Below are 57,671 nucleotides of genomic sequence, written 5' to 3'. Positions count from 1 at the left end.
GGGAGTCCGCCAGTCAGTAAGGTGTCGAGGCCAATGTTGCCTGTCGATACCGTGCTACCCCTGACTCATCTAGCTTCATGTCCCGTTCGCGCCGTAAAGCCATCTCTTTGCACGATTTTGGTACCTTCGGTAGTCCACGAAGCCTCAGTAATATCGCAGCTTTGTGGGGCATTGGTGCCCCCCCAAAGAGCCTTCCGATATTCTCGCAAACGAAGATGGAAAAACGGGAATTGCGTTGGTGGCTCAAAGGGCGATTTTCGAGGCCGTGCACAGATGGCCTGGACGACCACATTGAACGAACACGCCCCGGTCCAGAAGCTCTCCGCCAGCTCCCCCATCTAGCCGTTTAGCTCACCTCGATCGCCTTATCCTTTCAGACATTCGTTCAGCTGATTCTTTCAACTCTTATGGGGCTTCATCGCCCTCGCATCCCGTCCTGCTACACCCCACCTTAGCCCTGCCCAGTCGACGCAGGAGTTTGCCCCCATGTTCATCGCCATGAACCGATTTCAGGTGATCCCCGGTGAGGAGGAGGCGTTCGAGCAGGTCTGGCTGTCGCGCGACTCTTTCCTTGCCGGCGTCCCGGGGTTCGTCGAGTTCCACATGCTGCGCGGGCCTGCGGCGGACGATCACGTCCTCTATTCGTCGCATACCGTCTGGCTGTCGCGCGGGGATTTCGAGAATTGGACTAGGTCCGAGGCGTTTCGCGCGGCCCATCGAGGCGCGGGCGACCACAAGCCGTTGTACCTGGCGCCGCCTCGCTTCGAAGGCTTCGACGTCATCCAGACCGTGACGCCATCGTGACGGTCACTCGGCGTCCGACGTTCGCCAGCCGGGTCGAGCAGTCGATCGACAACGTCGTCGGCGCAATCGCCTCGCCGATCGTTACAGGCATCGCCGCGTTCAACAAGCACCGCCTGCCACCCCGCGATGCGCCGCATCCGCTACTTACCGGCATCCACGAGCCGATGACTGAGGAGCTGACCCTCACCGACCTTGCCGTCGAGGGTATCATCCCGCCAGAGCTCGACGGCCGCTACGTTCGCATCGGACCAAACCCCGCCGACGCCGACCCGCGCTCTTACCACTTCTTCACCGGCGACGGGATGCTGCACGGCATCCGCCTCCAGGACGGGCGAGCACGGTGGTATCGGAATCGCTGGATCCGCTCGACCGATGTCGCGGCGACCAGGCACGTGCCGGCGGCACCAGGGCCACGGCACATCTTCGACACCGTCAACACTAGCGTACTGGACCATGCCGGCAGTGGCTGGGCGCTGGTCGAAGCCGGCAGCACGCCGGTCCGCTTCGACGAGTATCTAGAGACGCAGCGCTACGACGATTTCGGCGGCACCCTGCCCGGCTCGTTCACCGCCCATCCGCGCCGCGACCCGGCGACCGGCGAGTTGCACGCGCTGTGCTACGAGGCGACCGATCCCAAGCGCATTCGCTACAACATCGTCGATGTCGCCGGCCGGGTGCGACGATCGGTGACGATCCCGGTGTCGCACGGGGCGCTGATCCACGACTGCGCGATCACGCAGCGCTACGTCGTCGTCATGGACCTGCCGCTTACCCTGTCGATGCGCACGGTGTTGGCGGGGCACGGCTTTCCTTATCGGTGGAACGAGAAGCACCCGGCCCGGATCGGGCTGCTGCCGCGCGACGGCGAGGCGCAGGATATCCAGTGGTTCCCTCTCGATCCCTGCTTCGTGTTCCACACTGCCAATGCTCTTGATCTGCCGGACGGGAGCGTGGCGCTCGACGTGGTCGCGTACGACCGCATGTTCGCTGGCGACAATCTGGCACCGGACGAGCAGCCGCGCGGCCTCGAGCGATGGACGATCGGCCCTTCGACCGGATCGGTGGACCAGCGTGTGATCGACCCCTCGCCACAGGAGCTGCCGACGATAGACGAGCGTCGCACCGGCCGCGCCTACCGCTATATCTATGCGCTCGGCCTGCCCGAACAGATGACGGAAACGCTGGTTGGCGAGGCGCCGCTCATCAAGCATGATTTGGAAGGAGGCACGCGACGGCTGCACGAATTCGGACCGGGACGCATCGCGGGCGAGTTCGTGTTCGTGCCGCGCTCGCCAGACGATGGCGAGGATGATGGCTGGCTCATCGGGCTCGTGATCAACGCCGGGGGGCACACCACCGCGCTGGAGATACTGGATGCCCGGAACTTTGAGGCGCCGCCCGTAGCATCCGTCCGCATCCCGCATCGCGTGCCGCCCGGCATCCATGGTGCATGGCTGAAGTAACTTAATTCACAGGCAGCTGCGCATTCGTCCAGCCTTACACTCGACCCACTTTCCGCCGTTCGGGCCGGCCTTTCCGTTTCCCAACTTCAGACACTCACTTATACCCGTGGGTCTTCGAAGGTTGACGGCGACGTCCCCCAATCGAAGTGCACCGTGTTCATGCTGATCATCAACTGCCCTCAATCTTGTCGAAGCACGCTTTCGATCACGCGCGCATTGCCGTCACGAAGGCCTGGAAGGCGGCAGTCGGTTGACGTCGGCTGGGATAGTAGAGGTGGTTCGGGGCCAGCGTGGGTGCCCAGCCGGCCAGCACTTCGACCAGAGTACCGGCGGCCAGTTGCAGCGCGGCATTTGGCAGCGGCAGGCAAGTAACCCCCAGCCCCGCAGCTGCAGCGTCGCGCATCACGTCGATATCGTTCGTGATGAAGTTACCGCGGACTGACCGTTCGACCGTCCGGCCATCCCGCTCGAATTCCCAGCGGTGTACAACGCCAGAGGACGTGTATCGGTAACACAGACAACGATGAGCGACGATATCGTCGGGATCGACGGGAGCGGGATGATCGGCGAGGTAAGCCGGGGCGGCGACGAAGACGAGCGGTACTGGCGCGCTGATACGGACCGATATCATGTCGGCTTGCAGGGTCTGGGCATGCCGGATCCCGCAATCGAAGCGGTCCGCGACGATGTCGACGAACCCGTCGTCGACCACCAGTTCGACGGCGATGTCGGGATAGGCGCGCGCGAAGTCGGCCAGCCGCGGCAGGATGGTGTAGATGGCCGCGACCCGGTGCGCGCTGACCCGGATCCGCCCCGCCGGCCGTTCGCGGGAATTGTCGAGGTCGGCCAGCGCGCCCGCGACCGAAGCGATCGCCGGCCTCAACCGCGCCAGCAGTTCCTCGCCTGCGGGCGTCGGCGCCAGCGACCGAGTAGTACGGTCGAGCAGCCGGACGCCCAGTTTTGTCTCAAGCGACCGCATCGCATGGCTGAGCGCAGAAGCGGACAGTCCAAGCCGCGTCGCCGCTCGCGCGAAGCTGCCAGCCTCGACGATCGTTTCGAACACCGCGAGACCGGACCAGAGATCACGATCCATTCCCTGAACATCCTTCAGCAACCCATGCGCCGCAGATGATCTAATCCTCACGCCGTCCGGCGTCCATCTGAGGGTGACACATTGCAGGATGCCACCATGAACCTCGACACCTATCGCCCGCTCGGCCGCTCCGGCCTGCTCGTCAGCCCGCTGGCGCTCGGCACGATGACCTTCGGCACGCCGCGATGGGGGTTGGACGAGAGCGGCAGTCGCGCGGTGTTCGACCGCTACACCGATCTGGGCGGCAATTTCATCGACACCGCCGACGTCTATGCGGGCGGTCGGTCGGAAGAGATGGTCGGTAGTTTCGTCGCCGCACAATCGTCGCGCGATCGGCTAGTGATCGCGACGAAATCGGGGTTTGCGACCGGCCGCGGCTATCGTGCAGGCGGCAACGGCGCGCGCCACATCCTGGCGTCTGTCGAAGGATCGCTCCGCCGACTCCAGACGGACTTCATCGACCTGTACTGGGTGCACATCTGGGACGGCGTCACCCCCGCCGAGGAACTGCTACGGACGATGACCGCGCTCATTGCAGGGGGCAAGATCCGCTACTGGGGCATATCCAACACCCCGGCCTGGTACGTCGCCGAACTCAGGACGCTAGCGCGTGTCCAAGGCAATCCGGTGCCGATCGGTCTGCAATATTTCTATTCGCTGGTCGAACGCGGGGTCGAAGCCGAGCACCTGCCGTTCGCACGATCGGCGGGCATGGGTCTCGTGCCCTGGAGCCCCCCTCGCCTATGGCCTTCTCACCGGCAAATACGACCGCGCGACCGTCGAGACGGGTCCGAAGCGCGCGGGCGGCGTCCCCAACCAGGCCGGGCAGGACGACACGGCGCGTCCCGTCGACGACAAGCGTCTCGATGGCGACAATCCGTTCGGCGACACGCTGTTCACAGAGCGCAACTGGCAGATTCTCGACGAACTGAAGCGCGTCGCAGCGGAGATTAACGAGACGCCGGCGCGCGTCGCGCTGTCCTGGGTGGTCGGGCAGCCCGGCGTCGCATCAACGCTGATGGGCGTGAGCCGGGCGGAGCACGTAACCGACAATGTCGCCGCGCTCAGCCTCAACCTGTCGGCGGAGCACCGTGCTGCGCTCGATGGGGTGAGCGGTGGCAATCTGCCGTTTCTCTACGGCCTGTTCGCCCCCTGCCGTGCGCAACCAGGTTGTCTTCGGCGGCGGCGATGTCCGAAGCTGAAACGTCATCCTGGAGCCGCCCGCCCGAGACGAGATCTACGCGTGGTCGGCTCCAATCGACAAACTCCGCGTTTGAAGCTGTCCGGTTGGCAGCAAGTTCGTTTGCTGTACGCCGGCACGGGGGTAGTCATGCGGATCGGAATCATCGGGGCGGGTTGGTTGACCTGACCAGTCGGCGATACCGGATTGTATTAGAAAGCGGGCTCTGAGAGCCATCTTGATTGAGCCGGTATGGTTGATCTTAAAGAAACCTAAGATATCCTGCCGCAAACAGGGGGCAGCATGTCAGTTTTCGTTTGGATTATCATACTCGGCGGTTTGGGGTGGATGGTCACCGCAGGTATCAAGCTAAAAAAAAAAGCACGATGCCGAGGACAACACATTCGTAGGTGAGCACCAGGGATGGGACATCTACAAGTCGGCCCATGATCGCGGTGTGTTAGCACTCGACCATGAGCACAAACGGATTGCCATTGGCACCATCACGAACCACGTCGAGCGTTCGTGGAGTGATATATCCGCCGTGGAAGTCGAGAAGAACGGCCAGTCAATCACGCAGACCAATCGAGGCTCACAGGTGATGGGCGCGGCCGTAGGTGCCGTACTGCTCGGTCCTCTGGGTTTGCTCATGGGCGGAATGTCCGGCTCCAAGCGACAAAAAAGAACGAGTGAACGAACTGAGTCTGAAGATACTGATCGATGACAGGATCGCTCCGGTTCATCGGATCACGTTTTTTAGAATGAAAGGCAACGGTACAGATGCTCAAAACCGCCTACTGAAAGGCCCAGCGAGTCAGATGGAGCATTTTCATGCTCTAGTCGCCAACGCTATCCGTCAGGACAGTCGCAGCTTTGCCCGGCAAGCCTCAGCGCCGGTTCTGGATAACAGGTCCAACACCGATCGGATCGCAAAACTGTGGGAGTTGAAACAGGCTGGGGCGCTCACGGCTGACGAGTTCGAGAGCGAGAAGCGAGCGGTACTGTCCGAGGCGGCCACAAAAGGCCGCCTCGACGCGATCAAAAGCCGTCATGGGGAATGACAGTCATCCCACCGCTAGCCAACGCTAAGCCTATTTCCGAACTGAATGGCCAGCAGCTTAAAGCGGCGATCAAAAACTATGAGTCGAAAGGCTTAACGGATGGCGGCCCTTACTCGCTCGGGGATTGTCGTGCGGAACTCCTGAGCCGCCGCCGCCATTCCCAAGTCCGGGCGCCGCGCCCGACATCAAACGATACTTGTTTCGCTCACGCCTCGCGTTCACTACCAGATGAGCACGTCGAAGTTCTGCGTAGCCACGCCAGCCGCATGGCCACGCAGATTCATGTTATGAAGGATGCGGCAGTCGAATTTGGCGAGCATCCCGACTGGCCATGGACGAACTTCGTCAGCTCTTTCGCCAGCTATCGAGGTTCCGACAATTGGACGAAAAAGGTCGAGCCTAGAATGGCAGAGTTCATTTGGGATCGGGTCATTCAGCTAGGCGATCACCAGCGCGCTACTCTGTTCCACACTGTCCCTAACCCTATCTTCCGCGATATTGTCGCCAGTCGACTAGAGCAGGTTTACCAATCGATTCTGGTGGAAGGCGGACCGCAGGTTGTCAGGGAGCGGCTTAATGCTCTGTCGTCCACGGCCCTTTGGTTGAGCGCCCTTCAGCAGTACCCTGGCATTGGGCCAAAGTACGCTCGGAACATCGCGATGGATGTTTACCATCCGCTCGTCCAAAATCATTTTGCTGTTGATACGCGGCTGTACGATATCCTGTGGGAACTCATATTTACGAAACCGACGTTTGATGAATCCGAAGCTATCTTTAAAGATATAGCCGCTCGTATCGGCATAGATGCCTGGGCACTCGACCGCATTCTATACAGCCAATATAAGGTAATTCTGGCGGATCTACGCGCAATCAACGCCCGAGACGGGTATACAAGCAAGACAAATTTAAGCCCGCCACCGTCTTTGAGGGAATTCATTAATGGCTGCGATTGAGTAACTTGGCTTGATAACGACCTCCCAATTACCTAGATGCGCCTCCAGAAATGGAGCCTCTAAATGTCTGATGATACCCTCGATCTGAACCCGGTTGAACTCGCCACGGAATTGACAATCGCATGGTTGGCCAATCCCAATACGCGTACCAATGCTGACGACGTTCCGGCCTTCTTGAAAAAAATGTACGAAACTGTTTCTGTCCTAGTTGGCGGTAATGCCTCGGCTGTCGAACCAGAAGTAGCGGCTCCAGAATACACGCCAGCCGTAACGGCACGTAAGTCCCTTGCCAGCCAGGATCACATCATCAGCATGATCGATGGCAAGAAGTACAAGACGCTGCGTCGTCATCTCGCCACTAACGGCATGACGCCGCAGGAATATCGCGAGCGCTATGGCCTCAAGGCCGATTATCCAATGGTTGCTCCCAGCTACTCGGAAGCACGTCGCACGATGGCCAAGAGCATTGGCTTGGGTCGCAAGCCGGGTCAGTCGGCGACGCCAAAGGCAGACGCGCCAGCAGCCAAGCCCGCGCCACGCAAGCGCAAGACCGAGGAAGCCACAGCTGAATAAGCTACTGGGCTGGTTTCTATCACGGGGCCAGCCCACACTTTTCGTTCCAACGCGGCTACCCCAACGCCACAGGCCCCCGCGTACCCACGGTCAAACGATCGCGCTGCTGAGGCTCTGAAGGTCGATTGAGTGGGCGCAGGTCAAGGCCGCTTCAAGCAACGCTTACTTGGAAACGAGGCTGCTTATTCGACAGTGCCGCAGTGGGCATCAAACTCTCGAGAAAGTTCGGCAAGGCTGACCGCGCCCAGCCGTGCCACTAGGAGACGCTCCGCTTCACCCAGCGCGTCTTCCACTGCCGCGTTAACGACCTTCTCGACCGCACAGCCCGGGTTCGCGTGCTCGTTGCCTATGGCGAAGAGCCGAGGCCCACCAACCGCATTATGAATATCGAGCAGTGATACGGTCTGGAGATCGGCGGCAATAGCCCAGCCGCCGCCATGCCCCCTTTTCGGATCGCACATACCCCGCCTCACGCAGCCCTGCCATGGTGCGGCGGATCACGACGGGGTTGGTGTCCAGCATGCGCGCGATCACCTCGGATGTCATCGGTCCCTCGTGCCGCGCCATGTGGAGAAGCACGTGAAGCATTCGGGAAAGTCGGCTGTCGGTACGCACGGCATGGTCTTCGACGGGCGCGCCGGGATTGGCAAGCACGGCATTTCACGCTACTAATGCTGTTACATGATTTGTGGAGCCCGACGATGTCCGATTATGAGAACCCCGATCATTGGGATGCCGCCGCCAGACACTACGAGAAGACCGCGCACCCCTTCACCGCCCGCTTTGCCGAGGCAGCGCTCGCCCGCGTCGTACTGACGCCAGACAGCCGCGTGCTCGACGTCGCTGCAGGTACCGGCGCGCTGGCGCTGCTTGCGGCTCGCACGGGTGCACGGGTGCTCGCGACCGATTTTTCCCCTGCCATGGTCGCACGCATCGCCGCCGCGAACCTCACCAACGTCGAGGCGAAGGTTATGGATGGTCAGGCGCTGGCGCTCGACGATGGCAGCTTTGACGCCGTCTTCTCAATCTTCGGCGTCATCATGTTTCCGGACTGGCGCAAGGGTCTGTCCGAGATGGCACGCGTGACACGCCCCGGCGGTTACTGCGTAGTCGCGACCTGGCAGGACCGTGGCGCCGCTACCTTTCTGCTGCTCGGTCAGATCCGCCGCAAACTGTTTCCCGAGCGCGCGGGCATGACTTTGCCGATGGCGGTCCAGGCGCTTAGCGATCCCGCCGACTTTGCCCGCGAATTGGTCACGGCGGGGTTTCAGGATCCTCACATCGAGCATGTCACACACGAGTATTTGCTCGAGACCGCCGCGCTGGCGGAACCGGACACATTGTTCGGCATGTCGCCGGACTGGATCAGTCTGAGCGAAGTGGAGAAGGCCGCTGTTGTCGCCGAGGTGTGGACGTTTGCCGCTGACCGCGCCGTCTTACCGATACCGTCGACGGCGCTCATTGCCACGGCACGACGCTAAAGCTTTCTGAATGCGACCAGTGCGGCGGGGGCGACCCATATTCGGACACTGACGGTCGGCCTGTCGCTCCCCCAACTTCGGCCGTTTGTTCACATAGGCAAATCGCCGCCAGCGGCGGTTGAATTGATGGGTAGAATTGGGCAGAAGCCATATTTAGAAAATCGAGTCGTGAATGCCGGGCTTCTGATGAACGACCATTCGCAAAGTTTCGGAATTCGGCTCAGCAAGCTCGCAAGCGATCAACTTCGCCGGCTTGGAGCTCATGCCAAAACGGCGTCGCTGGTTACCTGTCAGAAACCCTCCCACTGAGGTTGTCGCACACTTTCCTATCCCGACAGGGTTCTCGTACAATCGTGGAAGCACCGAGCACTAGCGACCCCATATACGCCTCATCTCTGCTGCCTTTGCAGCGGGTGGCGACTAGAAACATGGGTTTGCCGACCCAATCAGAACGGCATTAATATATGCTTTGAGTCCGAGCTATCGGGCTTCGTTTTCTGCACCGCCCCCTATATGTAGGTTTGCTCCCTCGACAAGCCGAAGGACGCGAGTACGTCCCGGTCGCGTTGCTTCATCCGCTCTTTCGCCTCATCGTCGACGATGCTTTTCCCGCTGGGCCAGTTTTTCAGGAAACCAGAAAGCAGCGCCTGCATCGTCAGATAATAACGACGTGAGATCGCCGCATAATTGGCATGGTCGAAGTTCAGCTGATCGACATCGTTCTCACGCGCGATGGCGCGGGATTGTCCTGCAGCGGGCGGATCAACGATCTCCAAGTAAGAGCTCATCTGAAACCGGAACTGACCGGCGTCGGTGACAAAACACATCAACTCCTCTCCGTACCGCCCGCAGGAATAGGCGACCGTCACATCGTCTCGGTTGAATTCCTCCTGATAGTTCGACGATGTCACGCGCATGAACCCACCGGCCCGCAACGCCGGAACAAGACGATCGATCGCCGACCCGGCCGGCTCGATCATTTGCCGCCCGCCGCCGTCTTGCCGACCGTCGCCATCGTGCTGGGGTCCGGGTCGTCTCTACAGCCCTTGTCGATCGAATACTGGAACTCGCGGCCGACCCCGGTCAGCTTGCCGGTCTTGCCGTCGACCAACTCCGCCGCCGTCGGCCGGATCGCCTGAATCATCTCGTCTCTTCCACAAAACGACGTCTTCGGAAGCATATTCGTGCTGTCGCCCGACGTCGACCTGAACGACACGAGCCGGTACGCGATCTATGTTTCGCAGTCCGGACCGGGCCGGCCGGATCGCGATTACGGATCACGGTAGCGGACATCGATTCATGCGAGCAGGTCGGCGCCATCTAACCGCGATGCCAGCCCTGGTAAGCAACGTCGGCTTGCACACGGCGATCGAAACCATGCTATTCGATCCGAAAAGGTGCAAGCATGTACGTTGGCGCCGGGGAGATCGGTTCGTGATAGCCATTGAGAGCGCCTCGACCGGCGCGGCCTTGGTCAGTGCCGATTCGCGGTTGATGAGACTTGTCACCGACAGTCCGATCCCATCGGTCATCAGCGATCCGCGACTACCCGACAATCCGATCGTCGCCTGCAACCAGCCATTCTGCGATCTTACCGGCTATCCTGCGGACGAAGTCGTCGGGCGCAATTGTCGGTTCCTGTCGGGGCCAGCAACCGAGCCCTGGTTATCCGAGGAAATCCGTCGGGGCGTTCGCGAGCACAAGCCGGTGCTGGTCGAAATCCTGAACTACAAGCGTAACGGACAGCCGTTCCGCAACGCCGTGTTGGTGGCGCCGCTCTACGACGAGGAGGACAGGCTGCTGTATTTCCTCGGTTCGCAGGTCGAAATTGATACCAGCGCAGCAACGCCGACCAGCATGCGCCGTATCCGCGCCGCCGAACTGGTCAAATCGCTGTCGCCACGCCAAGGTCAGGTGCTCAAGTTCGTCGCACAGGGCCTGCTCAACAAGCAGATTGCCGCAGAACTCGGTCTGGCGGAGAAAACCGTGAAGATGCACCGCGCGATCCTCATGGATCGCCTCGGCCTCACGACCACCGCAGACCTGATCCGTCTAGCGGTCGAAGCCGGGCTCTGACCTGAGTTACGGCGACGCTGGATGCAGTGGGTATGGGCCAAGGTCCGTATCGTGCCGCAACCGGTCGAGTCGTATGCCGGTGTCGGTCGTCACAGCGGCTAGGTCGGGAGCGGTATAGCCAACGGCTCGCGGCCTGGGTGGAACTCCCTCCGATACCCTTTCAAGCCGCTGTGGCGCCATCCTCGGGTGGCCCAAGCCGATGCGATCATCGGCCTCGCCCCCCGCAACAATGCCGGCCAGCCACCGTAGCGGGCCCGGGCGCAGCAAGGCGATGGAGACGTTTATGGATATCTTGACCCCGTTCCAGTTCTCGCTGGTGTACAACGCGTTCTCGTTCACGTTCGCGACGATGGCGGCGGCGACCGCGTTCCTCTGGCTGTGCCGATCGCAAGTCGCGCCTGCCTATCGTACCGCGGTCACGATATCCGGGTTGGTGACCGCGATCGCAGCCTATCATTACCTGCGCATCTTCGAGAGTTGGAATGCGGCCTATGTGCTCAAGGACGGGGTCATCACGGCCACCGGTTTCGCGTTCAACGATGCCTATCGCTACGTCGACTGGCTGCTGACCGTGCCGCTGCTGCTGATCGAACTCGTGCTCGTCATGCGCCTGTCACCCGAGGAGACCTCGTCGAAGGCTGTGCGGCTCGGCTCGGCAGCGGCGCTAATGATTGTGCTTGGCTATCCGGGCGAGATCGCGACGGACATCGCGACCCGTGCGCTGTGGGGTACGCTGTCGTCCATTCCGTTCGTCTACATCGTCTGGGAGCTGTTTCGCGGTCTCGGCCAGTCGATCGAGCAGCAGCCTGCGGCGGCGCGCGATCTGGTACGCAAGGCCCGCCTGCTAACGTTCGCGTCCTGGGGCTTCTATCCCATCGTGTACATGGCGCCCTATGCTGGGATCACCGGCGCGACCGCAACGACGGTAATCCAGCTAGGGTACACGATCGCCGACATCATCGCGAAGGCGGGCGTCGGAATCCTGATCTACATGATCTCGGTCCGCAAGTCTCAGGTCGAGGCACACGGCCTTGCCGGTCACGTCCACTGATCTACGCGCAAGTTCAGACTGAGATCGAGACCGGCGCATGATGGCGACGGGAACCGCCTCCATCGCACGATCCGACCGCCGCGTCCCCCAGGGGCGCGGCGGCGTCGTGTATCCTGCGTTCTGGATGGCTGCGATCGCGCTGATACTCACGCTCGTCGTGCGGCTGCCGCTCAACAGCCCGACCGCAACATATGCCGCGACACTCGTGTTCGTCTGCGGCGGGATGCCGCACGGCGCATATGATATCGCCTTGCTCCTGCGCGCGACCCGCCTCGGGCGTGGCGGTCTCGCGCTCGCGGTCGGCGGCTATGTCGCCATCGCCGGCGTGATGGCCAGCCTCTGGATCGCCGCGCCGCTGATCGCGCTGATCGTGTTCATCGCAGCCGCCTCGGTCCATTTCGGCGAGGACTGGACGATGCTCGACGAGCCGCTGCTTAAGGTCGCCGCCGGCACCGCGATCATTGCGGCCGCCGCGATCGGACATCCGGCCGATGTCGCGCGGCTGTTCGTGGCGATGGCAGGCAGCGACGGGGGCGAAACCGTCGCTCGCGCGATGATCGCGGTCGCGCCGGTCGCGTTGCTGGTCACCACGGTCGGTATCGCCATCGCCTGGCGTGACGGCGCAAGGGGCTGGGCCGCCGCAACTGCGATCGCGCTGGTCGCACTGATCATCGCGCCGCCGGTCGCGGGGTTCGCGCTTTTCTTCGTATTCCTGCATTCGCCACGCCATCTCGCCGGCGCGCGCACCGCGCTGGGCGACGTCTCGCGTGGCTGGTGGCTGGCGACCGGCGCCATCATGTCGGGTCTAGCGATCGGCGGCTGGCTGCTCTTCGCCTCGACCGTTTCGCGGCTTCTTACGTCCGACCAGACCGCGCAGGCGTTCCAGTTGCTTGCAACCGTCGCGGTGCCGCACCTGCTTTTTTCCCGCTGGATCGAACAGCGTCTCGCGCCGGGCGTTCAACCTTCCCCCGGCTTCCAGGATAGACCAATATCATGACCCGCCAGCGCGCTATCGTAATCGGATCGGGGATCGGCGGCATCGCCTGCGCGATCCGCCTGCAGAGCCTCGGCTTCGATACGCAGATCGTCGAGCAGCTCGCCGATGTCGGCGGCCGCGCCTACGTCCGACGCGTCGACGGCTTCGTCTTCGACATGGGACCGACCGTGCTGACCGTCCCGCATTTCATCGAGGAGCTGTTCTCGCTGGAGCGCGACGCGGCGATGCTAAACGAACCGGATTTTCCACCATCTGTGTTGGCGGAAGGCAGCCGCATCGTATCGGGCGCAAGCGGTGGTCCCAACACGCAGCGCTATGTCGACATCGTGCCGATCCTGCCGTTCTACCGGATCTATTTCGACGACGGCAGTTTCTTCGATTACGACGCCGACCCGGTTAACGTGCGGGCACAGATCGCGCGATTGGCCCCAGAGGATCTCGACGGCTACGAACGCTTCCACGAGGCTGCCCGCGCCATCTTCGAGCGCGGCTTCCTCGAGCTCGGGTTACACCTATTTCGGCTCGCTCGGCTCGATGGTCGGCGTCCTTCCCGACCTGTTGAAGCTCGGCGCGATCCAGCCGTTGTTTTCGCTGATCTCGAAATATTTCAAGAGCGACAAGATGCGGCAGGTGTTCAGCTTCGAGCCGCTGCTGATCGGCGGCAATCCGATGAAGGTCCCCGCGATCTATGCGATGATCCATTTCGTCGAAAAGACCTGGGGCGTGCATTTCGCGGTCGGCGGTACCGGAGCGCTCGTCTCAGCGATGGTCCGCAAGTTCGAGGAACTCGGCGGATCGGTGCGGTTGAACGCCAAGGTCGATCGGATCGAGGTCGAGAAGCGCGGTCGCAAGCGCGTCGCCACCGGCGTGACGCTGGCGAACGGCGAAACGCTGGCGGCCGATCTCGTCGTCTCCAACGCCGACTATGCGACGACCTATCTCAAGCTCGTCGACAAGGCGCACCGGCGGATCAATCGCGACGCGCTGGTCAAGTTCCGCAAGCAGAGCATGTCGCTGATGGTGATCTATTTCGGCTACCGGATGCAGGACGGCGACCCCGACCTGCGGCACCACAACATCATCCTAGGCCCACGCTATGAGGAGCTTCTGACCGACATCTTCGAACGCAAGATCCTCGCCGACGACTTCTCGCAATATCTCCACATCCCGACGATCACCGACCCCAGCCTTGCGCCGGCGGGGCATCACGCCGCGTACACGCTGATCCCGGTCCCCAACAACCAGAGCGATATCGACTGGGAGGAGGTCGGCGGAGGCTTTGCCGACACGGTGCTGACGTTCCTCGACGAACGCGGCTACATTCCGGGCCTGCGCGAACGGATCGTTCATCGCAGCTTCGTGACGCCGGACTATTTCGAAGAGGTGCTGGGGTCGCATCTCGGCAATGGCTTCGGGGTCGAGCCACGGATGACGCAGACCGCGTTCTTCCGCCCGCACAACCGCAGCGAGGATGTCACGAACCTCTATCTGGTCGGCCAAGGTACGCAGCCCGGTGGCGGCACGCCCTCGGTGATGATGTCCGCCAAGGTGACGGTGCGAGAGATCGCGCGCGATTTCGCGATCGATCCGCGGATCGTCGGCGGCGTGCCGGCGGAGGTTGGCGATGATCGAGCGCTGGCGATGGGGCTGGGGCTGGCCGAGGTCTGAACGGCGCACGCGCGGCGCGCGCGCTACACAGCCCAGCGGCGGACGCGCTACACGGCGGCCAGCATCTGCTCGGCAAGCTGCCGCCCGGATAGCCACGCACTCTCGATGCGCGGTGCGATCAGCCAATCGCCCGCTGCACCGATCCGATCGCTACCGTTCCACAGACAGCCGAGGTCGGTGGCCGTCGCGCGGGCATAGCGCCAGCGATGCCCGGCGCGAACGATCGGCGCGGGCATGGCGGCGCCGCACTGCATCGCCAAGGCCACGAGCAGACGATCGACGACGGTATCCGCCGGCTCTTCGAGATGCGCGGTCGACCATGCCGGCGTCGCGTGCACGACCCAGGCTTCCGGGCCCGTTCGTCCGGGCTTCGCGCTGTTGCGCGCGGCCCAGTCGATGATTCCTGCGTTCCTGATCACGTCGTGCGCGATCGCCAGTGGACGGTCGAACGCGAGCATCGCCGTCCAGCACGGCGCAGATCGACAGGCGAGCGCCTCGCTCGCCATCGCCGGATCGTGCGGCGCGAGCAACGGCGCGGCCTGCTCGGCGGGCGTCGCGACGACGACGGCGTCAAAGGTCTCCGTCAGCGATTGGGTCACCGGCGCCTCGACCCGCCAGCCTTCGGCCGTATGGCGGATGTCCGTGACGCGGGAGTTCCAGTGGACCTCGGCTTGCGCGGCGAGGTGCTTGACGATCGCGCTCATGCCATCGGTCCCGACCCACGCGTGTTCGCCGGCAGCGGGCCAGCGTGCGACCACCCCAGCGGCTTCCCAACCGTGCATCGCTTCGACGAACGCGGGATCGCGCATCGTCAGATACTGCGCACCGTGATCGAAGGCGACCTCGCCGCCGGGCCCCTCGCCGCCGGGCCCCTCGCCTCGGGGCCCCTCGCCTCCGGGTATCGCGATCCGCCGCGTCGACATCCGTCCACCGGCACCGCGACCCTTGTCCAGCACGGTGACGTCGCAGCCATCCTGTTGGAGCCGTAGCGCGCAGGATAGACCTGCAATGCCCGCACCGACGATCGCAACCTTCACGCATATCTCCAACCGATGGCACCGGGACATTGCTGTCCCGGTGCCGGATTGTACAGGGCCTCAGCCGGTCGGCAGCAGCACCTTGTCGATCACGTGGATCACACCGTTGGTGCAGGCGATATCGGCGGTCACCACCTTGGCGCCGTTGACGGTCACGCCGTCGGTGCCATCGACATGGACCGTCGCGCCGCCCGCGGTGGCCGGGTCGAGCATTTTGCCGCTCACGTCCGCCGCCATCACCGTACCGGGCACCACGTGGAGCAGCAAGATCTCGGTCAGCTTGGCCTTGTTCTCAGGCTTGACCAGATCGTCGACGGTGCCGGCCGGCAGCGCGGCGAAGGCGTCGTCCGACGGTGCGAAGACGGTGAATGGCCCCTCGCCCTTCAGCGTGTCGACCAGCCCCGCGGCGCCGACCGCGGCGACCAGCGTCGTGAACGAGCCCGCGGCAACGGCGGTATCGACAATATCATGCTTGGTATCGGTCATCTTCTAGATCCTGAGTCAGAGCAAAAAAAGCGTGTTCGCCAAGGTTTCGACCGGCACCACGATCCGCCGCAGCCGCTGTTCGGGGCCAAGGATCGGAAATCGCCGCGCCGTGTCGTCGCTCGGCTCGCCCCTCTTTCCACCCGGCCACACGATGCGCGATATGACCTTTCGGTCGTATGGAAATCGACGTCGTCCATGCCACGTGCTAATCCGACCACGAAAGAGAGCTACGGCTTTTCCACCACGCAGATACTGCGGGTATCGACGATACGGAGCGGACGTTTGCCTTTGTCATCCTCTTTGAGCTCGGGTGCGTTCGCGTATTCGCTCCGTGAAGCCCCGTCGACGTGACCGAGGTTCCGGCGTTTCTTCGTAGCGGTGGTGAACTGGGCAAGGCGATTGCCGCGCATGACTGGTCGGCGTCGGCACTCGGCGCGCCCACCACCTGGCCGTCGCATTTGCAGACCGCGGTCGCGATCATGCTGAGCTCGCCCCTACCGATGGCGCTGCTTTGGGGCTCCGACGGCGTGCTGCTTTACAACGCCCCCTATTCGGAAATCGCCGGGCCTAGACATCCGGCTATCCTCGGCCGACCCGTGCGCGATGCCTGGCCGGAGGTCGCCGCGTTCAACGATCAGGTCCTGAATATTGTGCTGGGCGGCGAGACCCTGACCTATTCGCGCCAGGAGATGACGCTGGTGCGCGGCGGATCAGCGGAACGGGTCTTCTTCGACCTGAACTATTCGCCCGTGCCGGACGCGGACGGCATACCTGCCGGTGTGATCGCGATCGTGATCGAAGTGACCCCGACCGTTCGCGCCGAAGCAGACCTGCTGGCCGAGACGCATACGCTGGAGACGCTGAACCGAACCGGCGCGTCCCTGGCCGCAGAGCTCGAACTCGAACCGCTTGTGCAGATGGTGACGGATGCGGCCGTGCAACTCACCGGCGCGCAGTTCGGATCCTATTTCCATAATCTTCTGGATGAATCCGGCGAACGGTTCCACCTGTTCACGCTGTCGGGTGCCCGGCGCGCCGATTTCGAGAATCTCGGCCGCCCTCGCGCGACTGCGGTGTTCGGCCCCACCTTCCGCAACGAAGGCGTCGTGCGCTCGAACGATATCCTCGCCGACTCGCGATACGCGCAGAACGCGCCCCATGCCGGAATGCCGACGGGTCACCTGCCGGTGCGCAGCTATCTCGCGGTGCCGGTCGTGTCGCGATCGGGCGAAGTGCTCGGCGGGCTGCTGTTCGGGCATTCCGATCCACACCGGTTCACGCTTCGCCACGAGCGCCTGATCGTCGGCGTCGCCGCGCAGGCTGCGATCGCGATCGACAACGCGCGGCTGTTTGCGGCGGTGCAGGAGAACAACGTCACGCTCGAACGGCGGGTGGCAGAGCGGACCGACGAGTTGACGCAAGTCCATGATGCGCTGCGCCAGGCGCAGAAGATGGAAACGCTAGGCCAGCTCACCGGCGGGATCGCGCACGACTTCAACAACCTGCTGACCGTCATTCGTGGTTCCGCCGATCTCCTCAAACAGCCCGGCCTCGCCGACGGTCGTCGCGGACGCTATGTCGACGCGATCGCAAAGACCGCGGACCGCGCCGCCAAGCTGACCAGCCAGCTTCTCGCCTTTGCCCGTCGATCGTCGCTCACGCCCGAAGTGTTCGACGTCGGCGATACGATCCGCAGCCTGAACGAGATGATGGAAATGCTGTCGGGCGCGCTGATCGAGGTCGATCTGCAGCTGTCCGAGACGCGCTGCTTCGCGAACACCGACGTCAGCCAGTTCGAGACCGCGATCGTCAACATGGCGGTCAACGCGCGCGACGCGATGGGCCAGCGGGGACGCCTGACGATCACGGTCAACCCGTGCGACACGATCCCGGCGGTCCGCGGCCACCAACAGCGTCACGGGGACTTCGTCTGCGTGTCAATCGCCGACACAGGTACCGGCATTCCACCCGAGGACATCGACCGGATCTTCGAACCCTTCTTCACATCGAAGGACATCGGCAGCGGCACCGGTCTTGGCCTCTCGCAGGTCTTCGGTTTCGCCAAGCAGGCGGGTGGCGAAGTCGTGGCAACCAGCCAGCCGGGCGAAGGCGCGACCTTCACGCTGTTCCTGCCGCGCGAACGGCAGGGGCCGGCAACCGGACGCGGGTACGTCGAACCAAGCGCGGACCAGTCCGAAAGCTTCCGGATCCTGGTCGTCGAGGACAATCCCGAGGTCGGCGCGTTCGCCTCAGCGGCGTTGCGCGACCTCGGTCACGACATAGTCCTCGCGCGGCATGCGGAGGAAGCGCTGGCTCATCTCGAACTGGTCCGCGACGGGTTCGACTTTGTTTTCTCGGACGTAATGATGCCGGGCATGAACGGCATCGATCTGGCACGCGAAATACGCCGTCGACTGCCCAAAATACGGATCATCCTGACAAGCGGATATAGTGAGATTCTATCCAAGCAAGGTGCGACAGAGTTTAACCTTCTGCGAAAACCTTATTCCATTGCCAGCCTGAAGCAGGTTTTTCGGAGTTAAATATGAACGTTGGAGCGCATACCGCCAACGAAGGCCGGCTTTAATTCGGAACGTCGCTCCAAACTGCAAAGCTGGTCTTTATTTTAAATAAGCCAACTGGCCCCACACCACTACCTGAATGAACGACTGCTTACCGGAATCGCTGCCCGAAAGCGGACAGACCGGTTTCCACCACTTTTGAAAGCAGAAGGTCTGCTTTGACGTTGACCGATCAGCGGGGCTAACGATCCTTGTCAGATAAGCTTCGCCAGCCGCTCTCTCAACAGCGACCACCGCCTTGGTTGGCGACGTTTGACGGCAATCGAAAGCGCCTTGCGTGAGCCAACGATCACCAACAGCTTTCTCGCACGCGTGACGGCGGTGTAAATCAGCTCACGCCCCAACATGGTGTACGCTTGCATGGTCAGGGGCAGAACGACGACAGGATATTCTGATCCCTGCGACTTGTGGATCGTGGTGGCATAGGCGAGCTGGAGTGCATCGAGTTCACCAAAGTCGAAGGTCGCCTCTGTCTGGCCGAATAGCGCCGTCAATTCAGCCTCGGAGTGGTCGACACCGGTCACCACGCCGAGATCACCGTTATAGATGTCACGTTCGCGATCGTTGACGATATGCATGACTTTATCGCCGACCCCATAGCGGTGGCCGAACCGCTCGACGAACTGATCAGTCGGCGGATTGATGCGCTGCTGAAGTAGCGTGTTCAATGCCCGCGCCCCCCGCCCCTCCCCGCTGCATCGGTCCCAGCACTTGGATGTCGCGGGCGGGCTCAAACCCGAGGCGGCGTGGAATATGCCGGGACACGAGATCGACCACCTTGTCGGCGACGTCACCAGGTTCCTCAGCCTCGATGTAGAAGAAGTCCCCCTTCCCGACGCGCACTGAGGTCCGGCATCTCGCCGGCATTGATGCGGTGGGCATTGAGGATGATGCGGCTGGTTGCCGCCTGACGAAACACCTCGGTCAGCCGTACGACGGGCACGGCCGCACTGCCGATGACGTCTTTAAGCACCTGCCCGGCACCGACCGATGGCAATTGATCAACGTCACCGACCAAAAGCAGCGCTGCGCCTGCCGGTAGCGCCTTTAGCGTGGCATGCATAAGCATGACATCGACCATGCTGGCCTCGTCGATGACCAGCAGCTGGCAGTCGAGGGGGTTATCATCGTTGCGCTTGAAACCGCCCCTCTGCAGGGTCTGTCTCGAGCAGGCGGTGCAAGGTCATAGCCTCCATGCCGCTGGACTCGGCAAGTCGCTTGGCTGCCCGGCCCGTTGGTGCGGCAAGTGCCATCGTCACCTGCTTTGCCGCCAGGATTTTCAGGATCGAGTTGACCAGCGTCGTCTTGCCAACACCCGGCCCGCCGGTGATCACGCAGGTCTTGGACAGAAGGGCCAGACGTACCGCATCGCGCTGGCTTGCGGACAGGTTCAGGCCGGTCTTGCCCTCCACCCAGGGGATGGCGCGTTCGGCATCGATCTCAGGCCAGGGCAGCAGGCCTTGGCGCAATCGCAGCAGGCGATCGGCGATCGCCTGTTCGGCGCGGTAGAGCCCAGCCAGGAACATGACCTCACGACCCTCGGTCTTGCCGGCGATGACCTCACCGGCTGCAAGCTCTCCCTCGAGGGCACGTGCGATCAATGGTTCGGCAACTTCGAGGAGCTTTGCGCCTGACCGCAGCAGATCGTCACGCGGCAGCCCGCAATGGCCATCGTCCATGGCGCTGGTCAACGCATGGCTGACACCAGCACGAACGCGTCTGGGATCCTCCTTGCCGTAGCCGATGCTGGAGGCGATCGCGTCGGCGGTTTTGAAGCCGATCCCAGTGATGTCGCGTGCCAGCTGATACGGGTCGGCTTTGATGACAGCGATCGCCTGATCGCCATAGGTCTTGAAGATCCTGACGGCGCGTGCCGAGCTTACCCCGTGGCCGTAGAGCCAGACGATGATCTCCCGGATCATTCGCTGGTCGCTCCAGCCGCGAATGATCTTGGCTTCCCGCACTGGCCCGATGCCGGTCACCTCCCGCAGCCGTTCGGGTGCATGCTCGATGACCTCGAACACGTCATGCTCGAACGACGCCACGAGCTTGGCGGCATAGACCGGACCGATCCCCTTAATCATGCCCGAGCCTAGATACTTCTCCAGCCCCTTCAGCGTCGTCGGTACCGTCGCCTCGACCTGGTCTGCCTTGAACTGCAGGCCATGGTTGCGATCGTTGAGCCAGACCCCGGTTGCCTCGACATATTCGCCGGCACCGATCGCCGCAGCGTGGCCGACCAGTGTCACCAGATCGCGCTGCCCCCCTCACCTTTACCCGCAGGACGCAAAACCCTGTGTCCGCGTTATGAAACGTCACCCGTTCGACGGAACCGCCAATCGTCGCGTGATGTGGCCCAGACGTTGTCTTGCCGGATTGATGCGTGGGCGCGGTGACCATGTCGCCTGATATAGTGCATATTCCAGTTTCGACCGTCTCGCCCTCTCACGGGCTATTCCACTGATCCTAGCATGGTGCGGTTTAGGTATGCCTTTCGCAGATTTCTCAATAGCTGGTACTTTAATCCCGTCCTGACGGCGTAAAAAGGACTAGACTAATAAGTACCACATATAGCAGACTACGGGATGTTTATCCGAGCCTATCTTCGCGCTTCTACCTCCGAACAGGATGCGTCGCGCGCCAAGAGCGCCCTCGACGTGTTTGCGACCGAGCACGGGCTTCGGATTGCGGCCCGCTATGTCGAAAACGAAAGTGGAGCCAAGCTTCACCGGCCAGAGCTGTTCCGCCTGCTTTCGGATTGCGAGCCGGGAGACGTGCTCTTGGTCGAGCAGGTTGATCGGCTTTCCCGCCTCACCTCCCCAGACTGGATCAAACTGCGGAATCTAATCGACGCCAAGCAGGTCCGGGTTGTTGCACTCGACCTGCCGACGTCGTGGATCCTGACGGCACCGACGGATGAGTTCACCGGCCGAATGTTCGCAGCGGTCAACGCCATGATGTTGGACGTACTCGCCGCGGTTGCCCGTAAGGACTATGAGGATCGCCGTCGTCGACAAGCCGAAGGCACCGCAAAAGCCAAGGCAGCGGGCCTTTATAAGGGACGTCCCGAGAACAAGACCCGCAACGCTGCGATCTCGAGCCTTCTTCGCGATGGCCGAAGCTGGCGCGATATAATGGATGCGACTGGGTGCAGTCGAACGCTGCTAGCCAAGATTGCTCGTGATCGCCGTCGTCAGGCAGAGGCTGACGCAGCAATGTCAGACGCGCACCCTTAATGTGTTCAGGCAGACTCTAGACCCTCATAATGAGGTGTCCGATTTCTCTGCTATCGACCCTGTTTGAACGGGTTTTGTGTACCAAAGCCCATGCCCACTCAGGGTATACCCGGATTGACGCTAAGCACGACGTCCCGCCCTTTTGTGGTAGGTGACGGAAAACCTCTGGATTTTGGTTTCCGCACAATCGGACAAAGCGACAGGGTTTGTCGCATGTGCCGGGGATAGGTTAGAGCAGCCCCCGTCACCTGACCTGCCGCCCGAAGACAATCATGTGTTTTCCGACAGTGTGCGGATGGCAGTTGGCGCTAGAGAGCTGGTAAACCGTTACCAGCCCCACCCCCCTAAAAATACGATCTAGAGCGGATTCCTTTCAGTCCGGGTCATATCCGCATGAGCTGAAGTAGTTGGCGCATTCCTGGGGCTGGAAGAGATCGACCAGCCTGCCGATGAGCGACCACAGGCCGGATACAGTCCTCTCCCCGGCCTTTCGGAGCATTGCCTTGAGGCGGGAAAAGGCCTTCTCGATCGGGTTGAAATCTGGGCTGTAGGGGGGGGGAGGAACAGCAGCCGGGCACCGGCCGCCTCGATCAGTGCGCAGACGCTGGCGCGCTTGTGGCTGGACAGGTTGTCCATGATCACCACGTCGCCGTGCCTGAGGTCGGGAACGAGAACCTGACCGACATAGGCTTCGAACCAGTCGCCGTTGATCGGGCCATCGAGCACCATCGGCGCGACCATGCCGGTCATGCGCAGCCCGGCGACCAGTGTGGTCGTCTTGCGATGGCCATGCGGGTAGCCCATCCGCAGACGCTCGCCCCGACGGCATCGGCCGTGGCTCCGGGTCATGTTGGTTGCCGTCCAGGTTTCATCGATGAACACCAGCCGCTCGGGATCGAGGTCGAGCTGAGCGTCGAACCAGTCCTCGCGCGCGCTCAGGACGTCGGCGCGATCCTGCTCGACCGCGTGGCCGGTCTTTTTTTACGCGTGATGCCGTGGCGTGTGAAGAAACGGTGCAGCGTCGAGATCGCCACCGTCACGCCCGCTTGGCCCAGCTCGCGGCGCAGCTCGTCCAGCGTGATGTCGCGGCGGGCCCCGTACAGCGCCAGGACCGTGTCCCGGTGCGCCTCGATCCGGCGTGACCGCGTGTCCCCGCCCTGCGGCTTGGCGGCATAGGCGCCCGTGCTGCGGCGCTGGTCATGCCACCGGATCACCGTCGCGGCCGCTACACCGAACCGCCGTGCCGCAGCCCGGCAGCTGATCCCCTCATCAACCGCAGCCAGCGCTCGCGATCTCAAGTCCATCGATAACGGCTTGCCCATCCACGCCGGCCTCCATCCAGCCAGCACCCTGAATCAGATCGGCGCGGCCGTGTGAATCCCTCTTCGACTCACATCGACCGGAAACCGCTCTAAACCACGTGCGAATTGGCGACTGGGACGGCACGGTTGATCACGACCGTCCGCTTTCATACAACGGCTGGCATTTCGAGATAGGTTGCTTCCGGCGGGTCGTTGAGTGGGATTGACTTCAGTCCCGTCTTGCGTCCACGAGGCGGCCGATCAGGGCATCTACTTCGGTCGTGGATCCTAGCGTCTGATGAACGACGCCGATCTCGCGTCGGGGCGCGTCGGCACCGAGCAGGATACGCCGAACGCGGTTCGGCGATAGCTCCAACCCCTCCGTGATGGGGACGATCGCACACCCGATCCCGCTTTCCACAAGCGCGACCATAGCTTGGATCTCGTCAGCTTCGAGCCATTCCTGTGGAAGGACACCCTCCCGACGAAGGAAGCGATCCACCTGCCGACCGCCGAAGGAGGAACGATCGTAACGTATGAACGGCCACGTCGCGACGATCGCTCGCCAGTCCTGATCCTCATCGACCATCCGCGGCGCCAGCAGGGCATAGTCCTCCGTGACCAAGGGGACCCAGGCGAGGTTCGATGGAAGATCGAAGGCCGGACGGATAACGATGGCAAGCTCAAGCTCGCCAGCATCGACCCTGTCCAGAAGCTGCAGCGAGACACCGGGCACCAGATGGATGCGGCAGGTGGGGAACTGCGCCCCGAACGATACGAGCGCCCGCGCGACGAGCGTCGTCTGAACTGAGGCGATGGCGCCGATCCGTAGATGCCCGCCCGTCTCCTCGTGGCGAACTGGGTCTGCCAAAGCGTCGAACGCCGCGACGAGGTCCTCGGCACGTTCCAAGACACGGACGCCGGCAGCGTTCAAGCGCGCCGATCGGCCTGTGCGCTCGAACAAGAGGAAGCCCAGGGCATCCTCCAGGCGGCGGATGTGTCCGCTCACGGCCGACTGTGTGAGACCAAGCCGCTGTGCCGCGGCGGCGAACGTGCCGTTCCGTGCCACGGCGATAAGAGTACGAAGTTCCGGAATCATCGTGATTGATGAGATATCGCGTTGCTCACGTTCACGATATACCGTTTTTCATGATGCCGGGTGATTTGGTATGGCAATGACGTCACGCAATCAGGATGCTGCCGATGTCTGTCATTCCACCTTTCCACCTGGCATTTCCCGTCGACGATCTCGACAGGGCGCGCTCCTTCTACGGCGACCTGCTCCGGGTGTCCCGAAGGTCGCAGTTCGGTCGATTGGGTCGACTTCGATTTCTACGGACATCAGATCGTCGCTCACCTCGCACCGCATGAGACTTGTGCCGTATCGGCCAACGCAGTCGATGGTCATGACGTGCCTGTCAGGCATTTTGGCGTCGTGCTGCCGATGGGGGATTGGCAGGCCGCTGCCGAACGGCTGACGGCAGCCGGCGTCGATTTCATCATAAAGCCCTATACACGCTTCAAAGGTGAGCCCGGCGAGCAGGCGACTATGTTCTTCAAGGATCCGAGCGGCAATGCCGTCGAGATGAAAGCTTTCGCTGATCCTTCCAACCTGTTCGCGAAGTGAGCCGGCGGGAAGGGGATATGCGCGAGTGTCGCGTCGCCATCGTGGGCTTCGGCGGGGTCGGCAGGGCCGTGGCGGAAATGCTCCTGTCCCGTCGCGAGCGTTACCGACAGTTTTATCGGACCGACGTGAGGCTGGTTGCCGCCTGCGGATCGCGATCGGGCATCAGCGACCGTGCCGGGTTGGAATTGGATCGTCTGAAGTCGTTTGAGACGGGGGCATCTGGCCCCGACTTCATCCGTACAAGTGGTGCAGACCTGCTGATCGAAGCCGGACCAAGCGACTTCCGCACGGGGGGACCCGGCCTGGCGTACATCGCGTCTGCCCTGTCGGCAGGGAACGATGCGATCGTCATCTCCAAGGGTGCGCTAGTCCATAGCGGACGGCACCTGCGCGATCTCGCGCGTGCGTCGGGCGCGAGGCTCAAGATCAGCGGGGCGACAGCAGCCGCGCTTCCGACGATCGACCTGCTGGACTATGCGCTGCGGGGCTGTTCGATCCTGCGGATCGAGGGCATACTCAATGCAACGACGAATCACCTCCTGCATGCCATGTCGTCGGGCGGCATGGGGTTCGCAGAGTCGTTAGCCGAAGCGCAGGATGCCGGTTTTGCCGAAAGCGATCTGCGCAACGATATCGAAGGCTGGGACACCGCCTGCAAGGTGCTGCTTCTCGCCAACTTTGGATTGGATGCAGATCTGACGATGGAGGACGTATCCGTTGAAGGCATCCAGTCGATCTCAGAAGCTCGGATTGCGGCATGGCGCGCGGAAGCGCTGGTACCCAAGCTCGTCGGCCGCATCTGGTATGAGGGCGGGACGGCACGCGCCAGCGTCGGCGTACAGGCCCTCGATCAGGCCGACCCGCTTGCCCACGTCACCGACAATAACAAGGCGATTCGGATCACCACCGATTTCATGGGCGATGTCGTAGCCATGGGGGAGGATCGGGGCCGACCGCCACGGCGGCAGCGGCCCTCAAGGATCTCGAACATATTCTCGCGGATCGTCTCTTGGCGGCTGAGTGGAAAGACTGACCGCTATCAGCAAGGGCATAGTGCAGAGGCGTCGGGCTTTGCTGGCGGGTTGGAAGCGGGCAGGAACTATGCTCACGACTTGGTCCGGCGGGCAGCAGGGGGGCTGGTGCGCGTTGCTGCAAAGGGAGGGCGAGGGAGAAGGTCACTGCGTTCTCGGAATCGAACGCATCTCGGGAACGACAGGGTTGGAAAGAAAGCAGACGGGCAGCTTTATGGTGCAGTGCAGTAGCTAGCCGACCCAACCGACATTGAGATCGATGGGGAAAATGTTAATCGATACGCGATGTGCGCAGGCCCCTCACTCGATCTCTGTGGCTCACGCTCAAGGCATGGAGCCAGGAAAATCGGGGATGACCCCATTGGATTGCCCCTGCCCTATTTCGAATTATGCAGCCTGCCAAGCGTGGTTGGCGGGCTACAGCGTGGCACTGCTTGCTACCCGAGCCCCCCAAACCCGCAATGCAGACGGATCGGGTAGCATCGACGGCGGCTGCTCGACTTGACGCTGATCGGGGACGCGATTTCCCTGACATGGAAGGGCACGTAGCCCGTTCGTTCCTGGTGTGGCAGCGACAGCTTTCGTCGAACGGCTCACTGCGGAACGTCGGGCGTCAGGTTATCCAGTGGCTGGACGATGTAGAGGGCGAGAACATCATGCCCCTCCATCCTATCGGCTATTGCCAGCGCTTCGAGTAGAAGGGCTTTGAGTTTGTCGTGTTGTTCAAGAGCCATTATTTTGGCCTCCTGTCTCATGCCCGACGCGCGGCGTAACGAGTAGCGGGCGCAATCTAGATCAGGGAAGCCTAGCCGCTGCTATCAATATAAGGCTAATCCGAGTTAAGTTTGTCGCCCTCGAATTTCGTCGGCAAAGGCTGCAATCGGCTCGCTGGACCCAGTAAGACACGCCGGTGCGTTCCCACGTGTACTTTAAGCCAGCATCATCGCCCCATCGGGTGCCTCATAGACCGTAGCGAGCATTGCCTCCACTCGGTCCATTCCCGATTGGGTCAGTCGGAGGTCGATCGTCGCGTCCTGTTCCCACTCAACGATTCCGCGCTGCTGCAACACTGTGACCCATCGGGCGGCGGTTGAGCTTGCGATGCCTGCATATGTCGCGATCTCCCCCAGGCCGATACTACGGCCCTCGGCTTCGGCTAGATAGATCCCGATGAGCACCGATCCGATCGGATCGGTGCTCAGATCGGCGCCGAAAAGCCTGATGCGAGCATCATGGACATGACGTATCCGAAGGGCTGCCTCCCATAGTCTGGCCGGAGGCGGGTCCCGACCGCTCTCGCGCCAAAACAGGGTGCTTATCAAACGGTCAGGGCGTGAGAAGCGCGTGACCAGTAGATTTGCCGCGATGGAGGTGCCGTCGGGCAGCAGGTATCGCTTCTGCAAGCGGATGGGCGCAGCACCTTCCGTCAATGCCGCTAGCATGTCGGCGCTTCGTTTCAGGTCCCGGGGATCGGTGATCTGCCGATAGGATGTCCCGATCACTTCCTCCTCTGGGCGACACAGCAGATCAAGGAAGCCCTGGTCTGCCTGCAGTATGATTCCTTCGAGCGATGATACGCAATGCGCTGCAGGCAATGGTGCCCCCTGATGATTTTAAGATTTAACATATATCAGCCTCAACTCGGTACGACTAGAAAGAGTAGGAGATGGGCTACGGTAATCCTGCGCTCCCCGTGCTTACAGTTGGGGCGTGGCGACCAGTTGACGGGTGATGACAGCTACGCAACCGCGCTCCACAGTTGCACGTGGTGTCACCGATGCAATGCTCGCCGCCTATCTCCCTGTAAATAATCAGGTTTAGCAGATGCTTTTGGGACTGGCGTTCTATTGCTCGAGCCGTAGAGCTTCGCCGCCATCAGGAAATTGTGATAACCGCGGTCTGTCTACGCCGCTCAAAACCAAGGCACGGCCCCGGTAATACCGGCTGATACAAACATGACGGCGCATAACAGGACGCTCCACTTGAGACTGAAGCGCTGATGCGCGCCAAGCTCGACTTTCGACAAGCCGATCAGCACATAGAGCGCGCCCACCAGCGGGCTGAGCTGGTGAACCGGTTGGCCGAGGAGAGATGCGCGGGCAATCACATCGGCACCGATGCCATAGCTTTGAGCGGCCTTCGCGAGGACCGGGACGACCCCGAAGTAGAAGGCGTCGTTCGACAGGAAGAAGGTGAACGGCATGCTCAGGAACGCGGTCATGAGCGGCAGGAAGCGCCCGCCACCATCGGGGATTATATAGATGACGCTCTTTGCCAGGGCGTCGGTCATGCCCGTTCCAGACAACACGCCTGTGAACACGCCAGCGGCGAAGATGACCGACACGACATTCATCACGTTGGACGAATGCGCGTCGATACGCGCACGCTGATCCCTGACTTTGGGAAAATTGACCGTCAGCGCGATCGCGAACGCCAGCATGAAGAGCAAGGCCAGCGGCATGATGTCGAGAACGAGGACGGCCATCAGCGACACCGTCAGCGCAAGGTTGAAGCGCTGCAACCATACCGGTCGATCGACGACCGCACGCACCGGAACGTCCTCGAGTTCGTCGGAACCGGCTTTCGGGGCAGAGCCGCCTTTCACTATATCGACCAGGCCGAGGCGGCGTCGCTCGGTGAGGCCGAGATAATATGCGATACTTAACGCTGCGAGGCATGTGATGAAGACCGTCGGGGCGAGCGGTACGAACACTTCGGACGGACTCAGCTTGAGCGACGACATCACGCGCACAGTCGGACCACCCCACGGCGCGATGTTGAGGATGCTGTTCGGCAGCATCGTTACCGCCGGTAGGATCATCGGATTGATGCCGAGCCGCCGATGCAGCGGCATCATCGCGGTGATGCAGATCATGTAGGTGGTCGAACCGTCGCCATCGAGTGAGACCACCATTGCGAGTATCGCCGAACCTACGATCACCCTTACGGGGTCGCCATGACAAATGCGAACCACGAACCGCACGAGCGGATCGAACAGGCCCACGTCGATCATCAACCCGAAATACAGGATCGCGAACAGCATCAGGACGGCGGTGGGCACGATCGTCTTGAGGCCGTCGATCGCCATGTCCGGGATCTGCGTCGTAAAGCCCGCCATCGCTGCGAAGGCGATGGGGATGACGATCAGCGCGATGAGCGCCGACAGCCTGTTCGTCATGATGGCCGCCATGAAGACGCCGACCATGAGATACGCTAAAACAGTCAGCATGAGGTACCTCCTCCGATTGGGGCAATTGCGACCCGCGCGCGTGTTTTAAGTGCATTGGCCCCACCGAGGCGCACGATCCTGCTCATGAGAACAGCGTGCCCAGACCGGTGACAGGGGCGTACCAGCCATCGACGATCATCCGGACCGCGACGTAGAGAATGACGAATAGACCGACGTAGGCGACCCAACGGTAACGCCCGATCACGCGCGCCAGCAGGTTGGCGGCAAGACCCATGAGAGCGACCGACAGCATCAGCCCGACGATGAGAATGCCGGGGTGCGCACGGGCAGCCCCCTGCAACCGCCAGCACATTGTCGAGGCTCATGCTCACGTCGGCGATCGCGACGGACCATGCGGCGGCTGCGAAGCTCTTCGGAACGGAAACGCCGACCTGTTTGATCAAGGCTTCGTCTTCGGCGGCGCCGCCGGCGGAGGACAATTCGCGCCACATCTTCCACGCCACCCAGACGAGCAGCAGCCCACCTGCGAAAACCAAGCCGACGACCTGCATGAGTTGCGTGATCGCCAGCGCGAATACGATGCGCAGAACAAGCGCCGCGGCGATCCCGATAACGATGACTTTTCGGCGTGACGTCGGCGGTAGTCCCGCGGCAAGCGCGCCGACGACGATCGCGTTGTCCGCGGCCAACATCACGTCAATGAGAATGACCTGCCCGAACGCTGCCAGAGCGGCGCCCGATCTCGAGGTTCGCGAAGTCATCGTAGATATGGGTCCAAACCTCGATCATGAGTCGTCCCGTTCGATGCTGTGCTGTGAAGTCGGCAGGACGTGCTGAAACACGGCCATCAGAAGCTGACGGAGATGCGCGTGGCGTAGGTCTCGCCGTCGTCGGGGCCGATGTAGGCGCCGCCCTGGTTGTCGGTGTTCCAATGCGTCGCGTTGAACATGACCCGAGTGAAGGAGTTCAGATACCAGTTCACGCCCAGGGTCGTTTCCCACCCCTTCGCCGGGGGTGGGAATGTTGGAGAAGCGCAGCGTTTCGTAGCGGGCGGTCAGCTCGATCGCCCCGGTGCCGCCGTCGAAGACCGGTCGCTTCACATCCGGCTGATCGAACTGCCCGGTACGAGGGTTGTAGGGCGGCAGTTCGCCTGTGAGAAAATAGCCACCCGAGAGGCTTGATGCCCTGGTCTGGAACGAGGGCGCGTCGAGGCGGCGAGCGGTGCGGTGGCCGGTCTCGCCCATGATCCATAGCGGCCCTGCATAGCCGCCGAGTTCGGCGCCATACCCCGTCGTCCCCGTGCCGCCATCCAGCGTCCCCGTCTGGACACGCAGAGCACCATTAAACCGGCCACCGATGACGGTGCCACGCGTAAGGTTGCGTTGCGCGGACGAGAGATGCTCGTCGAACATCCAGGCCCCGACATGGACGATGTTTCCGTCGTTCTTGACCGGATTCCAGTGGCCACGCACGATGACCGTTCGTCCATCGGCCACGCGCTGATCGCCGTCGATGCGGTCTCCGGTAAGCTGCGTCGAGAAGTGCCAGGTGGGTCCGAAGATCCGGACCTGGCCGCCAAGGCCGTAATAGCCGCGTTGCGGGACGATGGCGTTGGCGACGACGTTGCGATCGTGGAATGGCGTGGAATCCGACCCGGTGATGCCTTCGAAGCTACGGTCGTTGACCAGGTGACCGAGACGAATGTCGTAGTCCAGCTTGTCGAACAGGTGGTTGCGCCACCCCACATAGGCGGTGACGACGTCAGCGGTGTTCTCCGAGAAGTCCATCTCGAACTGGTAGATGAAGTGCGTGCCGACGGCGCCCTCGATGCCGAGGCGGAGCGCGCGCGCGCCCGTGGTCGTGATGTTGCGTCCGTCATAGCGGGAGCCGACCGTCGAACTGACATCTTCGATTATCCGGCCGCGGGGCTTGAATGAGAAGCTCCCATCCGCCGACCTGAAGATCGGTGCGCCTGCACCCCATTTCGTGGTGACCCCAGCCGGATTGGCAGCGGCGAGAGCGCGGGCCATGGCGATCGAAGCGTCGGCAGGCCCCGGCGGAACCAGCTGCGGCGCAAAGGGCACCAGCCCGGATTCGGCCGGTAGACCTTGCATGGCCGATGGAGCTTTTGTCGGAACTTGTGCTTGAGCGGTCACTACAGAGGATGGAAGTGCGAGTTGTTGACGATTGGCGGCTTGCTCGACTGCATTCGCTTCGATCGCGTCGAGACGGGCCTTCATCGTCTCGAGCTCTGCTGCCTGTCGAGCCAGCAGATCCTTCTGCTCCCGGACCACGACGAGGGAGGTCTTTGCGTTCGATGGCTTTGTTCTGCGCGTAAGCGGGTGCAGCCAGGACGACGAGGCTCGTCGCCGCGGCACCGTAGGCGGCCTTCAGGTCCCCACGCAGGCGGCGGACGCGCTGGCATGGAGTATCAGGGTAAAGCGTGTTCGACTGTGCGATCGTCATGGCAAAGCTCTCCTGATCGCCGTCTTCGTCTTGATGCGAAGTGGACGTATCGTCGTGTAGGGTCGTGGATGGGCCTGCAGTCTGCGCAGGTCCGGTTCGGCATGATCCGGGCTAGCTGCCCGGCCTCAGAATCCCGTCAGCACCAGTTCGACATGATAGACCTCCGGGGGTTCGGCAAAATGTGGTGCGGTAAGCGCACGCCATTCGGCAAACCCCTCGGTCGCGCGGAAGGTCACCATGTGATCTTCAACGCTGTCCCAGCCCACTACCAGCCGGTAGGCGAGGGAGTCTTCGATGGTACGCTCGAGTCTGAAGCTGCGGCAGCCCTTGGCCACCCTGAAATGCCACTCGGCGGCTTTTACTGCAGCTTCGAAAGCCTGCTTCGAGTCAGGCTTGATCCTGATATGCGCGATTTCGTGGATCATGTGCGGGACTCCCGATCGATGCTCGGTTCTAGTGGCGTGATGCGATCGTAATGGTCGGCCCACGCCAGGCCTTCGGCAGCGCCGGCCGCAGGCACGTATTCCAGGCCGATCACGCCGGCGTAGCCGACAGTCGCCAGAGCCTCGAAGAAGGCCGGGAAGTCGATCGTGCCGCTGCCCGGTTCGTGTCGGCCGGGATCGTCGGCGATCTGTACGTGGCGGAACACCCTCCCCCATTCCCGTGTGAACTGCGCTGGATCGACGTTGCTCTGCGCGGCATGGAAGGCGTCGAAGGTCATGAACAGGTTGTCCCTCGCGACTGCGGCGATCGCTCGGGGTGGCCTTGTCCGGGTGGTTCATGAAGTAGCCGGCGAGCGTGCCGGCCCCGATCGGCTCGACGTTGACGTTCATGCCAGCGCGGGCAGCCAAGTCGCAGCTATACGCGACGTTGCGGATGTAGACGTCCCAACTCTCCGCGTCGCTGGCGCCCTGCGTCTGTACGCCCGACATCGGGTGGATGTACCGGGTGCCGAGAACCCGTGCATAGACGATCGCCTCATCCACACTGGCGCGAAAGTCTGCTTCGCGCCCGATCATCGCGGCCAGACCCTTTTCACCGGGATCGCCCATCGGCGTGGCGATCTGAACCATGTGCAGGTCGTTGAGCTTGCACAGGTCAGAGGCTTCGTCGGGTGCAAGCGCGTAGGGCGCCGGGTGTTCGACGAACCTGAAGCCACAGCGCGAAGCAGCGGCAAAGCGATCGCGCAGCGCGTGTTCCGTGAACAGGTAGCCCAGATGGGCGCAAAGCGGGAATCTCGTCATGGCGCGAAAGGCAGCGCGTCGAGACAGTCCCAGTCCTTCGCCAACGTCGCGAGGTCCGTCAACGTGTCCTGCGGAAGTGCCAGACCAGTTTCGAGAAGCCGCACCTCGCTGCGCGCTTCGAGTTCGCCAGGGTAGAATATCTCGTCGTGGCCGGCGGCCAGCGGCGTAGCCTTCAGTTCGGCGATCATCTGCTCCATGCGCTCGGCGAACTCGCCCTGGGTCTGGAACGCCTCGATATCGAGCGCGATCATCATGTGCCCCGCCCCGCCGGGCTTTTCCGTCTGATAGGGTCCGTTGACGCGGGTTCCGAACTGGCTGCCGCTGAGCACGCCCGAAAGCATATCCATCATTACCGCGATCCCGTAGCCCTTGTGGCCAGCCATCGGCAACGTTACGCCGCCAAGTGCGGCGACTGGATCGGTGGTCGGCTGGCCATCGGCATCCAGAGCCCAGCCGAGCGGGATCTGAACGCCCTTCTGCCGTGCGAGATAGATCTTGCCGCGCGCCACGCCCGTATTGGCGATATCCAACACCATCGGCGGCAGGGACCCTGCGGGAGCCGCCCATGACCATGGATTAGTGCCCACGGTCTTGCTGCGCCCGCCCCACGGCGGCATCGCCGGGCTGGCGTTGGTCGAGAGGAATGCGACGCAGCCGGCCCGAGCAGCCATGAGCGTGAAATACATCGCGGTGCCGAAGTGGTTGGAGTTCCGCACCGCCACCGCGGCGATGCCGTGCGCCTTGGCACGGTCGATCGCGAGTTCGGTCGCACGGGCGGTCGAGACCTGACCCATCGCGTCGTGGCCATCGAGAACCAGGACGGCGCCGGAATCCATCACAAGTTCCGGCACCGCGTCGGCGATCACGGCTCGTGACGCCAACCGCCCAACATACCAGGGCAGGCGCATGACGCCGTGGGTCTGATGACCCCACAGATCCGCCTTGACGAGCGTGTCCGCTGCCAGATGCGCATCGTCGCGCATCATTCCCGCACGCTCGTAGATGAGCGCCGCGAACCGGGTCAGAGCGTCCGCTTCCACGATCGGGGACGTCTCGCGCTGAGCCACGGTCATCGTCCGCCGTGCTCATCGTCGATACGACGCGTCTCGCCCGTGGCGACGAGAGTGCGGTCGGCATCGATGGAGCCATACACCCAGAAGATCCGCATCTTCGCGGTCGCCGACGTGTTTCGGAAGAAGTGGTGGATGCCGGCGGGAATGAAGGTGGTGTCGCCGGGTTCGACGCGCTGCTCGATCCCATCGATCGTCGCGATCGCCTCGCCTTCGAGCAACATCACGCTTTCTTCGCAGTTGTGATAGTGCAGCGGTACCGCGCATCCCGGGTCAAACTCGGTGATGCCGTTGATGAAGGCGGTAGCGCCGATCCCCGACCGGACGAGCGGATAGGTCCGCACACCGCCGCCCCGGTCCTTCGGTGTGATCTCCGAAGGACGCAGCACGAGCGGACTGGCTGTGGTTGCATTCGACATGGCATTCTCCTGACGACTCGAGGTCAGCCCTGCGCGGGGCCGATCCAGACGGTCTTGATGTTGGTGAATTCGCGCATTCCGATGATGCCCAGCTCACGGCCGTAGCCCGAGCGCTTGATGCCGCCGAAGGGCAGGCGGGGGTCGGAGGCGACGATGCCGTTGATGAACACCGCTCCGGCATCGATGCGCTTGGCGAGAGCGCGGGCCCTCGCCGTGTCGGCTGTCCAGATCGACGCGCCGAGCCCGAACTCGGTGTCGTTGGCGATCCTTATGGCTTCGTTCTCGTCCTTCACCCGGATGATCGCTGCGACCGGACCGAAGGTCTCCTCTCGGGCTGCCGTCATCTCTTGCGTGACGCGGTCGATGATCGTCGGCGCATAGTAGAAGCCGGGTCGATCGAGCGGGGCACCACCGGTGACCAGGGTCGCCCCCTGCCCCAACGTATCCTTCACCTGGCGGTCCAACTCGTCGCGAAGGTTGGCGCGCGCCATCGGGCCGATCTGCGTGGCGCGATCCTTCGGGTCGCCGATCACCAGCGCCTCGACGTTGCGCTTGAACGCGGCGACGAACGCATCGGCAACGCTGTCATCGACGATGAATCGCTTCGCGTTGACGCAGCTCTGCCCGACATTGGTGTAGCGCGCCTTTATCGCCATCGCCGCGGCCGTCGCGATGTCTGCATCGGCCAGCACGATGAACGGATCTGAGCCGCCCAGTTCCAGAACCTGCTTCTTCAGCGCCTTGCCCGCCTGCGACGCTACGATCGTTCCGACGTGCGTCGAGCCTGTCAGCGTCACGGCGGCGATCCGATCATCGGCGATCAGCCCGGCCACCTCGCCAGGTTGCAGCAGCAGCACCTTCGCAAGGCCGTCCGGGCAATCAGCCTTGTCCAATATGTCCTGAATGAGCATCGCGCATTGCGGCACGTTGTTCGCGTGCTTGAGGATCGTGCCGTTGCCCGCAGCAAGGGCCGGCGCGGCAAAGCGGAAGAACTGCCACAGCGGATAGTTCCAGGGCATGATCGCCAGGATCACACCCAGAGGCTCATAGCTCAGAAGACTCTCGCACGCGTTCGATGCGATGGCCTCGTCGGCGAGATAGGCCGCAGCGTGTTCGGCATAGAAGTCGCAATTCATCGCGCACTTCTCGACTTCACCTTCGGCCTCGGCGATCGGCTTGCCGACTTCCAGCGCGATCAGTTCGGCATAGCGCGACAGATCGGCGCGAAGCACCCGAGCGATACGGCGCAGCAACTCGACCCGATCTTCGATGGCAACCTGACGCCAGACCTTCTGCGCCTCGACCGCCTGAGTCAGCGCTGCTTCGACGAACGCGGGGTCATGGTCCTCCAGACGTGCGAGTTCGTCGCCGGAAGCCGGATTGATCGAGAGCTGCATTGGAATCCTCGAGTGTTTGCACCTGCCCGCATACTGCGAGCTGGTATTATGTAGCGAAACTATACCTACAAACAGGCCTGGTATTGCGCAAGCACAAAATACCAGCGATGGTCATTCGATGAAGACCACCGCATTATCGACGCAGCTTGCGGCGCAGATCACCGATCTGATCGCATCAGGCATATTGAAGGTAGGGGAACGGGTAACGGAGCGCGGTTTGGCGGAGCGTCTGCGGGTGTCGCGCTCGCCGGTGCGTGGGGCGCTCTCGGTACTTCGCGTGCAGGGCCTCGTCGAAGAAGCGGACGACGGCAGCACACGGATCGCGCCGACGTTGCAAGATACGGTGCCGAAGTCCATCATAGCAGCGCCTGCTGCAGATGATGAGCAGGTGTATTTCCAGATCGCGGACGACCGACTCAACGGCAAGCTCCCCGATCGCCTGACCGAAAGCGAGTTCCTACGTCGCTATCCCGTCACGCGCGGAAAGCTCGGTCATATCCTGAGACGAATGGTCGAAGAGGGATGGATCGCACGTCTGCCGGGAAATGGCTGGGAATTCCTACCCGTCCTCACGTCGCTGGAGGCGTATGACGACAGCTACCGGTTCCGATTGCTGATCGAACCAGCGGCGATCCTTGAGCCGCGCTTCGCGCTCGACACAGAGATCCTGCAGGTTGTCCGCCAGCAGCAGCAGTGGTTGATCGACGGCGCGATCCACGACGTCAGCGACATAACACTGTTCGAGTTGAACACCGGGCTTCACCAGGCGATCGCGGGTTGCAGCCGCAACACCTTCTTCATCGATCTCGCTCAGGCGGATCGATCAGTTGCGCAGACTGATAGACTACAAGCAGATGCTCGACCGGAACACGGCGAAGGGCCGGTGCCGTGAGCATGTTCACATGGTGGATCTCCTTCTGACGGATCGCAGGCAGGAGGCGTCTGACTACATGCGCGCCCATCTTTCCTCACTTGCGATATTGAAAAGCAGAGCAAGGGCGGAAGTCGTCGCCGGGCCATCGAACCCGGATTTGCAAGGCTGATTCCAAATGTTTCGAGCGTCGTCTAGGCGCCGAACTGCTGGTTGTAGTTCATGACTGCCCGAGCCCCGTCTGAGCAAGCCGCTCGACCACCAACAACCGTCTCAATTGCACAGAGTGCGCAGCGGCGTTCCTTTCCTGGTACTCCGCTAGACCTTCTGCAAGCCTTGTCGACGCTTCACGTGCTGGCGACGAGCCGGGAGCCGCTTCGCACCGCGGGGGAGCGAGTCGTCAGGCTTGAGACGCTTGCGGCTCCGTCAGGCGACGGACCGATATCCGTGAACTCATCACGCGCTGGATTTCCGAAAATATTATTAATTTCGAGAAAGCGACGCGGTCAGTGTGAGGAGGCTCGCCGCCTCAACTCCCCCTGACCCTGGGCAAGAACAAGTGGCCGGAACCGGGGAGCCGGATCGACGCTCTGAGCGGCGTCTTCTGCCTTCCGCGATGCTTTGCCTGCGCTGGACCACCACAAAAACGAAGCCTGCATGTGAGAGCTGCACGCTCAAGCCGGCGGCAGTCGGAGCATCAAGTAGATTGTAGAGCGTCATCATGCAGCAATGAGCGTCGTCCCACCAATCGATAGTAACGGTCGCTCCACATATCATGCTGATAGTCGGCCTTTCTCCGATCAGCTACCATTTATCAAATCGGAGGCATTTCAGGCTTGTCGTACTTGGCGACAAGCGCGGCGTAAGCACTGGAAAATAGCTGAACGCTTGAACGCAGCACGTTGTCGTAATCTGCTGAGCTGCACTTTCCTTTAGAGATCCGGTTGATTCTGCCTGTTTGGGCCATCGAAAACGTTAAAGATCCCAAAAGATGATGGGCAAACCAGAACAGTTCTTCATCAGGTACGTTCCCAATCTGACGCATGATTTCCAAGAAGCGCTGAACGACGTCGTCGAAATGCTTGTCCATGTAGAATGCGCCACAAAAGCGGGTCGTGTTCGTCATGCCTATCAAGGACATGAAATTCGACCAGCCTTCACCAAGCGAGAACACATGATCGAAGATCGGCCTCAGAAAAGCATCAATCGCCCCGGCAGCTTCCAGATTACCCGAATTCGTCGACTCGTAGTCATTCAGAACCTGGATGCGGATTGGATTCAGAATGGATGCCCGACGAGACCAGACGGCTTCGAAGATATTTTCCAAGCCATCAAAATAATAGTTGATGAGTGCCGGCGTCACCCCGGCAGCCGATGCGATCGCCTTGATCGTGACACCGTCTCTACCATGATACGCAAAAAAGCGTTTCGGCCTCGTCCAGAATGACCTGGATAGTTGCCTCTCGCCGCTCGGCTTGCGTGCGAACCGGTGTGCGGGGTCGGCGAACCTTATTCGGGAGCGGAGTTGTGATGTCCTTAGCGGGTGTCATTCGCCCGTCGTAGTCCAGTCGCGTGGCTATTACGACCCGGGATGCCCGCGCAGCCAACCAAGTGGAAGGGGCCTCCTCTTCGCTCGTGGCGCCAGAGCCACTTTCGGTTCGCATACGCTCTCCACCTTAAATCACGCTTGCCAACGACATTTTCAGGATGTTACTGTCGCTAACAGCAATAAGAATACATACAACGAATCAGGTTGGCTTTCAATCGGGCGCTTGCGGATGGCCGCAAAGCAGCTCTGTCTCCGAACCGGAGGCGCTTTAGGAGGGGGTTTTAGCATGCGTAAGGCATCGTCGCGGCTGTACACTGTTGGCTGCATGACCGCTGTGTGGCTGGCGTTTACGGCAAATGGTACGGCTTGGGCTCAGCAGGCCCCTGTGGAGGCGACGCCCGCAGCAGATGCAGCAGGAAAACCCCGCCGACGGACAGGACGGGGCTCGAAAGGACGAGATTGTAGTTACCGGCTCGCGCATTCGGCGTTCCGTTGACGAGACTGCATCCGCTCCCGTCGCGGTATTGGACGCCGACAATTTCAAGCAGCGCGGCTTTAATCAGGCTGGCGACGCGCTCAACGAGCTGACGTCGAATACGCCGCAACGTACGCCTCAGCCCTATGTCTCGAATGGCCAGGCGGTAGCCGGCGCCGATTTTCCAAACCTGTTCAACCTCGGGCCCGCTCGAACTTTGACTCTCGTCAATGGGCGTCGCACGGTTTCCACGTCGCTTGGTCTGGGCGACGAAGCGGTCGATACGAATATCATCCCGCTCGGGCTGCTGGACCGGATCGAAGTGGTCCAGGGCGGCGGTGCCGCGGTTTATGGATCAGGCGCGATTGGTGGCGTCGTGAACTACGTTCTGAAGAAGAACGCTCAGGGCGTGCGCCTTGAGGCGCAGAATACCGTAACTGGCGATGGCGACTATTCGCTCCATACCGTGCGTCTTACGGCTGGCCGGAACTTCGCGGGCGGGCGAGGCAACATCGCCATCGAAGCGGATTACTCCAAGACTGACCCGCTCGTTTTCAAGCAGCGTTCTGACCGTTTCATTTCGGGAGCCGGTCTAAACCTTACGCCCGGTGCCGGCGCCAATGGCATTCCGTTCACCACAGCATACAACGACGCCACGCAATATGTGGATCAAAACGGCCTTGTTGTCACCGGACCGTTCAACTTCGATGTGAACGGCGTCGTGAAGCAGGGCGGCCGCGGCGTCACGATCGACGGAGACGGTAACATCGCATTGAAGGGGCTGGGCACTCCGGTTCCGGGGGTCGCTACAGCAGCCACGGGAAGCGATCTGCGTTGGCCGTTCAAGGACTACGGAACACTGGTGCCTGGCGTTGAACGCGCCATCGGTTCGCTCATTGGTCACTACGATCTTACAAGCAATTTGACGTTCTCGACCGAACTGCTGGTTGCGCGGACGCGGTCGCGGCTTGTGAAGAGAGGCGCACTGCTTCAGCAGTACATTCCCGTGCTGTCGTTCGCGTATTCCGACCTGCAGCCCCTGCCCTTCACCCGTAACAATCCGTACTTGTCGCAGAGTACAGTCCAGGCGCTTTCGGCGGCCAATCCGGGCTTCGCTGCGGGTCAGCCGCTCTATCTTTCCAAGAATTTCCTCGACGTCGATCCGAATGGCGGCGACCAGTTTTTTACTACCACGACCTATCGCGCGCTCGCTGCGTTGAACGGCAACTTCAACCTGGGGAAACGACGCTTCGACTACGAGGTGTCCTATTCGCACGGTCAGGTGAATACCGATATCGACGCGTACGCGCCCATCTATCCCAACTTCCGCAATGCGGCCAATGCCGTCCGCAACTCGGCCGGCCAGATCGTCTGCGCGATCAACCAGACGACCGTCGTCGACGCGTCCTGCGTCCCGTTCAACATCTTCGGCACCGAGCGGCCAAATCAGGCTGTCCTGAACTATGCCGTCGGCAAGAGCGGCGTCACCGATTCCGGCACGCTCGGCCCGGTGAAGAACCTGCAGGACGACGTGCTGGCCACGATAAGCGGCGACGTGGTGCGTCTGCCCGGGGGGATGGCGAAATTCAGCGCGACCTACGAGCATCGCGACCAGCGCGCGTCGTTCAATCCTCTGCAGGGTGACCTCGACGGCATCTACCTCGCAGGCATCAAGGCCGTCGGCGGTCGCGGGGGCTTCAACACCGACGAGATCGCCGGTGAAGTCGCGGTCCCCCTGGTCGGTGGCGATTTCCGTCTGCCGCTAGTCCAGGCTCTCGACTTCGACGGCTCGTATCGCCTGGTCAACAGCACCTTGGCTGGAAACAACTCCGTTTGGGGCGTCGGTGGCCGCTGGCTGATTGGCGCGGGCCTTACGGCGCGCATCAACCGCAGCCGCAATTTCCGCGCGCCCAGCATCAATCAGGTGAGCGCGCCCGGTTCGGTGGCGATAAGCGGCGCAGGCAACCCATGTTCGATCACGGCGATCAATGGCGGTCCCAACCCGACGGCGCGGCGGGCGAACTGCGTCGCCTTGTTCACGGCTAACGCGAACTACGGATTGAACAGCTTGCCGGCCGGCGTCGCACCGACAGTCGACAACCGCCTCGCCAACTTCGTCGGGACAGGCACCTCACAGGTGCAGCTGACGACCAGGGGCAATCCAGAACTGCAGAACGAGGTGTCGAACGCTTTGACATTCGGGTTCGTGTTCCAGCCGACGTTCCTTCGCGGGCTGACAATCACCGCAGATCGTCTCGATCTGAAGATCGGCAATGCGCTGGCTCTGTTTGGCGTCAACGAGTTCGCATCGACCTGCTTCGACCAGCAGCCGCAGTCGGACGTCTATTGCGGAACTCTTGGTTACGACAGCAACGGCGACATCAACCGCGGCGTTGCCACGACCGTGAACGCCGGATCGGCGCGCTTGAAGTCCGATCTGTACAACATCGACTATCGCTTCTCCCTCAGCAGCATTTCCGCATCCTTGCCAGGCCAACTCGCACTGACGGCGTCTGCGACGCACAATCGTCTGGAAGAGGTCGTCTACCTCGGAGTGACGCAGAAGCTCGACGGAACGGTGGCGTTGCCGGAATGGTCTGTTCACTTCGAGTCGCGATACAAGATCGGTCCGGCGCTCATCACCTACGCGCTGAACTACCTCTCGCCTTCATTGACCGGACAGGGTGCAACCGTCGAGAATTCCACCGACGGCTTCTACAAGGTTCGCGCCAATTACCGGCACGACGTGTCGCTCGAATACACGATTGCCGATCGATACGCCTTGCGCCTTGGCGTCAACGACCTCTTCGATCGCAAGAACGAATACCCTGCCGCTTCATTCGGCGACATCATCGGTCGTCGTTTCTTTGCAGGCGTAACCGCGCAGTTCTAGTCCGATGCTTGGTGATGACGGCGCGATGCCGTCATCACCCCATCCGAGTGCACCAACAATCGAGAGATTAGAATGAGAATGTCTAAGCGTTTAGGCTTGGCCTCAGTGGGCCTCTTGTTTGCAACCAGCGCAAGCGCGTTGCTCTACGGCGCGTCAAACGATGAGACCGCAGCAGGTCTCGTCACCGTCGTGCAGGGGGCCGTCTCCAGTGCGCTACCGGCCATACTGCCGGCGCCGGCGCCCACCCCAACGGCACTGGCCGGTTCTCAGACAGGCCTCGTCGCCCAGGCATGGCTGACGACGGGGGATCAGCAGTCGTTGCTCGCACCCCAGGCGCCCATCCCCTTCTACAACGGGACAGGCGCCGGAAACGTCATCGTAGTCGATCCGAGCGTCCGGTATCAGAAGATCGAAGGATTCGGCGCGAGCATCACCGATGCATCGGCCTACCTCATCCAGCATGCCCTTGGGCCCACCCAGCGCGCGGCGCTGATGAATGATCTGTTCGGCGCAGGCGGCAACCATTTCGGCATGACGCGGCTGACCCTTGGTGCGTCCGACTTCTCCCGGACGCATTACAGCTACGATGATCTACCAGCCGGACAGACCGATCCGGCCCTGGCGCAGTTCGCGATCGCGCCCGCCACCACCGATGTGCTGCCGACGGTCCGCGCCGCGAAGGCGCTCAACCCCGACCTCGTCGTCATGGGCACCCCGTGGAGTCCCCCGGGTTGGATGAAGACCAGCGGATCGCTGATCGGTGGCACGCTGCGCGACGACAGCTTCCACGTCTTCGGCGCGTATCTCGCCAAAACGGCCCAGGCCTATGCCGCGGCCGGTGTCCCGCTCGACTACATGAGCATCCAGAACGAACCGGCGTTCGCACCCACGGACTATCCCGGCATGCTGCTGTCTCCGGACCAGCGCGCCGCCTTGTTCGCCGATCACGTCGGGCCGCAGCTTGCGGATGCATCACCGCAGACGAAGCTTCTCGAACTCGATCACAATTGGGACCTCAACCCGCAGGCGTTGCAGGTGCTCGCGAACGCGCGCGCAGCGCAATACGTCAGCGGCAGCGCATTCCACTGCTACGGCGGAGACGTCTCGCAGCAGTCCATCGTCCACAACCAGTATCCTCTCAAGGACGTGTTCTTCACCGAATGCGTCGGATCGGCAACCGCGATCAACTGGGCGTCGAACCTCGGTTACGACATGCAGAACCTGATCATCGGCACCACCCGCAACTGGGCTCGCGGCGTGGCGTTCTTCAACGTCGCGCTCGATACGACATTCGGTCCTCACAAGGGGGGCTGTCTTGCCTGCACGGGTATCGTAACCGTAGAGCCGATCACCGGCACCTACAGCCGCAACGTTCAATACTACTCGCTTGGCCATCTCAGCCGCTTCGTCCAGCGCGGTGCCGTGCGGATCGCGTCGACGGAGCGCGTCGACAATGTCCTGTCCGTGGCGTTCGCCAATCCTGACGGGACCGTCGCCCTCCTCGCATACAACACCGACAGTGCCGACCATGATCCGATCGTCTCGACGCCCTATGGTGCCTTCACCTTCCACCTGAAGGGGCAATCTGCCGTAACGTTCAAATGGCGCGCGCCGTCATGAACATGGCAATGGTCGCGTCGATGCAGGACCATCAACTGCGCGTCCCACAGTTGCTCGAGCACGCAGCGCGTCACCATGGCACCACCGAGATCGTGACGGCTTGGTCAGATACGACAGTCACGCGTCGCACTTGGGCTGAGCTCGCTGGCGACGCACGGCGGTTGGCACAGGCGTTGGAGCATCTGGGCATCGGGCGCGGTGACCGCGTCGCGACCCTCGCGATGAACCATGAGCCCCATCTGACCGCTTGGTTCGGTGCGATCGGGATGGGCGCCATCGTTCATACGCTCAATCCCCGCCTCTTCGACGAGCAACTGATTTACATCGTCAACCATGCGGCCGACCGTGTGCTCCTCTATGACGTTGCCTTCGAAGGCCTTGTCGATCGCCTACGCAGCCGCTGGCCGACAATCGAGCACTTCATCCGCATCGACGGCACGGGATCCGGAAGCCTGTCCTACCTGCTCGAGTCTCAGGATGGGCAGTATGACTGGTCCGAGGGTGACGAGCGCGAACCATGCATGCTCTGCTACACAAGCGGCACGACGGGTGCTCCAAAAGGCGTGCTGTATACGCATCGGTCGACGGTGCTCCATGCCATGGCTGCCGTTGCCCCCTCCATGTTCGATCTCTCGGCTGCAGCAGTGATACTGCCCATCGTGCCGATGTTTCATGCGGCCGGCTGGGGCCTGCCCTTTGCGGCCGCTATCGCAGGCGCGAAGCTGGTTCTGTGTCCGACCAACGAGCCGTCAATGCTGGTGCGCGTAATGGCTGACGAAAGTGTGACCCATTCGGCCGGGGTGCCGACGGTGTGGCTCAGCCTGCTGGCCTACGCGGACGCCGCTGACGCCTTCCCGCAAGCGCTTCGTCACGTCAGCATCGGCGGGTCTGCCGCACCGTCGTCGATGATCGCGCGGTTCGAGGCGGCTGGTGTTCGCGTTGCCCACATCTGGGGCATGACGGAGACGTCGCCCCTCGGCACGATGGGGCAGAGACCCGCGGCCTGGCCGACGATGGATGAGGACGAGCGGCTTGCGCTGACGTCACGCCAGGGCAAACCGCCGTTCGGCATCGAGTTGGCCTTGGTCGACGATGCCGGCGCGCTTCTGCCCCATGACGGCGTGACACCTGGTCGATTACGTGTTCGAGGACCCTGGGTGATCCGTCGGTATTTCGCCGCGGATGCCGATGCGGTGGACAGTGACGGATGGTTCGACACCGGCGATGTCGCGATCATGCATCTCGACGGCACGATGCAGATCACCGACCGCGCCAAGGACATGATCAAGTCGGGTGGCGAATGGATCAGCTCGGTCGATCTGGAAAACGCCGCAGTCGGCTGTGCCGGCGTCGCCGAAGCCGCGGCGATCGGCGCGATCCATCCCAGATGGGGGAGCGTCCGATCCTGCTCGTTGTTCGTCGTCCAGCCAGTGCAGTGACATCAGGCGAAATTCGCGATCACCTGCAGAGCCATGTCGCAAAATGGTGGCTCCCTGACGAGATCGTCTTCGTCGAAGAGCTCCCGCACACCGCAACCGGCAAGATACTGAAGAGCGCTTTGCGCGATCGGTATGCCGGTTCGTTCGCAAACGCCTAAGGCCTCAATCGAAGGAACGTCATGTTAGCGACACTTATTGCCCTCGCCGCAGCCACTGCGCAGCCGCAGACCGCCATGACCGAGGATGCCTGCGCGCGCATCGATGCGCAGGTCAGTCAAAAGGCCAAGGCTGAGCAGGATGGCGCCCGACGCCAGCTCGACTGGCCCAATCTGTGTCGCTACGCCGACGAAAACGCGAAAGTCGCGACGGCCCCTCGTATCATCTTCATCGGTGACTCGATCACGGAGTTCTGGAAGCGCGACCAGCCTGCGTTCTTCTCGTCTTCGGTCCTTGGCCGCGGGATCAGCGGCCAGACCTCCGAGCAGATCCTGCTACGCTTCTATCAGGATGTCGTCGCGCTCAAGCCGGGCGCGGTTCACATCCTGACGGGGGCGAACGACATCGCCGGAAACACCGGACTGATCACCCCGGAGTCCTGGCAGAACAACATCCGGACGATGGTGGATCTGGCCCGTGCGCGCCGGATCAAGGTCGTGCTCGGGTCGCTGCTCCCGGCGGATGCGTTCTGGTGGAATCCATCGATGCGCCCGGCAACGCAACTCGCTGCGATGAACGGATGGCTTCGCGACTATGCAAAAAGCCAAGGCGTACCGTTCATCGATTACTACGCCGCAATGGCGACACCGACGGGCGGCATGAAGCGGGAACTGACGGATGACGGCGTCCACCCCAACAAACGGGGCTACGACGTCATGAAGACCGTCGCCGATCCCACGCTGCGCGCTCTGGCAGAGTGATGCGGCGCATTCTTCGTTCCGAATGAGCCCCGCGACGTGCGATCCGGACGGCAGCGAAGCCGACGGATCGCCGGGCTTATTCTCAATCTTGGCTGAACCTTGCCTCCTGGCATGCTGCCAACTGCGAACCTGAAAATCGGAAAACATCTATGAAGCGTCCGCCGTCCGCCGTCATGGCCGTTCTCATTACAGCGCTGGCAGGCGCCACGGCTGAAGGCGCAGCCGCGCAGGATCGGTCCGACGCGAGCGTAGCGACACCTGGGCCCGAACGGCAGGATTCCGCGGAACGGCAGGCTGCCGCGCTAGCGAGCCGGATGACGCCTGCCGAGAGGCAAGCCTATGTCTTCGGCTATTTCCCTCCAATGATCAAAGACCGTCCCGCGGACATGATTCCGTCGGCCGGCTACGTGCCGGGAGTGCCCAGGCTTGGCGTGCCGACGCTACGCGAAAGCGATGCGTCGCTTGGCGTCGCCAACCAGATCGAACAGCGCAAGGGCGATGTCGCCACGGCACTGCCAGCTAGTCTGGCGATCGCCGCGAGCTTCGACCCAGACCTTGCCTATCGGGGCGGTGCGATGATCGGCGCCGAGGCACGCGCCAAGACGTTCAACGTGCTGCTCGCGGGGGGCGTGAACCTGACCCGTGATCCATGGGGCGGGCGCACTTTCGAATATTTCGGTGAAGACCCCCTGCTTTCCGGCGTGATGGCCGGCGAGTCCATACGCGGCGTCCAGTCCAACCACATCGTATCCACGGTCAAGCATTTCGCTCTCAATCCTCAGGAGACGCTGCGAACGACCGTGAATGCTCGCATCGACCAGGCTGCGTTGCGCGAGAGCGATCTGCTCGCTTTCGAGATCGCCATCGAGCGGGGCCGCCCCGGTTCCGTCATGTGCTCCTACAACAAGGTCAACGGCGACTGGGCGTGCGAGAACGACTTCCTGCTGAACCAGGTTCTGAAGCGGGACTGGGGCTACAAGGGCTGGGTGATGAGCGACTGGGGCGCCGTTCATTCGACCGTCAAGGCGATCAACGCCGGCCTGGATCAGCAGTCCGGTCGCGAATTGGACAAGGGGCTCTTCTTCGGGAAGCCGCTCGCCGACGCACTCGCGGCCGGGACGGTATCGTCCAACCGGCTGACCGATATGAACCAGCGCATCTTGTGGGGCGTCGTCAGCACAGGCCTGATCAACGATCCGGTCCCGACATCACCACAATCGATCGACTATGATGCCCATGCCCGCGTTGCGCAGGAGGTCGCCGAAAAGGGTAGCGTCCTCCTGAAGAACGAAGGAAACCTTCTGCCGCTGGCTCGCACCGTCAAATCGATCGTGGTGATCGGCTCGCATGCTGACGTGGGCGTCCTGTCGGGCGGCGGATCGAGTCAGGTACGCTCGGTCGGAGGTGCGCCTGTCGAAATACCGCTGACAGAGGGGCGCAGCCGCATCCTTCGCCCGCGTGACATGGCATGCGTCGTCACCGCTGGCGGCCATCCGCAGGATGGCGCCGAACGCTACCATCAGCTTCGTAGACGGCACGGACCCTGCCGCCGCTGCCGTGGCCGCCCGAAAGGCGGATCTGGCGATCGTATTCGCCTCCCAGTGGCGCACGGAAGCCCAGGACGTCGAAACGATGTCGCTACCCGACGGACAGGACGCAGTGATCGACGCGGTAGCGGGCGCCAACAGGCGCACCGTGGTCGTTCTGGAGACGGGTGGGCCCGTGCTGATGCCTTGGCTGTCGCGCATACCTGCAGTGCTTCAGGCCTGGTATCCGGGGCAGCGCGGGGGCGAGGCGATTGCCAACATTCTGTTCGGCGCGACTAACCCCTCCGGCCGGTTGCCGATGACGTTCCCCGCCAGCGAGGCGCAGGCACCGCGTCCCGTCGTTCCGGGGCTATTCGCCATGAAGGAGGCCGATCGGGCACAGAAAAAGGGAAGCACCTATGGGATGGTCGAACGATCGCTGCTGGTAGATGTGGATTATGCCGAGGGGGGCGGATGTCGGCTATCGCTCGTATCTGAAGCACGGTGTCCGGCCGCTATTCCCGTTCGGTTACGGCCTCTCCTACGCACGCTTCAGTTACGGCGATCTGCGTATCGAACCTGGAGCGACACCGCGCATCAGTTTCACCGTGACGAATACGGGGGAAGGTCGCGGGCGCGGATTCGCCGCAAGCCTACGTCCAAGCGGGGCAGCGGAACGGGGGGAGCACACGTCTTGTAGGTTTCAAGCGTGTGATGCTGGCACCCGGCGAAAACCAGCATGTCAGTATGGACATTGACCCGAGACTGCTTGCCGATTTTGACGTCAAGGCGAACGATTGGCACGTTGCGGCAGGAAAGTATCCCGTTACGATCGCGCGGTTCGCCGGTGATCGGGCCCTCAGCGCCAATCTTGAAATGGCTGAGGGGCGCTTGCATCCGTAAGCCAATCTCCCCTGGAGATGACGGGCCATGCTGACGCTCACTGCCGCGCTTCTCGTCGCCGCTCCGACGGTCGTGGTTGACGGCGCGACGGTAACGGGCGCGCGGGCCGGGAAGATCGTGCGGTACCTGGGCATTCGCTACGCGACGCCGGCTGACGGTCGAAATCGGGCGGGTGTTACCGCGGTCAATGTGCCAAAAGCCTCGCCACAAGGGGGATCGTTCGGGCCAAACTGTCTGCAAAAGATCGACCTACAAGGCTTTGGCCCCTGGACACCGGAGTTCGTTACGTCTGGCTTGGTGGCTCAGGACTGTCTGTTCCTCAATATATGGACACCACGGAAGTCAGGGCGCGCGCCGGTTCTGTTCTGGATACATGGCGGAGGATTTGTCGGAGGATCGGGTTCGGTACCCGTCTACGACGGAACAGCCTTTGCCCGCCGCGGGGTCATCGTCGTGACGGTCAACTACCGTTTAGGTGAGGACGGCTTCGCTACCCACAAGGGTGCGCGGCCCAATCGTGGGTTGCACGACGTGGTCGACGCGTTGCGGTGGGTGAAGCGGAATGTCGCAGCATTCGGTGGTGACCCCGAGCGGATAACGATCGCGGGGCAGTCGGCGGGCGCAATGCTGGTGCACACCTTGCTCGCGATGCCGTCAGCAAAAGGGCTATTTGCCAGAGCGATCGCGCAGAGTGGCCTGCCGCCGGAGGCAGGCATTACGGGAACAGGATCGCGGTTAAGTCTGTCGCCGGATCTACCGCTATCTCCCCAGCGAACCTGGCAAAGCGGTTCGGCCATCGATGTCCCGATGCTGGTCGGGATGACTGCGGACGAGGCTACGGCGTTCACGCCGGTAAATCGTATAAGCTCTCCGCCGGCGAACTGCGGCGGTGCCGGTGCCAAGCTACAGGCAAGAGGAGTAAACTCGCGCGTGGCAGCACGTTGGTGCGGCGTTAGAGCTTTGCTCGAATGGTGGCGTGGTCGTCCTGAGGGACGCCTGTCGCCGACTTACGCCTACCTCTTTGCGCGCGTACCTCCTGGCCTAGAGACGCAACGTTGGGGGGCGTTCCATTCCGCCGAACTGCCCTACGTGTTCGGTACCCTTAGAAAATCTTCGGACAGACCGTACACTCTGGTTGATCGGAGAATTTCGCGTCAGATGATAGCGGCTTGGGTACGTTTCGTTCGCGGCAAAGCTCCATGGCCAGCTTTGACAGGTGATCGTCCTAGATTTCAGCGCTTCTCGGATAAACCTATGATGACGCCAATCATGCCAGCCGCGATCGACCAGCTGTTCGATGCAGTGCCTGATCCAAAAATCACTTTGTTCTAGTTACAAATCGGAATTCCTAATAAGCGATTACCTTTAAAACGGACCTTCCGCGAAAATAGTCTGGGCTCTACTCGTAGCGGCATGCTAATTTTCGATACTTTCAAGTCAAACTAAAGATCTTTGGCTAAATGCATGATATGAAAAGTTTTGCATCTCTGTCAGTAGCCGGTTACTAGCGTCACGACCGTCAGTCGGCCTTTGATTTTGCCCACCAACGTCACATTACCACCAGGATAATCAATTCCGTTCATTGCCATAATGGCGCTGGACGTAATCCGAGCCGTAAAGAGTGGTTGGAAGATCGTCGCGTGGGGCGCGGTAACTGTGGTAGTTTTTGTGCGGTCATCGACCCAACCCCCATAGCCCCACGCGGTCCCGATCAACCGTAATGAGCGGCCAAGAGGTGGCGCTGGAAGCGCCGGTTCATCAAACTTCCGATCCCGCTCACATCGGCCAAGTTGGATCGGCCTGAGCTTTTCCGCTTACTGGCCGACTGCGAACCTGGTGATATACTGCTGGTGGAGCAAGTCGATCGACTGTCCCGCCTTACCTCGCCGGACTGGCTTCGGCTACGTGGCCTGATCGACGCCAAACAGGTCCGTATCGTTGCACTCGATTTGCCGACTTCGTGGAGCCTGACGGCGCCGGCCGACGAGTTCACCGCCCGCATGTTTGCCGCAGTCAACGCGATGATGCTCGACGTCCTCGCCGCGGTCGCACGCAAAGACTATGAAGATCGGCGTCGCCGTCAGGCTGAGGGCACCGCCAAGGCCAAGGCGGCCGGCCTTTATAAGGGACGTCCAGAGAACAAGACCCGCAACGCCGCCATCTCCTCGCTATTGGCCAACGGCCGTAGCTGGCGGGAGATTATGGACGCAACAGGTTGCAGCCGCACCCTCCTGGCGAAGATCGCTCGCGATCGTCGGCTGCTCAAAGGCGAGCCTGCGTCCGGTGAGGATGGCTAACACCCAGCGCCCCTCCCCTGCCGGTCTACCAAGCCAGCATTTATAGGAGCCAGCGTCTCTCGCCCAACTGTCTAATCTGGATGGTACCAATGCGACATGTTCATTGGTGCCAACGATCAGTCCAAAGGGAGATTGTCAGAAGGGTATACCCGGGATGCCCGGAAGGACCCAAAGGGGCGGCCTATGACGTGGACATAATGTCCACCCCGGACCAATTCGCCTGGTTCACTGGTTATTCTCGCTTAGCAGGAGACAACGATGGCGAAGCATAACGACACCAAGCCGATAAAGGTCATGCTCATCGGCTTAGCGATAGGACTGGTGCTCATGGTGGCGCTGTTGGTCACGTTCTACTTCCGAGTGCAGAAGCCTGCAGTCGAGGCAAAGCCACACCAGCCACCGATGGCGACGCAGGGTTAAGTCGGCAGTCCAGAGTGATCGGATGTAGCGGAAAGCATAAGCGACGCAGCCATCAGCGTCCTCGATGTGCAGTGTCGCTGCTCTCATATGCAAATAACGTTTGTTCGACTGAATAACGGACCCTGATTGAACAGACGAAATCAAATTGCCATTCAGGGTATACCCGGATTGACTGTAGATAGGCATGGAATCGGGACCCCGCCTGTCGGCAACGCAAGTAGTTGTTTCGATTGCAAAGTTGGCTTTGAAGCGGGTCCTGATCGGTGCCGATCGGGCCCGTCATAGTCCGAGATTATCGTGCCGTTTGATGGAGTTACAACCAGATATGGTGGGGTCCCGTTTCGACGCCTATCTACACATCAGTGTAATCTCAACTGACGCCGCGTGCGAGAGATTTTCATTTTAAACAGCATGAACGCGCAAACTCGCCCGCGGCACGGCGCGATCCAACCATGAGCGTCGTCTGTCTCTTCGCGAACAAGGCTAGTGCAGGGGGCGGCGCGCTCGTTTAGGCTCGCGTAATGATTTTATGCGCCGATAATTTGACTACTGCGTCTGCCAGCGAGACGCCAGCCGCGCCGCGCCGCTTTATCGAGGACTACGCCTTGATCGGGTCGACGGAAACCGCGGCGTTAATTCACCGAGACGGCACGATCGAATGGCTGTGTATGCCAGCCTTCGACTCCGAAGCTATTTTTGCGTCCTTACTCGGAACGCCCGAGCATGGCAGTTGGCAGCTGACAGCAACTGATCCCGACGCTCACATCACGCGCCGTTACCTGCCTGAGACAATAATACTGGAAACGACCATCAAGGTAGCGGGCGGCACGGCAACGGTGTGCGATTTCATGCCGCTGAAGGCGGAAGGCGGCACGCATGAACTCATCCGCATCGTCCGCGGCGTCAAGGGCACAGTCGAGCTGTGTACCGAGATCAGAATGCGCTTCAATTATGGCGCATGGATGCCTTGGGTTGAACGCAAGGAAGGCATGATCCATGCGGTCGCGGGTCCGGACGCGGTGCGCCTGAGCAGTAGTATAGACTTGGCCAATCGCGATTTCGTGACGCATGCCGATTTCACCGTCACCGAAGGGCAGACGGTGGCCTTCGCGCTGGAATACTACCCGTCGCATCTCTCGCCGCCGATGCCTCGTGATCCGTACGCGCTACTGCGCCATACGGAGGCGAAGTGGCAGCGCTGGGCGTCCGACTGCACCTATGTTGGACCGTATGCCGATACGGTCCGGCGCTCACTGCTGACGCTCAAGGCGCTGACTTACGCCCCGACCGGTGGGATAGTCGCAGCGCCTACCACCTCGCTTCCCGAGGTGTCAGGCGGTGTGCGCAACTGGGACTATCGTTATTGCTGGCTCCGTGACGCGGTGCTCACGATCTATGCGCTGACCGATTCAGGTTACCAAGCCGAAGCAGGCGCGTGGCGCTGGTGGCTGATGCGCGCGGTTGCAGGAGCACCGGACAAGCTCCAAATCATGTACGGCCTGCGCGGGGAACGCCGCCTGTCCGAAATCGAGCTCGATCATCTCCCGGGCTATGAGGGAAGTCGCCCGGTGCGGGTCGGCAATGCAGCGCACGAACAACTCCAGCTCGACGTCTACGGTGCAGTACTCGGTGCGTTCGATGCCGCCCGGCGCGACGGATTACCAGACATGGACGTAGTATGGCCGCTCCAGCGTGCAATCGTGACGCATTTGCTGGACCTGTGGCGAAAGCCAGATTCCGGGCTATGGGAAGTGCGCGGCCCTCCGCGCCACTTCGTCCATTCCAAGGTGATGTGTTGGCTGGCGTTCGACCGCATGATCGCAAGCGCAGAGGATTTTCACCTGGACGGCCCAGTCAACGACTGGCGCGCCGCTCGCGACGCGATTCATGCTGATATCTGTCAGAATGGATTCGACACGGCGAGCAATAGCTTCGTCCAATATTACGGCGCGGATCGCGTGGACGCAGCGCTGCTGCAACTTCCGACGCTTGGCTTCCTGCCTGTGGACGACCCGCGCGTCCAAGGTACGATCGCCAGGATAGAACGTGACCTACTCGTCGACGGAGTAGTCTACCGGTATCAGGCTGAAGGGAACGATGGCGACGGACTTCCGGGTCGCGAAGGCGCCTTTCTGGCGTGCAGCTTCTGGCTGTGCGACGCCTACGCCGTCTCCGGTCGACTGGACGAAGCAACTGCGTTGTTCGAGCGCCTTTTGTCCTACGGCAACGATCTCCAGCTGTTTGCCGAGGAGTACGACCCGACAAGCCGCCGTCAGCTCGGCAATTTCCCACAGGCGTTCAGCCACTTCGCGCTGATCAATTCGGCACACACTCTCGCCGGAGCCGCGAGCGGCGTGGCGGCACATCTTGCGAATGGCGCTCGCGCGTGATTTGCGCTCGACGTCGGTATAGTAAAAAAGCCTTGCTTCGTGGATCGTGCGGTTATGCCGTCGCGTTATGGCTTTCTCAGTCGAAAAACGAAGACAGACTTCGGATTATTACTAGTCGTCAAAACTGCGACCCCGCTGCGGGCGGACAACTAGCGTTGATATATTTAAAACGTGAATTCGGAGGCGTACGGATCGGCTCCTATCTATACCTCGTCTATTCGAACTATAAGATCATATTCAATGGCTTATCATGATCTTACCGGGTCCTGTTTTCACCGCAAATCCACAACCATACGCCGCTGGAAACGCCCTGATCACGCCTTTCACACTCTTAATTACCTTCGCTTCCCAGAGGATTGAGCCGCGCTCTGAGTTTATGAACCTTCAGTCTTATCAACGGCATCGCGTGTGGCGTTGGAGCGCCGTGGCCGGTCGTCGCTTTTGTCAATGAACTGACCCGCGACATCTTCGTAAGCCGTGGCAGCCTCACCAACCACGCCGCGCGCCAAGCCATTCGCATCTGCTTTTCGGTTCCGCACGGTGCGGCGGTTCCGAAACCAGACCACAGCAAGCACCGCTACTACCGCCCCGAGAAATACGAGTTGAAGTGCCGTCATTAGAAACTCTCCTTTGAAAGGCCAAGGCCCGCGGCGCGGGGTAGATCGCCATCGAAATCGTGAGCAAACTTGAACGAAATGACTACCCGTAATCCCCGAGAATGTATCATTATTACGACGTCTCGAAAGGCGTCCATCTCGCATCTATCCGGGTAGCTTTTCTACGTTGATCTTTATAACGGCGAAAGAATATCGAGACTCCTCTCAAGATATGGGCAAGAATCATACCACAAAACTCTATTTGTCGCGAGACCTATGATAAATTTCTAGAATTATATTATGATCTATTATTGATCATAATCAATAATCATATCATTATTCAGTTTTTGGATTTTAATCTGCAACCCGAGATGAAGCTCGGTTTTGGCACAGTCTGTTTTATCAATCATAATTTCTTATCCCGCACAAAGGTTGCGATGCGACAGTAATCTCTTACGCGCCGGCGGTACTTATGGCGCCAGTAGCCGTTCTCAGTTTTTCAAGTTGCTTGCAGTCATGTCCGGCGCAATGGGGCTGTGCATCGGCGCCGATGCACAAACTTGGGCTATTACGCACGGGCGACGCGCCGCACGTTCTCAGGTGAGTAGAACAAATGTGCGGAAGCGCCGCCAGTCCTCGATTGTCAGTGCGGCATAGGCGCAAGCCGTCTCGACCAAAGCATCGCCATCTTGACAAAATGCTGCCGCAATCGAGATTTCGAATCGAACTGAACGGCTGTCGCCGCGTGAATGAGCAAGAGCCAGAGCCTCACCGCACGCTTCGGCATATTTCTTCAACCGCTTTGCGCCACCGCCCTTGGACAGAAAGATCTGCTCCGGACGGGCGGTAACGCGAGCATGATGACGTGAGCGAATTAGCCAATAGGCCCCGTCCCACTCCGCGTGGTCGAGCAACAAGTCGGGTTCGCGCTGAACGCGCCGCTGAACATTGACAGTCAAATGCGCCGGCCCGACGCAATTTCGGGGATCGACGCTTGGAAAGTTATGAAGGGCCGCGGCGGCACGCTGCTGCTTCACCTCGACTATCTGACACATCGGCAACTCTGCATGCGTCGAGGCACCACGTGGACCAACGAGAAGATAGTATCGTGGCATGTCGATCGATCCAGTGCCTTGGCCAAGACGCCGGACCACGTCGAGCACCTCGTCATCGACATAAGGCCTGAACGCTTCACGAACAGATCGTTCGGTCGCTGGATCAAGACGCAGATAGCGCTCTGGATCATTCTTGAACTGCAATCCTGCGCCCCGGATCGCCACTGCCTTACCAAGAGAACTTTTGGTTTCGAAGTTTTTGCCGCCGATCGCGCGCTTGCGAGCCTTTTTGAGGAAGTGGCGTAGTGGATGGTGCTTCCCAAAGCTATCGAGCGTGCGCCGCCTCACGGTACGATCATCAACGATCTCAAGGCAAACCGCTGCGTAGCGCGTCAGAAAAGCTTGTGCTGCTTTCGTGACGTCCTCGGGTCGAGGCACTTTAAGGTCATGATGACGGCGGGTGCCATCTTCGACGTAGTGCCCTTCATTAAAACCGCAGGCAAAATCGGCACCGACATACAGGCTTGTAATGAACCGCGTCAGGTCCCAGCCAGCACTCCCGATACAGGCTTCGTCGAAGTCATTCGGCCCGAATACAATGTGCTTCCCATAAGAACCCTTTTCCGTAACGAACCCGAAATTTGCCATATGGCAATCACCTAGAACGGTCGTTTGCCGCGCGGTGTTCACGAAAGGAAGCGGTAGCGTCACCAAACCATTGGCGAGGTCGTGATAAAATAACTGGGCCGAACCGCGCAGGAAACGAAAGGGGTTCTGCGCCATCAACGCGTGCTTCACCGACGGTGACTTCGCGCCGGGTCGATCGCCATCGACACGCGCAAGCTCATCTACGATTTGTCTAGTCCGATCCGCATCATTCATGCGATTGTCCGCCTGCTCTTTATAGGATGATCTGCGCCTGTCTTCGTCCGTCCCTCGGCGACCATGCATTTGACAGGCATGTCCGGACTTGTCTCCTTATCGATCAAGGGGACGACTATCGACAGCTTCCTCAGTGCCGTCTCGCGGGCCGTCGCGGTATCGATGGTCTTGAAAGTTAGCGCCGCACCATCGTCAAAACGCATCCGATAGATCGGCGTTGGCAGCGCGAAGCCCGCCCCTGTTGGCGCTTGCGCGGCTGCGTAAATCACAGGACTGTGCCCTTTAGAACATCTGTGAAGTTCGTATCTACCATAGTAGAGAACCTTAGCACGCCGTTGAAGGCGCCTACGTTCGTAATGTCCGCCGTCGCGGTCGATGCATCAAAGATAAATTTGAAGGATTTCATAGCAGCTAGACCCACCGTCATCCCGTCAACTGGATTATCATCGACATCGATGCCTGGGTTGAACGTGAAACGACGAGCAGGTTTGTTACTTGAGTTCATGATATCTAATTAGAAAATGGTATATTTCTGGATACGCAGATTATTACCGTAAAGTACCATCAGCAGTGTTGTACGGGAGGTGAAGCGGACGAGCCTCGACCGAGCGAAGCATCGTGACGATCGCCGCAGAAGCGTCTTTGACTGGTTTCAAGATAGTGGTCGGTGACCGCCCCCCGTACTGAGTGCAGTGCAAAGAATGATGTAATCGCACATATAGACTCTGCTGTTGGTTAACAAATTATCTTTTATTATGACAACTGCGTGGAATCTTCACTTCAGTTAAACCTTAACTACCTTTTAGGCTCTGTTCTTTTACCACAGTCATTACTGCAAGATCGCCCGCCTATTCAGACTATAGCAGTATTAACGCAACCCTCATCAAGACATAGTCTACGCAGCGACGTGTCCCAGTGTATGCAACATAAAGTCGGCGATGGCGACCCTCCGGAAGCTTGGCCGAGGCATTGATCGCAGTTAAGATCATGTCGCGCATGGAGTCCTAAAGTGCTGCCAATCGGGTCGGTCATCGACAGGCGTCCAGCTCGAAACACTCATGTCGGGATACCCAAGCATGTTGATTAAGGCATTTTTCCTCGCCGCGCTTATCGCGGTCTCCGGTGTGCCAGCAATGGCTGAAAGCACATCGGCGCGTTTCGATTTGAATCAGACTGGCGCGATGCACTCGACGCCCGAACGAAGCGGTGACGCACGTCGCAAACCGACCGCAAATCAGTTGAACCGGGCTTACGGAAATCATTATAGGATGCGGTCAAACGCCCGCGCGCAGTATCGCCAGGATCAGCGCGTCTACATGGCCGAGGTCAGGAGGTCGCGGCATAATCGCGCCGTGAACCGGTACGATCGTCGGTTTGCCCGGCAACAAACGGCATATGCAAAGGCCATGGCGGCGTGGCGCCTTCAGGTAAAGGCCTGCAAGCGCGGCGATAACCGAGCTTGCAAGCGTCCGTCACCGCGTACCGCCGACTTTTATTAAAGCGCCTGGTCTCGTGCATCCGACGTGATGCACGGAGCCGACGTCTCTTAGCACTTGCCGCGCGGCATTCTTCCGCCATTAAAGGAGTTCTTATGCGACTGCCAATACTTATCCTTAGCGTCCTCGCGGTCACGCCGCTGGCCGCATGCGGCGGCAACGGTGACGACAAGCTCGCCGGGCGCGTCGAGGCGGCCGCAGACAACCGTGCAGATGCACTCGAGAACCGCGCTGATGTGCTGACCGACCGCGCCGAACAGGTCCGAGATAAGGGCGAGCAGCGCAGCGACGCGATCGACGCGGCAGATCTCAACGCCGCGGCGATGAGCAATACCCAGAAGGATGCGATCATCGCGAATGAAGCAGCGGCCGTGCGCTAGCAGCATCGCTCGGTCAAACCCGAGGGACGCCTGTGTTTACTTGGTCCGACCTCAGTGAAAATCCGCTCACTCGGTGTTGGCGACGGGTGACGCGGAAGATCGACGTTGAAGAGACGACCGCGCCGTGGTGGATCGCCCTCAGGATCTGGGCCAGAATCATCGCTCGCGCCCTAAATGGCGCGATGCTCGACGATTACGGCATATTCGCGAGTTCGATCGCTTTCGCTGCGTTCCTCTCGATCCTGCCGCTGTTGAGCCTGGTCGCACTCGTTTATGGAATGGCTGTTCCCGGGGAAGTGGTCAAAGCGAACATAGCTGCGGTCATCGTCGTCCCTCCCCCCAGAGCGCCCGGTCGCTGGTGCAATCATGGCTAACCAATAGTCTGACCCGTCATGACGGGGGGTATTCGCGCTCGCACTGTCCGCTGCTATAACTATTTTCGGTGCGAGGCGCGCGGGCCGTTCGCTTGTGCACGG

The 57,671-nt window shown here is 61.2% G+C and carries 47 protein-coding genes and 10 pseudogenes; 30 read left to right on the top strand and 27 right to left on the bottom strand.

Annotated features, from left to right (window positions below; all coding sequences use genetic code 11):
- Positions 1-498 precede the first annotated feature (498 nt).
- The gene (locus NHF48_RS01490) at positions 499-804 is read left to right on the top strand and encodes an antibiotic biosynthesis monooxygenase family protein (protein WP_263816596.1); all 306 of its coding nucleotides are present in this window, start codon (positions 499-501) and stop codon (positions 802-804) included.
- Positions 801-2,267, top strand: coding sequence for an 8'-apo-carotenoid 13,14-cleaving dioxygenase (locus tag NHF48_RS01485; RefSeq protein ID WP_263816595.1), 1,467 nt, complete (start codon positions 801-803; stop codon positions 2,265-2,267). Before NHF48_RS01490 ends, NHF48_RS01485 begins: the two co-directional genes overlap by 4 nt.
- A 205-nt stretch (positions 2,268-2,472) precedes the next feature.
- Here the strand turns inward: NHF48_RS01485 and NHF48_RS01480 are convergent, their stop codons facing one another.
- Complete coding sequence (locus NHF48_RS01480) at positions 2,473-3,360, bottom strand: LysR family transcriptional regulator (RefSeq protein ID WP_253069816.1); 888 nt, start codon at positions 3,358-3,360, stop codon at positions 2,473-2,475.
- Positions 3,361-3,456: 96 nt separating this feature from the next.
- On the opposite strand from NHF48_RS01480, the pseudogene NHF48_RS01475 reads away from it, so the two are divergent.
- The 5 genes and pseudogenes from NHF48_RS01475 to NHF48_RS01455 all read left to right on the top strand — a co-directional run.
- A pseudogene (locus NHF48_RS01475) lies at positions 3,457-4,038 on the top strand (aldo/keto reductase); the annotation flags it as partial.
- The gene (locus NHF48_RS01470) at positions 3,971-4,729 is read left to right on the top strand and encodes an aldo/keto reductase (RefSeq protein WP_253069815.1); all 759 of its coding nucleotides are present in this window, start codon (positions 3,971-3,973) and stop codon (positions 4,727-4,729) included. The pseudogene NHF48_RS01475 and the gene NHF48_RS01470, both read left to right, overlap by 68 nt.
- Positions 4,730-5,229: 500 nt before the next feature.
- Positions 5,230-5,601 carry a hypothetical protein gene (locus NHF48_RS01465; protein WP_253069814.1) on the top strand — a complete coding sequence of 124 codons (372 nt, stop codon included), beginning with the start codon at positions 5,230-5,232 and terminating at the stop codon, positions 5,599-5,601.
- Positions 5,598-6,554, top strand: a complete 957-nt coding sequence (locus NHF48_RS01460; RefSeq protein ID WP_253069813.1) for a hypothetical protein — start codon at positions 5,598-5,600, stop codon at positions 6,552-6,554. Before NHF48_RS01465 ends, NHF48_RS01460 begins: the two co-directional genes overlap by 4 nt.
- Before the next feature lie 63 nt (positions 6,555-6,617).
- Entirely contained in the window at positions 6,618-7,127 is a 510-nt protein-coding gene (locus NHF48_RS01455; protein ID WP_253069812.1) for a MucR family transcriptional regulator, read from the top strand.
- 182 nt (positions 7,128-7,309) lie between these two features.
- Here the strand turns inward: NHF48_RS01455 and NHF48_RS01450 are convergent.
- A pseudogene (locus NHF48_RS01450) lies at positions 7,310-7,742 on the bottom strand (Rrf2 family transcriptional regulator).
- Positions 7,743-7,828: 86 nt separating this feature from the next.
- Between NHF48_RS01450 and NHF48_RS01445 the strand changes: the two are divergent.
- Entirely contained in the window at positions 7,829-8,608 is a 780-nt protein-coding gene (locus NHF48_RS01445) for a class I SAM-dependent methyltransferase (protein WP_253069811.1), read from the top strand.
- A gap of 509 nt (positions 8,609-9,117) precedes the next feature.
- Here the strand turns inward: NHF48_RS01445 and NHF48_RS01440 are convergent.
- Positions 9,118-9,588 (bottom strand): hypothetical protein, encoded by a 471-nt coding sequence (locus tag NHF48_RS01440; protein ID WP_253069810.1) that lies wholly within the window; start codon positions 9,586-9,588, stop codon positions 9,118-9,120.
- Positions 9,585-9,752, bottom strand: coding sequence for a hypothetical protein (locus NHF48_RS01435; RefSeq protein ID WP_253069809.1), 168 nt, complete (start codon positions 9,750-9,752; stop codon positions 9,585-9,587). The genes NHF48_RS01440 and NHF48_RS01435 overlap by 4 nt, the downstream gene beginning before the upstream one ends.
- Positions 9,753-10,102: 350 nt before the next feature.
- Between NHF48_RS01435 and NHF48_RS01430 the strand changes: the two genes are divergently transcribed.
- The 5 genes and pseudogenes from NHF48_RS01430 to crtI all read left to right on the top strand — a co-directional run bounded on the left by NHF48_RS01430 (position 10,103) and on the right by crtI (position 14,400).
- A complete protein-coding gene (locus NHF48_RS01430; protein WP_253069959.1) occupies positions 10,103-10,684 on the top strand; it encodes a LuxR C-terminal-related transcriptional regulator in 582 nt (193 codons plus the stop codon).
- A 283-nt stretch (positions 10,685-10,967) separates the two neighbouring features.
- Positions 10,968-11,735, top strand: a complete 768-nt coding sequence (locus tag NHF48_RS01425; RefSeq protein ID WP_253069808.1) for a bacteriorhodopsin-like — start codon at positions 10,968-10,970, stop codon at positions 11,733-11,735.
- 40 nt (positions 11,736-11,775) lie between these two features.
- Positions 11,776-12,732, top strand: a complete 957-nt coding sequence (locus NHF48_RS01420; protein WP_263816593.1) for a Brp/Blh family beta-carotene 15,15'-dioxygenase — start codon at positions 11,776-11,778, stop codon at positions 12,730-12,732.
- Positions 12,729-12,923, top strand: a pseudogene (locus NHF48_RS01415) (NAD(P)-binding protein); the annotation flags it as partial. The gene NHF48_RS01420 and the pseudogene NHF48_RS01415, both read left to right, overlap by 4 nt.
- 343 nt (positions 12,924-13,266) lie before the next feature.
- Positions 13,267-14,400, top strand: a complete 1,134-nt coding sequence (crtI, locus tag NHF48_RS01410; protein WP_263816592.1) for a phytoene desaturase family protein — start codon at positions 13,267-13,269, stop codon at positions 14,398-14,400.
- A 47-nt stretch (positions 14,401-14,447) separates the two neighbouring features.
- Here the strand turns inward: crtI and NHF48_RS01405 are convergent, their stop codons facing one another.
- Both NHF48_RS01405 and NHF48_RS01400 read right to left on the bottom strand, forming a co-directional pair.
- Positions 14,448-15,437, bottom strand: coding sequence for an NAD(P)/FAD-dependent oxidoreductase (locus tag NHF48_RS01405; RefSeq protein WP_253069806.1), 990 nt, complete (start codon positions 15,435-15,437; stop codon positions 14,448-14,450).
- A 60-nt stretch (positions 15,438-15,497) separates the two neighbouring features.
- Positions 15,498-15,923, bottom strand: coding sequence for a fasciclin domain-containing protein (locus NHF48_RS01400; protein ID WP_253069805.1), 426 nt, complete (start codon positions 15,921-15,923; stop codon positions 15,498-15,500).
- A 347-nt stretch (positions 15,924-16,270) separates the two neighbouring features.
- Between NHF48_RS01400 and NHF48_RS01395 the strand changes: the two genes are divergently transcribed.
- The gene (locus tag NHF48_RS01395) at positions 16,271-18,466 is read left to right on the top strand and encodes a GAF domain-containing hybrid sensor histidine kinase/response regulator (protein ID WP_253069804.1); all 2,196 of its coding nucleotides are present in this window, start codon (positions 16,271-16,273) and stop codon (positions 18,464-18,466) included.
- Between the two features lie 233 nt (positions 18,467-18,699).
- Here NHF48_RS01395 and NHF48_RS01390 read toward each other — a convergent pair whose 3' ends face one another.
- The 4 genes and pseudogenes from NHF48_RS01390 to NHF48_RS25675 all read right to left on the bottom strand — a co-directional run.
- Positions 18,700-19,173: an ATP-dependent DNA helicase gene (locus tag NHF48_RS01390; protein WP_263816590.1), complete on the bottom strand. Its 474-nt coding sequence runs from the start codon at positions 19,171-19,173 to the stop codon at positions 18,700-18,702.
- Between the two features lie 134 nt (positions 19,174-19,307).
- Positions 19,308-19,601 (bottom strand): AAA family ATPase, encoded by a 294-nt coding sequence (locus NHF48_RS01385; protein ID WP_263816613.1) that lies wholly within the window; start codon positions 19,599-19,601, stop codon positions 19,308-19,310.
- Positions 19,602-19,629: 28 nt separating this feature from the next.
- Positions 19,630-20,754, bottom strand: coding sequence for a helix-hairpin-helix domain-containing protein (locus tag NHF48_RS01380; RefSeq protein ID WP_263816589.1), 1,125 nt, complete (start codon positions 20,752-20,754; stop codon positions 19,630-19,632).
- A 25-nt stretch (positions 20,755-20,779) separates the two neighbouring features.
- Positions 20,780-20,905 (bottom strand): annotated as a pseudogene (locus NHF48_RS25675) (hypothetical protein); the annotation flags it as partial.
- Positions 20,906-21,090: 185 nt separating this feature from the next.
- Between NHF48_RS25675 and NHF48_RS01375 the strand changes: the two are divergent.
- Positions 21,091-21,741 (top strand): recombinase family protein, encoded by a 651-nt coding sequence (locus NHF48_RS01375; protein WP_056476515.1) that lies wholly within the window; start codon positions 21,091-21,093, stop codon positions 21,739-21,741.
- Positions 21,742-22,114: 373 nt separating this feature from the next.
- On the opposite strand, the pseudogene NHF48_RS01370 reads toward NHF48_RS01375, so the two are convergent.
- Together NHF48_RS01370 and NHF48_RS01365 are read right to left on the bottom strand one after the other, a co-directional pair.
- Positions 22,115-23,063 (bottom strand): annotated as a pseudogene (locus NHF48_RS01370) (IS630 family transposase).
- Positions 23,064-23,271: 208 nt separating this feature from the next.
- The gene (locus NHF48_RS01365) at positions 23,272-24,141 is read right to left on the bottom strand and encodes a LysR family transcriptional regulator (RefSeq protein ID WP_253069803.1); all 870 of its coding nucleotides are present in this window, start codon (positions 24,139-24,141) and stop codon (positions 23,272-23,274) included.
- A 104-nt stretch (positions 24,142-24,245) separates the two neighbouring features.
- Between NHF48_RS01365 and NHF48_RS01360 the strand changes: the two are divergent.
- A pseudogene (locus NHF48_RS01360) lies at positions 24,246-24,669 on the top strand (VOC family protein).
- 17 nt (positions 24,670-24,686) lie between these two features.
- A complete protein-coding gene (locus NHF48_RS01355; protein WP_342454535.1) occupies positions 24,687-25,931 on the top strand; it encodes a homoserine dehydrogenase in 1,245 nt (414 codons plus the stop codon).
- A 362-nt stretch (positions 25,932-26,293) separates the two neighbouring features.
- On the opposite strand, the gene NHF48_RS01350 is transcribed toward NHF48_RS01355, so the two are convergent.
- The 11 genes and pseudogenes from NHF48_RS01350 to NHF48_RS01305 form a co-directional block, all read right to left on the bottom strand.
- Entirely contained in the window at positions 26,294-26,455 is a 162-nt protein-coding gene (locus NHF48_RS01350) for a hypothetical protein (RefSeq protein ID WP_253069802.1), read from the bottom strand.
- A 174-nt stretch (positions 26,456-26,629) separates the two neighbouring features.
- Positions 26,630-27,202: a helix-turn-helix domain-containing protein gene (locus tag NHF48_RS01345; RefSeq protein ID WP_253069801.1), complete on the bottom strand. Its 573-nt coding sequence runs from the start codon at positions 27,200-27,202 to the stop codon at positions 26,630-26,632.
- A gap of 410 nt (positions 27,203-27,612) precedes the next feature.
- On the bottom strand, positions 27,613-28,929 hold the full coding sequence (locus NHF48_RS01340; protein WP_253069800.1) for a CitMHS family transporter: 1,317 nt from the start codon (positions 28,927-28,929) through the stop codon (positions 27,613-27,615).
- A gap of 82 nt (positions 28,930-29,011) precedes the next feature.
- Positions 29,012-29,679: pseudogene (locus NHF48_RS01335) on the bottom strand (YjbE family putative metal transport protein).
- Positions 29,676-30,920: an OprO/OprP family phosphate-selective porin gene (locus NHF48_RS01330; protein ID WP_342454534.1), complete on the bottom strand. Its 1,245-nt coding sequence runs from the start codon at positions 30,918-30,920 to the stop codon at positions 29,676-29,678. The pseudogene NHF48_RS01335 and the gene NHF48_RS01330 overlap by 4 nt, the downstream one beginning before the upstream one ends.
- Before the next feature lie 561 nt (positions 30,921-31,481).
- Complete coding sequence (locus NHF48_RS01325; RefSeq protein ID WP_253069799.1) at positions 31,482-31,781, bottom strand: putative quinol monooxygenase; 300 nt, start codon at positions 31,779-31,781, stop codon at positions 31,482-31,484.
- Positions 31,778-32,107, bottom strand: a complete 330-nt coding sequence (locus tag NHF48_RS01320; protein WP_263816612.1) for a TIM barrel protein — start codon at positions 32,105-32,107, stop codon at positions 31,778-31,780. The genes NHF48_RS01325 and NHF48_RS01320 overlap by 4 nt, the downstream gene beginning before the upstream one ends.
- 55 nt (positions 32,108-32,162) lie before the next feature.
- Positions 32,163-32,600, bottom strand: a pseudogene (locus NHF48_RS25670) (TIM barrel protein); the annotation flags it as partial.
- Positions 32,597-33,667: an Ldh family oxidoreductase gene (locus tag NHF48_RS01315; protein WP_263816585.1), complete on the bottom strand. Its 1,071-nt coding sequence runs from the start codon at positions 33,665-33,667 to the stop codon at positions 32,597-32,599. The pseudogene NHF48_RS25670 and the gene NHF48_RS01315, both read right to left, overlap by 4 nt.
- A 2-nt stretch (positions 33,668-33,669) precedes the next feature.
- Positions 33,670-34,089 (bottom strand): cupin domain-containing protein, encoded by a 420-nt coding sequence (locus tag NHF48_RS01310; RefSeq protein ID WP_253069796.1) that lies wholly within the window; start codon positions 34,087-34,089, stop codon positions 33,670-33,672.
- A 23-nt stretch (positions 34,090-34,112) separates the two neighbouring features.
- Positions 34,113-35,486 carry an NAD-dependent succinate-semialdehyde dehydrogenase gene (locus NHF48_RS01305; protein ID WP_253069795.1) on the bottom strand — a complete coding sequence of 458 codons (1,374 nt, stop codon included), beginning with the start codon at positions 35,484-35,486 and terminating at the stop codon, positions 34,113-34,115.
- On the opposite strand from NHF48_RS01305, the gene NHF48_RS01300 reads away from it, so the two are divergent.
- Positions 35,470-36,378, top strand: coding sequence for a GntR family transcriptional regulator (locus tag NHF48_RS01300; protein ID WP_263816584.1), 909 nt, complete (start codon positions 35,470-35,472; stop codon positions 36,376-36,378). The genes NHF48_RS01305 and NHF48_RS01300 overlap by 17 nt on opposite strands.
- A 793-nt stretch (positions 36,379-37,171) precedes the next feature.
- Here the strand turns inward: NHF48_RS01300 and NHF48_RS01295 are convergent.
- The gene (locus tag NHF48_RS01295; RefSeq protein ID WP_263816611.1) at positions 37,172-37,870 is read right to left on the bottom strand and encodes a TetR/AcrR family transcriptional regulator; all 699 of its coding nucleotides are present in this window, start codon (positions 37,868-37,870) and stop codon (positions 37,172-37,174) included.
- Between the two features lie 443 nt (positions 37,871-38,313).
- Between NHF48_RS01295 and NHF48_RS01290 the strand changes: the two genes are divergently transcribed.
- From NHF48_RS01290 to NHF48_RS01250, 9 genes and pseudogenes are all read left to right on the top strand, one after another.
- Positions 38,314-41,274, top strand: a complete 2,961-nt coding sequence (locus NHF48_RS01290) for a TonB-dependent receptor plug domain-containing protein (protein ID WP_253069792.1) — start codon at positions 38,314-38,316, stop codon at positions 41,272-41,274.
- A 105-nt stretch (positions 41,275-41,379) separates the two neighbouring features.
- Positions 41,380-42,894, top strand: coding sequence for a glycoside hydrolase family 30 protein (locus tag NHF48_RS01285; protein ID WP_253069791.1), 1,515 nt, complete (start codon positions 41,380-41,382; stop codon positions 42,892-42,894).
- 8 nt (positions 42,895-42,902) lie between these two features.
- Positions 42,903-44,491 (top strand): annotated as a pseudogene (locus NHF48_RS01280) (long-chain fatty acid--CoA ligase).
- Positions 44,492-44,512: 21 nt separating this feature from the next.
- The gene (locus NHF48_RS01275) at positions 44,513-45,250 is read left to right on the top strand and encodes a GDSL-type esterase/lipase family protein (RefSeq protein WP_253069790.1); all 738 of its coding nucleotides are present in this window, start codon (positions 44,513-44,515) and stop codon (positions 45,248-45,250) included.
- Positions 45,251-45,399: 149 nt separating this feature from the next.
- Positions 45,400-47,679 (top strand): annotated as a pseudogene (locus tag NHF48_RS01270) (beta-glucosidase).
- A gap of 27 nt (positions 47,680-47,706) precedes the next feature.
- The gene (locus NHF48_RS01265) at positions 47,707-49,011 is read left to right on the top strand and encodes a carboxylesterase family protein (protein WP_253069789.1); all 1,305 of its coding nucleotides are present in this window, start codon (positions 47,707-47,709) and stop codon (positions 49,009-49,011) included.
- Positions 49,012-49,469: 458 nt separating this feature from the next.
- Entirely contained in the window at positions 49,470-49,976 is a 507-nt protein-coding gene (locus NHF48_RS01260) for a recombinase family protein (RefSeq protein WP_263816583.1), read from the top strand.
- A 258-nt stretch (positions 49,977-50,234) separates the two neighbouring features.
- Entirely contained in the window at positions 50,235-50,396 is a 162-nt protein-coding gene (locus NHF48_RS01255) for a hypothetical protein (protein ID WP_253069788.1), read from the top strand.
- Between the two features lie 521 nt (positions 50,397-50,917).
- On the top strand, positions 50,918-52,786 hold the full coding sequence (locus tag NHF48_RS01250) for a glycoside hydrolase family 15 protein (protein ID WP_253069787.1): 1,869 nt from the start codon (positions 50,918-50,920) through the stop codon (positions 52,784-52,786).
- Between the two features lie 374 nt (positions 52,787-53,160).
- Here the strand turns inward: NHF48_RS01250 and NHF48_RS01245 are convergent, their stop codons facing one another.
- The 3 genes from NHF48_RS01245 to NHF48_RS01235 all read right to left on the bottom strand — a co-directional run bounded on the left by NHF48_RS01245 (position 53,161) and on the right by NHF48_RS01235 (position 55,824).
- On the bottom strand, positions 53,161-53,403 hold the full coding sequence (locus NHF48_RS01245; protein WP_253069786.1) for a hypothetical protein: 243 nt from the start codon (positions 53,401-53,403) through the stop codon (positions 53,161-53,163).
- 575 nt (positions 53,404-53,978) lie between these two features.
- Complete coding sequence (locus tag NHF48_RS01240; RefSeq protein WP_253069785.1) at positions 53,979-55,319, bottom strand: DUF2252 family protein; 1,341 nt, start codon at positions 55,317-55,319, stop codon at positions 53,979-53,981.
- A 265-nt stretch (positions 55,320-55,584) separates the two neighbouring features.
- Positions 55,585-55,824 (bottom strand): hypothetical protein, encoded by a 240-nt coding sequence (locus NHF48_RS01235; RefSeq protein ID WP_253069784.1) that lies wholly within the window; start codon positions 55,822-55,824, stop codon positions 55,585-55,587.
- A gap of 571 nt (positions 55,825-56,395) precedes the next feature.
- Between NHF48_RS01235 and NHF48_RS01230 the strand changes: the two genes are divergently transcribed.
- The 3 genes from NHF48_RS01230 (at position 56,396) to NHF48_RS01220 (ending at position 57,569) form a co-directional block, all read left to right on the top strand.
- Entirely contained in the window at positions 56,396-56,818 is a 423-nt protein-coding gene (locus NHF48_RS01230) for a hypothetical protein (RefSeq protein WP_253069783.1), read from the top strand.
- 92 nt (positions 56,819-56,910) lie between these two features.
- On the top strand, positions 56,911-57,195 hold the full coding sequence (locus NHF48_RS01225) for a hypothetical protein (RefSeq protein WP_253069782.1): 285 nt from the start codon (positions 56,911-56,913) through the stop codon (positions 57,193-57,195).
- A gap of 182 nt (positions 57,196-57,377) precedes the next feature.
- Entirely contained in the window at positions 57,378-57,569 is a 192-nt protein-coding gene (locus NHF48_RS01220) for a hypothetical protein (RefSeq protein WP_263816582.1), read from the top strand.
- Positions 57,570-57,671 lie beyond the last annotated feature (102 nt).

This window comes from Sphingomonas sp. H160509, assembly GCF_024124765.2.
Lineage (GTDB): Bacteria > Pseudomonadota > Alphaproteobacteria > Sphingomonadales > Sphingomonadaceae > Sphingomonas.
Note: the sequence above shows the minus strand (reverse complement) of the source record. Positions and strands in the feature narration are given on the sequence as shown.

Excerpts from the sequence above, each read along its gene's own strand:
- NHF48_RS01440 (WP_253069810.1), bottom strand. The coding sequence starts at position 9,588 with ATGATCGAGCCGGCCGGGTCGGCGATCGATCGTCTTGTTCCGGCGTTG.
- NHF48_RS01255 (WP_253069788.1), top strand. The coding sequence starts at position 50,235 with ATGGCGAAGCATAACGACACCAAGCCGATAAAGGTCATGCTCATCGGC.
- NHF48_RS01325 (WP_253069799.1), bottom strand. The coding sequence starts at position 31,781 with ATGATCCACGAAATCGCGCATATCAGGATCAAGCCTGACTCGAAGCAG.
- NHF48_RS01460 (WP_253069813.1), top strand. The coding sequence starts at position 5,598 with ATGACAGTCATCCCACCGCTAGCCAACGCTAAGCCTATTTCCGAACTG.
- NHF48_RS01425 (WP_253069808.1), top strand. The coding sequence starts at position 10,968 with ATGGATATCTTGACCCCGTTCCAGTTCTCGCTGGTGTACAACGCGTTC.
- NHF48_RS01245 (WP_253069786.1), bottom strand. The coding sequence starts at position 53,403 with ATGACGGCACTTCAACTCGTATTTCTCGGGGCGGTAGTAGCGGTGCTT.
- NHF48_RS01350 (WP_253069802.1), bottom strand. The coding sequence starts at position 26,455 with ATGAGACAGGAGGCCAAAATAATGGCTCTTGAACAACACGACAAACTC.
- NHF48_RS01310 (WP_253069796.1), bottom strand. The coding sequence starts at position 34,089 with ATGTCGAATGCAACCACAGCCAGTCCGCTCGTGCTGCGTCCTTCGGAG.
- NHF48_RS01275 (WP_253069790.1), top strand. The coding sequence starts at position 44,513 with ATGTTAGCGACACTTATTGCCCTCGCCGCAGCCACTGCGCAGCCGCAG.
- NHF48_RS01365 (WP_253069803.1), bottom strand. The coding sequence starts at position 24,141 with ATGATTCCGGAACTTCGTACTCTTATCGCCGTGGCACGGAACGGCACG.
- crtI (WP_263816592.1), top strand. The coding sequence starts at position 13,267 with ATGGTCGGCGTCCTTCCCGACCTGTTGAAGCTCGGCGCGATCCAGCCG.
- NHF48_RS01455 (WP_253069812.1), top strand. The coding sequence starts at position 6,618 with ATGTCTGATGATACCCTCGATCTGAACCCGGTTGAACTCGCCACGGAA.
- NHF48_RS01230 (WP_253069783.1), top strand. The coding sequence starts at position 56,396 with ATGTTGATTAAGGCATTTTTCCTCGCCGCGCTTATCGCGGTCTCCGGT.
- NHF48_RS01220 (WP_263816582.1), top strand. The coding sequence starts at position 57,378 with ATGCTCGACGATTACGGCATATTCGCGAGTTCGATCGCTTTCGCTGCG.
- NHF48_RS01235 (WP_253069784.1), bottom strand. The coding sequence starts at position 55,824 with ATGAACTCAAGTAACAAACCTGCTCGTCGTTTCACGTTCAACCCAGGC.
- NHF48_RS01240 (WP_253069785.1), bottom strand. The coding sequence starts at position 55,319 with ATGAATGATGCGGATCGGACTAGACAAATCGTAGATGAGCTTGCGCGT.
- NHF48_RS01265 (WP_253069789.1), top strand. The coding sequence starts at position 47,707 with ATGCTGACGCTCACTGCCGCGCTTCTCGTCGCCGCTCCGACGGTCGTG.
- NHF48_RS01355 (WP_342454535.1), top strand. The coding sequence starts at position 24,687 with ATGCGCGAGTGTCGCGTCGCCATCGTGGGCTTCGGCGGGGTCGGCAGG.
- NHF48_RS01490 (WP_263816596.1), top strand. The coding sequence starts at position 499 with ATGAACCGATTTCAGGTGATCCCCGGTGAGGAGGAGGCGTTCGAGCAG.
- NHF48_RS01430 (WP_253069959.1), top strand. The coding sequence starts at position 10,103 with ATGAGACTTGTCACCGACAGTCCGATCCCATCGGTCATCAGCGATCCG.
- NHF48_RS01435 (WP_253069809.1), bottom strand. The coding sequence starts at position 9,752 with ATGATTCAGGCGATCCGGCCGACGGCGGCGGAGTTGGTCGACGGCAAG.
- NHF48_RS01375 (WP_056476515.1), top strand. The coding sequence starts at position 21,091 with ATGTTTATCCGAGCCTATCTTCGCGCTTCTACCTCCGAACAGGATGCG.
- NHF48_RS01250 (WP_253069787.1), top strand. The coding sequence starts at position 50,918 with ATGATTTTATGCGCCGATAATTTGACTACTGCGTCTGCCAGCGAGACG.
- NHF48_RS01420 (WP_263816593.1), top strand. The coding sequence starts at position 11,776 with ATGGCGACGGGAACCGCCTCCATCGCACGATCCGACCGCCGCGTCCCC.
- NHF48_RS01480 (WP_253069816.1), bottom strand. The coding sequence starts at position 3,360 with ATGGATCGTGATCTCTGGTCCGGTCTCGCGGTGTTCGAAACGATCGTC.
- NHF48_RS01330 (WP_342454534.1), bottom strand. The coding sequence starts at position 30,920 with ATGGCCCGCGCTCTCGCCGCTGCCAATCCGGCTGGGGTCACCACGAAA.
- NHF48_RS01340 (WP_253069800.1), bottom strand. The coding sequence starts at position 28,929 with ATGCTGACTGTTTTAGCGTATCTCATGGTCGGCGTCTTCATGGCGGCC.
- NHF48_RS01445 (WP_253069811.1), top strand. The coding sequence starts at position 7,829 with ATGTCCGATTATGAGAACCCCGATCATTGGGATGCCGCCGCCAGACAC.
- NHF48_RS01225 (WP_253069782.1), top strand. The coding sequence starts at position 56,911 with ATGCGACTGCCAATACTTATCCTTAGCGTCCTCGCGGTCACGCCGCTG.
- NHF48_RS01290 (WP_253069792.1), top strand. The coding sequence starts at position 38,314 with ATGCAGCAGGAAAACCCCGCCGACGGACAGGACGGGGCTCGAAAGGAC.
- NHF48_RS01400 (WP_253069805.1), bottom strand. The coding sequence starts at position 15,923 with ATGACCGATACCAAGCATGATATTGTCGATACCGCCGTTGCCGCGGGC.
- NHF48_RS01305 (WP_253069795.1), bottom strand. The coding sequence starts at position 35,486 with ATGCAGCTCTCGATCAATCCGGCTTCCGGCGACGAACTCGCACGTCTG.